The organism is Streptomyces sp. NPDC031426, from assembly GCF_055581585.1.
In genome coordinates this window covers 189,916-244,959 of record NZ_JBVIJE010000006.1, presented here as the reverse complement: position 1 = coordinate 244,959, position 55,044 = coordinate 189,916, and the positions used below count along the sequence as shown (strand labels likewise).

Here is a 55,044-nt window from a genome sequence, read left to right as displayed (position 1 = left end):
TTTCCGCTCTTTTTTTTTTGTTTTTTTTGGGGAGGGGTTTGGGGGGGGGGGGGGGGGGCGGAGGGGGGGGGGGGGGGGGCCCCCCCCCCCCCCCCCCCCCCGCCCGTCCCCCTCCGCCCCCACCACGGCGTCGCCCAGGGAATCCCATCGCCATGTTCCGCTTTCTCGTCCGCCGGACAATCGGCGCAGCGGTGATCCTGCTGATCATCAGTGCCATCACCTTCTTCCTCTTCTACGTCGCTCCGCGTGACCCTGCCCGGGTCGCCTGCGGCAAGGTCTGCACGCCGCAGACTCTGGCGCTGGTCAAGCACAACCTGGGTATCGACGATCCGCTGCCGGTGCAGTACTGGCACTGGCTCGAGGGCGTCTTCGCGGGCCGCGACTACGCGTCGTACGGGCACTGCAACGCGCCCTGCCTCGGCTACTCGTTCATCAACCGTGAGCCGGTCACGGGCATCATCCTGGACCGCTTCCCCACCACGATCTCCCTGGCCCTGGGCAGCGCGGTCGTCTTCTTCGTCTTCGGTGTCGGCACCGGCATGATCGCCGCCGTCAAGCAGGGCAAGGCGCTGGACAAGATCGCCTCTTCGGCCTCGCTGATCGGTTCGTCGCTGCAGATCTACATCGTCGGTATCGTCGCGATGTTCTACCTGTCCGACGAGTGGCACCTGCTGCCCCGCCCGAACGACAACACCGGTTTCACCGACAACGCCGGGGCCTGGTTCGGCGGCTTTGTGCTGCCGTGGTTCGTGCTAGCCATCATCTTCACCGCCAACTACACCCGTATGACCCGCTCCCAGCTGGTCGAGACGCTGAGCGAGGACTACGTCCGCACCGCGCGTGCCAAGGGTCTGTCCGCGCGCAAGGTGTTCTTCCGGTTCGCCTGGCGCGGCGCGATGGGCCCGATCGTGACGATCCTCGGTCTGGACCTCGGCTCGCTGCTCGGCGGCGCGGTCATCACGGAGCAGACCTTCGGTCTGCACGGCATCGGCGCCGTCTCGGTGAAGGCCGTGAAGGACATGGACCTGCCGATGCTGCTCGGAGTCACCCTGGTGGCCGCCGGCGCGATCGTCGTCTTCAACATCATCGTCGACGCCGTCTACGCCCTCATCGACCCGCGCGTCCGCCTCGCATAAGGAGAGACAAGATGAGCACCCCCTTCCTCTCCGTCCGCGACCTGCGCGTGCACTTCTCCACCGAGGACGGCATCGTCAAGGCCGTCGACGGGCTCTCCTTCGACCTGGAGAAGGGCAAGACCCTCGGCATCGTCGGCGAGTCCGGCTCCGGCAAGTCGGTGACCAACCTCGCGATCCTGGGCCTGCACAACCGTGAGCGCACCGCCCTGGAGGGCGAGATCCTGCTCGACGGGCAGGAACTGCTCACCGCCTCCGAGCGGACCCTGGAGAAGCTGCGCGGCAACAAGATGTCCATGATCTTCCAGGACGCGCTGGCCTCCCTGTCGCCGTACCACAAAGTCGGCGTCCAGATCGCGGAGACGTACCGCAAGCACACCGGCTGCTCCAAGAAGGAGGCCCGGGAGCGTGCGATCGAGATGCTCCGCCGCGTCGGCATCCCCCAGCCCGAGACCCGTGTGGACGACTACCCGCACCAGTTCTCCGGCGGTATGCGCCAGCGCGCGATGATTGCCATGGCGCTGGTCTGCGACCCGGAGCTGCTGATCGCCGACGAGCCGACCACGGCCCTCGACGTGACGGTCCAGGCCCAGATCATGGACCTGCTCAAGGACCTCCAGCAGGAGTTCGGCACCGCGATCATCTTCATCACGCACGACCTCGGCGTCATCGCCGACATCGCGGACGACGTGCTGGTGATGTACGGCGGCCGGTGTGTGGAGCGCGGCACCAAGAAGCAGGTGCTGAGCGCCCCGGACCACCCCTACACGCTGGGCCTGCTGAACTCGATGCCGAGCCTGGACGGCCCGGTCGACGTGCCGCTCTCCCCCATCCCCGGCTCCCCGCCCTCGCTGCTCAACCCGCCCTCCGGCTGCCGCTTCCACCCGCGCTGCGCGTTCGCCGAGAAGGTCGCCGGCGGTCTGTGCTCGACCGAGCGCCCGCAGCTGGAGGTGGCCGAGGGCCGAGGTTCCGCCTGCCACCTGTCCCAGGAGCAGAAGCAGGAACTCTTCGCCGACTTCGCCGCAACCCGGCACAACTGACGGACAGCAGACGGGACTTCACGATCATGAGCAACACGAACCCCCTCCTGGACGTCTCCGGGCTCACCAAGCACTTCCCGATCAAGGGCGGCTTCCCGGTCCGCCGTACGGTCGGGGCGGTGCAGGCCGTGGACGGGCTGGACTTCCAGGTCGGCGAGGGCGAGAGCCTGGGCCTCGTCGGCGAGTCGGGCTGCGGCAAGTCGACCACCGGCCGGCTGATCACCCGCCTGCTGGAGCCGACCGGCGGCAAGATCACCTACCGCGGGCAGGACATCACGCACGCGGGCCGCAGGGACCTGGCGCCGATCCGCTCCGAGATCCAGATGATTTTCCAGGACCCGTACGCCTCGCTGAACCCGCGGCAGACGGTCGGCAAGATCATCTCGGGTCCGATGGAGATCAACGACATCAACCCGGCCGGCGGCCGGGAGAAGCGGGTCCGCGAGCTGCTGGAGATCGTGGGTCTGAACCCCGAGCATTTCAACCGCTTCCCGCACGAGTTCTCCGGCGGTCAGCGCCAGCGCATCGGCGTGGCCCGGGCGCTCGCCCTGGAGCCCAAGCTGATCGTGGCCGACGAGCCGGTCTCCGCGCTCGACGTCTCCATCCAGGCCCAGGTCGTGAACCTGCTCCAGAAGGTGCAGCGGGAACTCGGCATCGCGTTCGTCTTCATCGCCCACGACCTCGCGATCGTCCGACACTTCTCGCAGCGCGTCGCGGTGATGTACCTCGGCAAGATCGTCGAGATCGCCGACCGCGACGACCTGTACGGCAACCCGCGCCACCCCTACACCCGGGCGCTGCTCTCCGCCGTACCCGAGGCGACGGTGGACGAGGAGCCGCGCGAGCGCATCCGCCTGGTCGGCGACGTGCCCTCGCCGATCAACCCGCCCTCCGGCTGCCGCTTCCGCACCCGCTGCTGGAAGGCGACGGAGAAGTGCGCGTCGGAGGCCCCGCCGCTGGTGCAGGTGGAGGGCAACAAGCCCGGCCATCTGACGGCGTGCCACTATCCTGAGACGCAGGAGACGATCCCCGCCCCCCGTGCCTCTCAGGACCGTCTCTCCAAGGACCCCGAGGCGGCGGCCTGACACACCCCTTTTCGTCAGCCGCCCCCTCGCGGAACGGACTTTCACCGGCCCATTGACCCGAGCCCATGGACGTCCGCTTCCAGGGGACGAAGGCCCGCGTCTCCCCAGGCGCGGGCCTTCGTCACACAACGGGACTGCCTGGACCGAGAGTTGAGATTCGCTCAAGAAGTGCGCCGGAACCTGACGCGCCGTTCAGCATCATGTGTCAGACTGCCGCGGTGGTAGATCATGTCTTTACCGATCTCACGCTCGCCGCACTCTACGACCGCCTCAACCCCTGGCGGCCGGGCGACGACTTCTACCTCGGTCTGGTGCTTCAGGCCCGCTCGGTGCTGGACATCGGGTGCGGCACCGGGCAGCTACTGCGCCGGGCACGGGCCGAGGGGCACCGGGGCCGGCTGATGGGGCTCGATCCGGCCCCCGCCATGCTCGTACAGGCGCGGCGGGCCCGGCCGGATGTCGAGTGGGTGCTCGGGGACATGCGCACCCGGCTGTGGGACGGGGAGTTCGACCTCGTCGTCATGACCGGGCACGCCTTCCAGGAGCTGGTCGAGGACGAGGAGATCCGGCACTGTCTGGGCGGGGCCCGTGCGGCCCTCGGCGACGGCGGGCGGTTCGTGTTCGAGACCCGCAACCCGGCCGCCCGCCCCTGGGAACGCTGGACCCCGGACCGGGTGTACGAGATCACCGCCGAGGACGGGAGACCGGTGCGGGTGTGGCACGAGGTGCAGGGCGACGGTCTGGTCGACGGCCGGGTGCGGTTCACGGAGACCTACGACGGCGATGCGTGGCCGGACCCGCAGGTCTGCCACAGCAGCCTTCGCTTCCTGGACGAGGAGTCCCTGGAGGGCTTTCTCGCCGGGGCCGGGCTGAGGGTCGTGGAGCAGTACGGCGACTGGGGGCGGGGGCCGGTCACCCCCGCCAGCCCCGAGATCATCACCGTGGCCCGGACGGCCTAGGACCTGTCGTCCTCCTCCAGCGCCGCCAGCGCCGGGTCCAGCACGATGTCCTCGTCCCGGGCCTCGGTCGTCGGCTCCTCCGGGAAGTGGCAGGCCGTCAGGTGGCCGTCGCGGTTGCCGGAGATCTGGACCAGCGGCGGCTCCTCGGTCGCGCACTTGTCCTGGGCCTTCCAGCAGCGGGTTCGGAAGCGGCAGCCGGAGGGCGGGGAGATGGGGGAGGGCACATCGCCGGCCAGGCGGATGCGCTCGCGCCCGCCCGAGTCCTCGTCCGACAGGTTCACCTCGGGCACCGCGGACAGCAGGGCGTGCGTGTACGGGTGGCGCGGCCGGTTGTAGATGGAGTCGCGGTCCCCCACCTCGATGATCTTGCCGAGGTACATCACCGCGACCCGGTGCGAGAAATGGCGGACGACGGCCAGGTCGTGGGCGATGAAGACGAACGCGATGCCCAGTTCCTTCTGGACCTTCTGGAGCAGGTTCACGACCTGGGCCTGGATGGAGACGTCGAGCGCGGAGACCGGCTCGTCGGCCACGATCAGCTTGGGCTCCAGGGCGAGCGCCCGGGCCACGCCGATGCGCTGGCGCTGACCGCCGGAGAACTCGTGCGGGAAGCGGTTGAAATGCTCGGGGTTCAGACCCACGATCTCCAGCAGCTCGCGGACCCGCTTCTCCCGGCCGCCGGCCGGGTTGATGTCGTTGATCTCCATCGGACCCGAGATGATCTTGCCGACCGTCTGCCGCGGGTTCAGCGACGAGTACGGGTCCTGGAAGATCATCTGGATCTCGGAGCGGATCGGGGCGAGCTGCTTGCGCGTGGCGTGGCTGATGTCCTGCCCGCGGTAGGTGATCGTGCCGCTCGTCGGCTCCAGCAGGCGGGTGATCAGCCGGCCCGTGGTCGACTTGCCGCAGCCCGACTCGCCGACCAGGCCGAAGCTCTCCCCCGCGTGCACGATGATGTCGACGCCGTCCACGGCCTGCACCGCGCCGATGGTCCGGCGGATCGGGAAGCCGCCCTTGACGGGGAAGTGCTTGGTCAGGCCGGAGACCTCCAGCAGCGGCTCCCCATCCGCGCCGGCGCTCCTCTCGCGCGGGGCCGGGAGGACCAAGTCCTCTTTCATGACGTGTCCTCCTAGGACAACTGACGGCTGACGGCCGACAACTGACGACTGGCGACTAGCCCAGACGGGGCTTGATCTCTTCGATGAAGATGGTCCGCTTCTGCTCCGCCGTGAGATGGCACGCGGAGGCCCGGTCCGGGGCGAGCAGCGGGCGCTCGCGGACACAGCGCCCCGTGCCCTCCACCCGCTCCTGGAAGCCGCAGCGCGGATGGAAACGGCAGCCGGACGGCGGATTGAGCAGCGAGGGCGGGGTGCCGGGGATCGGGGTGAGCTGGGCGCCGAGGTCGGAGTCCAGGCGCGGCATCGAGTTCAGCAGGCCCCAGGTGTACGGGTGCCGGGGCGAGCGCAGCACCTCTTGGGTGGTGCCCCGCTCCACCGCACCGCCCGCGTACATCACCATGATGTCGTCGGCCATGTCGGCGATCACCCCCAGGTCGTGGGTGATGAAGATGATGCCGGATCCGAACTCCTGCTGCAGGTCCTTGAGCAGATCGAGGATCTGCGCCTGGACCGTCACGTCCAGGGCGGTCGTCGGCTCGTCGGCGATCAGCAGGTCGGGGTTGCAGACCAGGGCCATGGCGATCATGGCGCGCTGGCGCATACCGCCGGAGAACTGGTGCGGGTAGTCCTTCGCCCTCTCCTTCGGGTTCGGGATGCCGACCTTGCCGAGCATCTCCACGGCGCGATCCCAGGCCTCCTTCTTGGCTGCGCCGGTGTGCTTCCGGTACGGCTCGGCGATCTGCCGGCCGACCGTGTAGTACGGGGAGAGCGCGGTGAGCGGGTCCTGGAAGATCATGGCGACCTTGTTGCCGCGCAGCTTCTCCAGCTCGGACTCCCGGGCCGTGGTCAGCTCCCGCCCTTCCAGCAGGATCTCGCCCTCGACCGTGGTGAACATGGGGTTGTGCAGGCCGAGGATGGTCAGGTTGGTCACCGACTTGCCCGAGCCGGACTCGCCCACGATGCCGAGCGTCCTGCCGCGCTCCAGGTCGAAGGAGAGCCCGTCCACGGCCCGTACGACGCCGTCCTCGGTCCTGAAGCTGACGTGCAGGTCCCGTACGGAGAGGAGGGTGCCCGTGCCGGCCGGGACCGGAGCACCGGCTTCCTTGGTCAGAGTGGTCACGACAGTGCTCCTAGGACAGCCGCACGCGCGGGTCGATGAAGGCGTACGCGGCGTCGACGACGATGTTGAACAGCAGGATCATGCTGGCGGAGAAGAGCATCACGCCGAGCAGCAGCGGCAGGTCGCTGAAGAAGACGGACTGGACGGCGAGGTTGCCGAGACCTGGCAGGCTGAAGGTGTACTCGGTGATGATGGCGCCGCCGAACAGCGAGCCGAGGTCGATGCCGAAGATGGTGACGATCGGGATCAGCGAACCGCGCCAGGCGTAGCGGAAGAAGACATAGGCGCGGGACATGCCCTTGGCGCGGGCTGTCCGGACGTGTTCCTCCTGGAGCTGTTCGATCATCGAGGACCGTGCCATACGGGTGTACTGCGCGGCGAAGATCGTGGACAGGACCACCCACGGGATGATCAGGCCGGTGAACCAGGACACGGGGTCCTGGGTCGGCTCGTTGTACGCGGGCTTGTCGAACCAGTGGGTCTGGTAGACGAGGAGCGCGAGGGCCAGCGGGCCGAGGAAGTAGATCTGCAGCGAGCTGATGACCATGGCCCCCGCGGTCGCCGTCTTGTCGATCAGGGTGCCGCGCCGCCAGGCGGCGAGCAGCCCGGTGCCGAGGCCGACGATCAGGAAGCACACGGCCGCGCCCATGGTGAGGGAGACGGTGGTGGGCAGCCGGTCCATCAGGGTGGCCCAGACCTGCTCGTTGGTGTGGTACGAGTAGCCGAAGCAGGGGGCCGGGCACGGCCCCTGGGCGAACTGGTTGCTGCCCAGGACGAGGTTGTGCAGGAAGATCCAGTACTGCTCGGTGATCGGTTTGTCCAGGCCGAGCACATGGTGGATGTTCGCGATGCTGTCCGGGTTGCAGGTCTTGCCGCACATCATCAGCGCCGGGTCCCGGGGCACCCCGAAGAACAGCACGAACGTGACGATGCTCAGCAGAAACAGAATGACGACGGCACCGATGATCCGGCGGACGAGGAAGCGCAGCATGACAGGGCAGCTCTCAGACGTCGGCGGCCTTGGCGGCGCCCGGCGCGCCCCTGTTGCGGGGGCGCGCCGGGTACCGGACGGGGACGGTTACTTGATGAAGAGGCGACGCGGGTCGACGCCGCCGATCACGTCGTCGTAGACGAGGCCGCCGACCTTGGAGCCGGCGATCTGGGTCTGCTTGTAGTACGCGGTCGGGACCACGTTGACGACCTTGGTGAGCAGGTACTTGTCGAGCTTCTCCCACTCGGCCGCGGCCTTGACCGGGTCGGTGATCGAGTTGATGCGGTCGATCTCGGCGTTCACGTGGGGGTCGTTGATCTGCGAGTAGTTCGACGCACCGTCGGCGATGATGCGGCCGTCGTACAGCAGCGGCAGGACCGTCGAGGCGGACGGCCAGTCGGCGCCCCACGCGGTGTGGAAGATGTCGTAGTTGTTGTTGAGCTTGGAGACCTGGTCGTAGTAGGTCTCGGACGGGATCTCCTGGCGCTGGACGTCGAAGCCGGCCTTCTTCAGGCCCGCCGCCATGGCCGTGGAGTACTGCTGGCCCTCGGGAGTGTTGGTGTAGCCGAAGGTCAGCTTCATGTTGAGCTTGCCGGCCTGCTTGAGCAGGGCGCGGGCCTTGTCCGGGTCACCGGCCGGCTTCTTCTTCTTGCCGAACGGGTCGAACGAGGCGTCGTAGCCGCTGACGGTCGGGCTGAGCAGGCCGCCGGCGACCTCCATCGCGTCCGTGCCGCCGAAGGCGCGGACGAAGGGGGTGACGGGGAGTGCGTAGGCGATGGCCTCGCGGACCCGGATGTCCTTCATCTCCGGCTTGCTCATGTTGATGTTCATCTGGCCGACGTACGGCTGGTAGCCGGAGACCGTACGGGACTTGAGCTTCGGGTTCCTGAGGACGCTGGACAGATTACCTGCGTCGACCTGGTTGCTGAAGCTGAGGCCGGTCTGGTCGGGGCCGCTGTCCGCCAGCAGGGCCTTGGTGGAGGTCTCGAACTGCTGGTTGAACGTGAAGTTGAACTGGTCCACGTACTGGTGCCGGATCGGGTCCGTCTTCGGGTCCCAGTTGGTGTTCTTGACCAGCACCATCGACTTGCCGGACTTGAAGGACTGGATCTTGTACGGGCCGGTCGCCAGCGGGGCCTTGTCGTACTTCTCCTTGGTGTCGCCCTTCGCGGACACGATGGAGTAGCCGGCCATGGCGAGCGCGTACGGCAGGTCCGCGTGCGGCTTCTTGAAGTGGAAGATGATGGTTTTGTCGTCGGGCGTCTCGAGGATGCTGTTCGGGAGGTGCTTGCCCTTGTACGGGCCGTCCTTGAGCAGCTTGCGGTAGTCGGCGCCCGGCGTGTCGGCCAGCCACTGCTGGAGGTAGGGCGGGCCCTGGGTGATGAAGGGCGCGAAGAGCCGCTCGAAGGTCTGGCGGACGTCCTTGGACGTGATCGGGGTGCCGTCCTGGAACTTGATGCCGTCCTTGAGCGTGTACTTCCAGGTCTTCCCGCCGTCCGTGGTGGTGCCGGAGTCGGTGGCGAGGTCGCCGACGATCTCGTGCTTGTGGCCGTCATTGCTGGTGGCCTTGTAGCCGGTGAGACCTCTGTGGATCAGCTGCGCGAGCGCCATCTGGTCGGAGACGTAGATCTGTCCCGGGTCGAGGTGCGCGAAGCTGTCGCGCTGCAGCACCTCCATGCTGCCGCCGCTCTTGGCGCCCGGCACGTCGGCCGCGGGGCCCTGGGAGTCGGCGGTACCGCCGAACTTGATGGCCGCCTGCTGTGCCTCGGCGTTCTTCTGGTCCTTGTTGCCGTTGGTGCCGGAGTCGCTGCCGCCCTTGCTGCAGCCGGTGAGCACCAGAGCCCCGGCCGCGAGCACCGACAGCGCGCTGTATGCGTGGCGTCCGCCCCTACTCATCACGAAATTTCCCACCCATTCTTGAAACTGACGTTCCGTGTGGTTGACGTACTGCGGTCAGCGCGCGGTCTTGGGATCGAAGGCGTCTCTGACCGAGTCCCCGAGCAGGTTGAACGCGACGACGAAGATGATCATCGATACGCCGGGGAAGAACATGTAGGTGATGTCGTTCTGCATCACCAGTTCGGTGGACGCCTTGGAGAACATCTGCCCCCAGTCCGGCGTCGGTTCGACGATGCCGACACCCAGGAAGGACAGACCGGCCTCGGCCGTCACGAAACCGGGCAGCAGGTACGTCGCCTGCACCAGCAGCGGGGTGACGACGTTCGGCAGGATCTCCTTGCTGATGATCCGCCACGAGGAGGCACCGCTGACCTTGGCCGCCTCGATGAACTCCCGTTCCCGCAGGGCGAGTGCGGTGCCGCGCAGGATACGCCCGAGCCCCATCCAGCCCAGGAACCACTGGACGATGATCAGGGCCACCACCCGGACGTAGGTGGGTGTCTCGTCGCGGGGACTGACGAACAGGGACACCACGACCGGCATGCTCGCGATGAAGAACAGCTGCGCCGGGAAGGCGAGCAGGAAGTCGATGACCCGGCCGATGAAGTAGTCGGCCCTGCCGCCGAGATAGCCGGCCGCGACACCGAGCAGGATGCCGGTCACCACGACCGCGACGGTGACGGCGACCGAGATCATCAGCGAGGTGCGGATGCCGTAGATCAGCTTGGTGAAGACGTCGTAGCCGTTTCCGGGTTCGAGGCCGAACCAGAACTCGCTGCTGATACCGCCGTTGGGATGCACCGGCACGCCGGCGCTGTCGAAGAGCTCCGGGCGCTCGTCCGCGTACACCGTGTACGGATTCTTGCCGTACAGCTTGGAGATCAGCGGGGCCAGCAGGCCGATCAGGAAGAAGAAGCCCACGACGTAGGCCGAGATCACACCGGTGCGGTCGCGCTTGAAGCGCAGCCACATCAGCTGGCCGGGGGACCGGCCTTCGAGCTTGACGGCTTCGCTCTTCGCCTCCGGCCCTGGTTCGCCGTCGACGACGACCGAAGTCCCGCCGCCCTCAATGTCGATAGGACTTGTCACGGTTCGTCCGTTTCACAGGTATGAGTGTGAGAGGTGCCCGGGTACTCCTAGGGCGCGCGCAACCGCGAGGCGGACGCGCGTAGTTCTACAGCCGAATCACACCGCTGGAAGTGACGAACAGACCCGCTTGGCGCTTGTGACACCGCGCATGGGGGTTCCTCCTCATGACTCCACGTATTCACCAACAGGAGAGGGTTTCCGTCCTGCCTCCGACACCCCTGACGGAGGACCAGACACCCTCTGGTGCTCGTGAGTCGGCGCACTGTCCCCACAGTGCGCTGGACCCATTGACCCGAGCGCTACGCGGCTAACTATCTGCCATGGGTCGACCACCGACCACTGCCCGTAGATCTCAATTCCGTCACGGCTCGCGGCTGGACCTTCCAAAATCTGGACAAACTGTTCGACGGATTAAGGCGCGAAACGGACTTGTTACATGGCTATCGGTCGGGGATCTCCGCATGTCGGACATGTGGTCCCCGAAAATGGGTTGCAAAAAGCCCGGGTCTCCCCATTCTGGGGGGACCCGGGCTCAACTGCCTGGGGATCAGCCGTGCTTGGCGCGGCTCGCGGCGCGCGCCCGCTCCCTCTGGTCGAGGTTGACCTTGCGAATGCGAACGGCCTCCGGGGTCACCTCGACACACTCGTCGTCGCGGCAGAACTCCAGCGACTGCTCCAGCGACAGCTTGCGCGGCGGCACGATCGACTCGGCCACATCGGCCGTCGACGACCGCATGTTGGTGAGCTTCTTCTCCTTGGTGATGTTGACGTCCATGTCGTCGGAGCGGGAGTTCTCACCGACGATCATGCCCTCGTACACCTCGGTGCCCGGCTCCACGAAGAGCACGCCGCGCTCCTGAAGGTTTGTCATCGCGAACGCGGTGACCGCGCCGGCGCGGTCGGCGACCAGCGAGCCGTTGTTGCGGGTCTGCAGCGCACCGAACCAGGGCTCGTGGCCCTCGTGGATGGAGTGCCCGATACCGGTGCCGCGGGTCTGGGTCAGGAACTCGGTGCGGAAACCGATGAGTCCGCGCGAGGGCACGACGAACTCCATGCGCACCCAGCCCGAGCCGTGGTTGGACATGTTGTCCATGCGGCCCTTGCGGACACCCATGAGCTGCGTGACCGCGCCCATGTGCTCCTCGGGCACGTCGATCGTCATGCGCTCGACCGGCTCGTAGACCTTGCCGTCGACCTCCTTGGTGACGACCTGCGGCTTGCCGACGGTCAGCTCGTAGCCCTCCCGGCGCATGGTCTCGACCAGGATGGCGAGCGCCAGCTCGCCACGGCCCTGGACCTCCCAGGCGTCGGGGCGCTCGGTGTCCAGCACGCGCAGCGAGACGTTACCGATCAGCTCGCGGTCCAGGCGGTCCTTGACCTGGCGGGCGGTGACCTTGCGGTCCTTCACGGCCGCCTTCGCGTCGGCGCCCTTGCCGGTGCCGCCCCGGCCGACGAGCGGCGAGGTGTTCGTACCGATGACCATGGAGATCGCCGGCTCGTCCACCGTGATCAGCGGCAGCGGGATCGGGTTCTCGGTGTCGGCCAGCGTCTCGCCGATCATGATGTCCGGGATACCGGCGACCGCGCAGATGTCACCCGGGCCGGCCTTCTCGGCGGGCTTGCGGGTGAGCGCCTCGGTCATCATCAGCTCGGAGATGCGGACGTTGCTGATCGACCCGTCGCGCTTGATCCACGCGACCGTCTGGCCCTTGCGCAGCTCGCCCTGCTCGACCCGGAGCAGCGCGATACGGCCGAGGAAGTTGTCGGCGTCGAGGTTGGTGACGTGGGCCTGGAGCGGCGCGTCCTCCTCGTACGTCGGAGCCGGGATGTGCTCCAGGATCGTGGAGAAGAACGGCTCCAGGCTGTCGGAGTCGGCCGGGACCGTGCCGTTCTCCGGCTTGGTCAGCGAGGCGATGCCGTCACGGCCGCAGGCGTAGACGATCGGGAACTCGATCTGCTCCTCGTCCGCGTCCAGGTCCAGGAAGAGGTCGTAGGTCTCGTTGACGACCTCGTCGATCCGGGCGTCCGGGCGGTCCGTCTTGTTGATGCACAGGATGACGGGCAGGCGCGCCTGCAGCGCCTTGCGCAGCACGAACCGGGTCTGCGGCAGCGGGCCCTCGGAGGCGTCCACCAGCAGCACGACACCGTCCACCATCGACAGACCGCGCTCGACCTCGCCGCCGAAGTCGGCGTGGCCGGGGGTGTCGATGATGTTGATGGTGATCGGTTCCCCGCCGTCCTTCGGGTGGTACTTCACCGCGGTGTTCTTGGCGAGGATCGTGATGCCCTTCTCACGCTCCAGGTCGTTCGAGTCCATCATGCGGTCGTCGACGCCTTCGAGCTGGTGGGCGGCGAAGGCGCCGGCCTGCTTCAGCATGCCGTCGACGATGGTGGTCTTGCCGTGGTCGACGTGAGCGACGATGGCGACGTTGCGGATGTCGTGGCGCGTGGCCATAGTGCGACGAACTCCCGGAGTGTGAGGATTGCCCGCGCGTACATCTGTGTCGCGCGGGTCCTGCCGGGCTGGACACGCCACGGCCTCACCCCATGGTACGTGGCCCCGAGGGAGTCGGCCTCCTCAGGGCCGTGTGATGATCTCCATGGAGCTCAGCTGGGCGAAGGTGCGCTGGTGGGACCGCCTGTGAGCTTCGCGCCCTTCTTCAGGAAGCCCATGTCCTCGTAGACCGGCGTCTGGAATCCGAACGCCCCGGCGTTGACCAGATTCCTCCGCACCGCAACGAGCTGGGGCCGCTGGTACAGCGGGATCGACCCCGCCGAGGCCCAGATCCGCGAGTCCGCCTTGCGGATCAGCGACACCTCCTCGCCCTCGTCCAGGGTCGCCGCGGCCTCGTCGAAGAGCTGGTCGACCTGGTCGGTGCCCACCCGGGTGTAGTTCTGCTCGACGTTCAGCGAGCCGTCCGCCGCCGGCACCGGCTTCGCGAACACCGGCCGGTCGTCCGTGGCCGGGAACGCGGAGGACGGCCAGGAGTACAGCGCGAGGTCGTAGTCGCCGGAGGCGATGTGGTCCTTGAAGTAGCTCGCGTCCGGGACATTGGTGACCGTCGTCCGGATGCCGACCCGCTCCAGCATGGCCGAGATCCGCTCGGCGACCGAGTCCAGCGTCTGGGAGCCGGCGCCGGAGGGGAGGACGAAGCGGAGCAGGAGCGGCTTGCCGTCCTTGGCGAGCTGCGGGGCCGCCGCCGCTGCGGGCGCGGCCGTGCCCTGCGGGGCGTACGCACCCTGTGCACCGCCCTGCTTGCCCTCGCGCGCCAGGTGCCGGTCGCCCCCGTCCCCGCGTCCGCCGTTCTTCTCGTCCCGGCCGACGATGTGCTCGCCGTCCTTGCCGCCGTCGGACTTGTCCTCCTTCTTGTCCCCCTTGGCCGTCTTCTCGCGCTCGGGGCCGGCCGCCTTGTCGCCCTTCTTCTTCGGCTGCTCCTTGATCGGGCCACCGGCCACCCAGCCGGCGTCGGTGAGCAGCGCCTGCGCCTCCTTGGTGTCCTGGTCGCCGATCGCGCCGCTGTTGTCGGCGTACGCGGGCTGCCCGGACAGGGCGAGATGGCTGCCGACCGGCACGGCGGGCAGGCCCAGCGGGGTGAGTACCAGCTTGGCCAGTTCCCGGCGGTCCAGGGCGCGGGCGACGGCCCGGCGGACGCGCTCGTCGGCGAGGGGGCCCTTGGAGCCGTTCAGGGCGAGCTGGGTGTAGGCGGGCTCCAGCGACCTGCGGACCTCGACGTCGCGCAGCGCCTGCTGCTCGTCCAGGTACTCGGAGATGGCCTTGTGCAGCTTCGCCCGGTCGGCCTTGACGTCGTCGGCGCCGAGGTCGTGCGCGCGCGCCCAGTCGCGCAGCTTCTTCACCGAGGTCTTGCCGGAGCCCTGCAACGGGTTCGCCGCGGCGTGGTGGGCGAGCCCGATCCGCTGGGCGTCGCCGGGGTCGACGTCGGCGAGGTCCACACTGCCGTCGGCGAGCGCGGCGGCCCGCTTGTCGCGGGGTACGGCGTGCAGCACGATCTCGTCCAGCTTGGCGGGCCTGCCCCACCAGCGCGGATTGCGGGTGAGCACGACGTCCTTCGTGGCGGTGTCGACCTTGTCCACCTTGAAGGGCCCGGCGGTGACCTTCAGGCTGCGGCGGGCGCCGTCGTTGAAGGCGTCCGGGGTTCCCATGACGTCCTTCGGGTACAGCGGGGAGAACAGCGACTTCCAGTCGGCGTAGGGGCGGGAGAAGGTGACGCGGACCTGGAGGTCGCTCGTGCCGCGCTCGATCTTCTCGATGCGGTCGTAGCCGGCGTTGCGGGCGGTCCAGTAGGAGCTGTTCTTCCCGGACAGGGCGTGCCACTGGGCGACGAAGTCGGGGGCGCCGATCTCCCGGCCGTCGCTCCAGACGGCCTGCTGGTTCAGCTTGTACAGCACGACCTGGCGCGGCTCGGTCTCGATGACCTTGGCCGACTCCAGGTAGGCGCGGTTGGGCACCGGCCGGCCGGTGGCGTCCAGGCGGAACATCGACGGCAGGACGGCCTGGGCGACACGGCTGGTGCCGGCGTCGGCGTCGGCCTGGAAGGTGTTCAGCGTCTGGGGCAGGGCGTCGACGGCCCACTTCAGCGTCCCGCCGTCGGCGACCCGGCCACGGCCGACCGGGGCGATGTCCTGCCCCGCGAGGGGCTGGGAGACCTTCTCGTCGGAGCTGCACGCGGCGAGGAACGGCACCGCGAGCGCGCCCGCGGCCAGGAAGGAGACCGAGCGGCTGACGCTCCGCCGGAGGCGCCGCGATGTGCCGTCGTTCGTCTGCCGGACCGTCGTGGCCGGCCGCGCGGTTCCCCTCGTCCCTGCCGGGCGCTGGCCGTCGTTGGACATCTCTGGCTACCTCCGGGAAGCCGCGGGTTTATGCTCACATTTGTCGGTATATGGAGCTGATCACCTTTGGCGGTATTTGGAGCTGATCAGATCTATGCGGCCCACTGAAGAGGAAAGGATCCGGCCCCTGCGGGCGACACGGCGACGACGGGCGGTAACCCCACCCGTGCGGCGCAACACCACCCGAGATGCACCAGTGCGCCTCCGCCAATCGCTGCACATGCCTTCACATCGGCAGGTGTGACGCGCAACACTCCAAGGCGCATGAACGTTGCCGCCCAGGGCCCGCCGGACCCACGGAAGTGAGGGCAAGTCATGTCCGTGCACGACGACATCACCTCGGTCCAGCGCTCCCTCGACGACCTGAACCGGTCGCTGGGACGCCTGGAACACCAGCTCGGCAGCGGCGGTCTGGAGATGCGCAGGGTCCGGCTGGACGCCGACCATCTGCGTGAAAGCGTGGCCCTGCTGCGTGCGGCCGCCACCACCGGGGAGGCCCCGCGCCGCCCCGACCTCGTCACCATCTCCGACGCGCCGTACGACACCAGCCTGTGGGTGGGCTCGGACGACGAGGGCCTGGGCGCCCGCGACCGGCACGCCCCCTGATCCCCGACGACCGGAGCCTGCCTTGGCCACTGGTACGGAACCCCAACAGAACAGCGGCGGCGTACGGACCACTGCGCGCGCCGCGATCGCCGCTCCGCATCTGCGGACCGACCGCTGGTGGCTGGCGCCCGCCGTCACCGCGGCCGGTCTGCTGGCGTTCGTCGTCTACTCGACCTGGCGGGCGTTCGCCAACGCGGACTACTACGCGGCGCCGTACGTCTCGCCGTTCTACTCGCCGTGCCTGGCGAGCAACTGCAAGACCATGCACGCGGGCCCGAACGCCGATCTCTTCGGGAGCTGGTGGGGCATCTCCCCCGCGATCATCATCCTGATCTTCCCGCTCGGCTTCCGGCTGACCTGCTACTACTACCGCAAGGCGTACTACCGCAGCTTCTGGGCGTCCCCGCCCGCCTGCGCGGTGGCCGAGCCGCACAAGACGTACACCGGTGAGACCCGCTTCCCGCTGATCCTGCAGAACGTCCACCGGTACTTCTTCTACGCGGCCCTGCTGGTCGCCGGCGTGCTCACCTACGACACCGTGCTGTCCTTCCGGGACACGCACTACCGCTGGGGCCACATGGGGCTCGGCACCCTGGTGTTCCTGGCCAACATCGTGCTGATCTGGGCGTACACCATCTCCTGTCACTCCTGCCGGCACATCGTCGGCGGCAAGCTCAAGCACTTCTCCAGACACCCGGTGCGCTACAAGGCGTGGCAGTTCGTCGGCAGGCTCAACGCCCGGCACATGCAGCTGGCCTGGGCGTCGCTGCTGAGCGTGGCGTTCGCCGACTTCTACGTCTATCTCGTCGCGTCCGGGGTCTTCGCCGACCCGCGCTTCTTCTAGGAACAGGTGAGCCGTCTTATGTCCGTGGTGGACCGCCAGGAGTGGGACGTCGTCGTGGTCGGTGCCGGCGGCGCCGGGCTGCGGGCCGCGATCGAGGCGCGCGAGCGGGGCGCCCGTACGGCCGTGATCTGCAAGTCGCTGTTCGGCAAGGCGCACACGGTGATGGCCGAGGGCGGCATCGCGGCGGCCATGGCCAACGCCAACGAGCACGACAACTGGCAGGTGCACTTCCGCGACACCATGCGCGGCGGCAAGTTCCTCAACCAGTGGCGGATGGCCGAGCTGCACGCGCAGGAGGCCCCGGACCGGGTGTGGGAGCTGGAGACCTGGGGCGCGCTGTTCGACCGTACGAAGGACGGCCGGATCTCCCAGCGCAACTTCGGCGGCCATGAGTACCCGCGGCTCGCGCACGTCGGCGACCGTACGGGTCTTGAGCTGATCCGCACGCTCCAGCAGAAGATCGTCGCCCTGCAGCAGGAGGACTTCAAGGAGACCGGGGACTACGAGTCACGGCTGAAGGTCTTCCAGGAGTGCACGGTCACCCGGGTCCTCAAGGACGGGGACCGGGTCTCCGGTGTGTTCGCCTACGAACGCGAGACCGGCCGCTTCTTCGTCCTGGAGGCCCCCGCGGTCGTGATCGCGACCGGCGGCATCGGCAAGTCCTTCAAGGTCACGTCGAACTCGTGGGAGTACACGGGTGACGGGCACGCCCTCGCCCTGCTCGCGGGCGCGCCGCTGCTGAACATGGAGTTCGTGCAGTTCCATCCGACGGGCATGGTCTGGCCGCCGTCGGTGAAGGGCATCCTCGTCACCGAGTCGGTGCGCGGCGACGGCGGGGTGCTCAGGAACTCCGAGGGCAAGCGGTTCATGTTCGACTACATCCCGGACGTCTTCAAGGAGAAGTACGCCGAGTCGGAGGAGGAGGCCGACCGGTGGTACGAGGACCCGGAGAACAACCGGCGTCCACCGGAACTCCTCCCCCGCGACGAGGTGGCCCGCGCCATCAACGCCGAGGTGAAGGCGGGCCGGGGCTCGCCGCACGGCGGGGTCTTCCTGGACGTGTCCACGCGGATGCCGGCCGAGGTGATCCGGCGCCGGCTGCCGTCGATGTACCACCAGTTCAAGGAGCTGGCGGACGTCGACATCACGGCGGAGGCGATGGAGGTCGGGCCGACCTGTCACTACGTGATGGGCGGGATCGCGGTCGACTCCGACACGGCGGCGGCGCGCGGGGTGCCGGGGCTGTTCGCGGCCGGTGAGGTGGCCGGCGGTATGCACGGCTCCAACCGGCTCGGCGGCAATTCGCTCTCCGACCTGCTGGTCTTCGGACGCCGGGCGGGCTGGCACGCGGCGGAGTACGCCCAGGGGCTGGCGGATCGGCGCCCGCCGGTGGACGACGCCCAGGTCAACACGGCGGCGGCGGAGGCCCTGCGCCCGTTCTCCGCGGAGGTGGACCGGGCGGGCGAGGCGGGCCCGCCGGAGAACCCGTACACCCTGCACCAGGAACTCCAGCAGACCATGAACGACCTGGTCGGCATCATCCGCCGCGAGGGCGAGATGGAGCAGGCCCTGCACAAGCTCGCCGAACTGCGGGTGCGCGCCCGCCGGGCGGGGGTGGAGGGCCACCGCCAGTTCAACCCCGGCTGGCACCTGTCCCTCGACCTGCGGAACATGCTGCTGGTCAGCGAGTGCGTGGCCCGCGCGGCCCTGGAGCGCACCGAGTCGCGTGGCGGCCACACCCGCGAGGACCATCCCACGATGGACCGCAAGTGGCGCAACGTGAACCTGCTGTGCGCGCTCGCCGACCCGACCGGCGGCCTGGCGGCGACCGACCCCGCCCGTGGCCAGGTCCGCCTCGCCCGCGAGACCACCGCCCCCATCCGCCCGGACCTGCTCGCCCTCTTCGAGAAGGAAGAGCTGGTCAAGTACCTCGCCGAAGAGGAGCTGTACGAGTGAGCAGCTACGAGGCCCGCTTCAAGGTGTGGCGGGGTGATGAGCAGGGCGGCGGTCTGGAGGACTTCACCGTCGAGGTGAACGACGGCGAGGTGGTCCTGGACATCATCCACCGCCTCCAGGCCACCCAGGCGCCGGATCTGGCCGTGCGCTGGAACTGCAAGGCCGGCAAGTGCGGTTCGTGCTCGGCCGAGATCAACGGCCGCCCCCGGCTGATGTGCATGACCCGCATGTCGGTCTTCGACCGCGCCGAGACGATCACGGTCACCCCCCTGCGCGCCTTCCCGGTGATCCGCGACCTGGTGACGGACGTCGGCTTCAACTACCAGAAGGCGCGGGAGGTCCCGGCCTTCGTCCCGCCCGCCGGTCTGGGCGCGGGCGAGTACCGGATGATGCAGGAGGACGTGGACCGCTCGCAGGAGTTCCGCAAGTGCATCGAGTGCTTCCTGTGCCAGGACACCTGCCATGTCGTCCGCGACCACGAGGAGAACAAATCGGCGTTCGCGGGCCCGCGCTTCCTGATGCGGATCGCCGAACTCGACATGCACCCGCTGGACGCGGCCGCCGAGACCGGCCTGGACCGGCGGCGCACGGCCCAGGACGAACACGGCCTCGGCTACTGCAACATCACCAAGTGCTGCACGGAGGTCTGCCCCGAGGGCATCAAGATCACCGACAACGCGCTGATCCCCATGAAGGAACGCGCGGTCGACCGCAAGTACGACCCGCTGGTGTGGCTCGGCTCGAAGATCAGGAGGCGGTCTTCGTAGGCGCGGGGCGCCCGGGGCGCTGGGAGAGGAGCTGGACCACTATTCCCGCCATCCACAGGCACCACCCGGCGGCCGGCAGGGCGTCCAGCCCCGCGTCGGCGAGCGGCCCGAGGAACATGAACAGGCCCAGCCCGACCGCGTTGGCCAGCGCCCCGTATCCCCACAGCCGGGGCCGCAGCACCCGGCGACGGGCCAGCGGGGGCATCCACTCCGCCGAGACGGCCAGGGCCCCGAGCACCCCCATGAGCGCCACCGCCAGCACGGCCGCCACCACCAAGAACATGTGCATGCCGGTCATGCTCCCACCAGGGCCAGGGCCCCGGCCAGGTTGTACTCCGCGATCCCCCGCATGAACCCGGCCTGCGGGAAGTCGCCGTCGGCGAGCCGCAGCGGGCCGGCGACCAGGTTCAGGTGCATGGCGAGCCGGTACAGCCGCAGCCGGTCCTCGTCCAGGGCGCCGTCGCGCAGAGCGGTGTAGTGCGGCCCGAAGCGCAGCCGCAGGAAGACGTGCTCCCACTCGGCGTCGAAGTACATCAGCCCTTCGATGTCGATCAGCACGGGACGGCCGTCGGCGTCCAACAGCACGTGGTCCGGGCCGATTTCGCCATGGACGAGGGTGTGGCCGGCGGTGCGCGGGCGGACCCGGCCGGCGAGTGAGCGCACGGCGTCCTCCAGCCGCTCCCGGGCGGCGGCGGCGCGCGGATCGCGTACGGCGGTCTCGGCGATGTCGGACAGGGCGCGGTCGGTGACGAGCCGGGCGCAGGAGGTGCCGTACGAGGTGCCGCCGCCGTCGACCAGGGCGACCTTGCCGTGGCCGGCCGAGCGGCAGCCGCGCAGGGTGCGCAGGGCCTCGGCGAGCTCCCGCAGCGCCGGGACCGCCGCGTCCGGCTCCCGGCGCAGGGCTTCCTCCAGACTGCCGCCGGGCAGGTCCTCGACCACGGCCGCGGCTGCCTCGGGGTCCACGTGCAGCAGGCGGGGCGTGCGGACGCCGGCCGCCGTGAGGCGGTCGTGGGAGGCGGTGAACAGATCGAGTCCGGAGGCGTGCGAGAAGGGGTCGCGCAGGTCGGCGTCGGGCTGGTCCCAGTAGTCCTCGTCCGGCGACCAGACGTAGGCGATCGCGGTGCCGCCGTCGTCCAGGCGGAGCCGGTAGACACCCTTCTTGGAGCCGCCCCGCAGCCGGGTGACGGCGGTGAGAGTGCGGTGGCGGCCGAGGCCGGCGCGGGCGAGCGGGGCGAGGTCGGCGACGGTCCTGTGCTGTCGTGTTCCGGTCACCGCGCCCAGTCTTCCGGATTCACCGGACCCCGTCCTGCCGATTCACCGGACCCAGTCCTGCCGATACGCCGTCCAGTCCGCTTCGGTGGCCGCGAAGTCGACATAGAGGGCGACGCCGAAGCGGGCCCGGTGCTTGTCGGTGCGGGACAGACCGAGGCGGACGCCGCGCACGGCGGCCGGGACGGTCTCGGCGCGGGCCCAGTGGCCGAAGCGGTTCTCGTGGTAGAAGGGCAGGCCCATGAGCAGGTCGGTGGACTCCGGCGTGATCTCCAGGGCCAGCGAGGTCTGCTGGGCGACATAGCCGCCGTACAGGCTCTGCAGCGGCTGCATGGTGTCGTACGACATCACCGCGATCTGGTCGACGCGGCGCGCGACCTGCCCGAAGTACGCCTGCGACCACCACTTGGGGTGACCGGTGACCGTGCCCCAGACGGAGTGGAGGGCCGGGAGCGGATCGATCTGGTGAGCGGCGACGGAGAGCACGGCGTGGCGGGCCCGGGTGACGCGGTGCAGGGCGTCCAGGAGTGCGAGGTAGTTCCGGTCGCCGGAGTGCAGGGGCTCCAGGTCGAAGTGGGCGCCCTGGAAGCCGGCGGCGAGGATCTGCCGGGTGGACTCGACGACGGCAGCGCGCGTCGCGGGCCATTCCAGGTGCATGGCGTACGGCTTCTCGGGGGCGACCTCGTCGCCGAGCCAGGCCTGTACCCGGATGTGCGGTGCCCGGCGACGCAGGGCTTCCGTGAACCAACGTGCCTTGGGATGCGCCGTCTCGGGGAGCGTCCCGTCGTGTTCCAGGGGGCCCGCGTGGACGTACAGGTCGCGGATGCCGGTGTCGCGCAGCCGGCTGACCAGTGCGGTGACGTCGGCGTCGGTCCTGCGGCCGTCGATCCAGGCGTGGCCGAGCCAGACGGCGTCGCGGTTCCGGGTGTAGGTAGCCCGGTCGGGGGTGCCGGTGTAGTCGAGGCGAAGGGCCGTTTCCGCGGCGAGGGTGGGGAGGAGCAGGAGGAGGACGAGGGCGAGCGCGGTGCGCCTGAGGGTGCGCGGCCAGGTGCGTTTGCGGCTCGTACCGTCGGCGCGGGTTTCGTCGTCGGGTGCGGGGGGCTTTTCGCCCGTTCCCCCGTCCACACCTGCCCCGTCCGTTACCGCCCCTTCCTTTACCGCTCCTTCCGTTTGTGCCCCGCCGCTGTCCCTGGCGTCCATTCCTGACCCCCTGCCCATCCCGTCCCCCACCCGTATCCATCCCGCTCGCGAAGGCGTCTACCTGCCCATACGCTCCGAAATGTGACGTCCTCCCTGATCCGTGGCCGGCCTCGGCGCGCCAAGGCGCACATATGCGTGCGGGTGGCGCATGCCGTGCTGGGTGTCGTGGTCGGGGCCGGGTGGCTGGTGTTGCCGGTGATGACGGTCGGCGCGCAAGATCCGGTTCCCGTGGCGCCCACCGGGACCGTCGCGAGCGCCGCCGCGCCCCAGCAGGACGGGACGTCCACCGCCGACCTCGTGCTGCCCCTGATCGCCGTGGTCGCCGCCGTGGGACTGGCCGGATACGGCTACCTGCGCCGCACCCGCCGCGCCCGTACCCGCACGACCCCCGGGATCGTCTCCGCCGCCCCGCCCGCGCCCACCCCGGCCGACTCCGAGCGTCAGGCGCGCGCCGCGCTGGTCCTGGCCGACGACTGTGTGCGCACGAGCCGGGAGGAACTCGCCTTCGTCCAGGCGCGGTTCGCGGAGACTGACACCGAACCCTTCCGCCAGGCCCTGCGGGCCGCCGAGACCGAGCTGGCGGCCGCGTGCGCCATCTGGCGGCGGTACGAGCAGGGGGTGCCGGAGGACGCCGCGGCCCGGCGGCAGGCGCTGGTCGGCGTCGTCGGCCGGTGCGCGGAGGCGGGACGCCGGCTGGATGCGCAGGCTCCCGCGCTGGACCGGCTGCGGGAGCTGGAGGGGCCGGGGCAGGCCGCGGCGCTGGAGGTCGCCGAGGGGCGGTTCCGGGAGCTGACGGGGCGCACGCTCATCGCCGAGGACACCCTGACCGCCCTGCACGACCGCTGCACGCCCGCGGCCGTCGCACCGGTCACCGGGTACCTCGAACAGGCCAAGGACCGTCTGGTGTTCGCCACCATGCGGCTCAACGAGGCCCGCCAGTCGGCCGACGCGGACGCCGGCGCACGGGCCGCCGGGCCGCTGCGCGCCGCCGAGGGCGCGGTGGCCCAGGCCGATGTCCTGGTCACCGGGGTGGAACGGCTGGCCGCGGAGCTACGGGCGGCGGCGGAGCTGGTGCCGGCCGCGCTGACGGGCGCGGAGGCGGAGATCGCGGCGGCTCGGAAAGGGGGCGTGCCGGCTCCCCTGACCAGCGGAGAGCTGCACGCCCGGCTGGCCCACGCGGACGGTGTGCTGGCCGCCGTACGGGAGCAGCTGACGGCGGGCCCGTACGACCCGCTGGACGCCCTGCGCCGGATAGCGCGGGCGGTGGAGCGGCTGGAGACGGGGCACGCCGGTGCGCCGTCCGCCGCGGCGCTGCGGGTGGCGAGGAGTTCCGTCGCCGGGGCGGAGGACTTCGTGACGGTGCACCGGGGTGCGGTGGGTCCCGAGGCGCGGGTCCGCCTGGCGGAGGCGGCACGCGAACTGGGCGCGGGCCGGGCCGGCCGGGCCGACACCCTGGCCCGCGAGGCCCGGGACCTGGCCGAACGGAACGTACGGGCCCACGGCAACCCGCACACGAGCGCCGACGGAGACACACCGGGCCTGGCCGCGGCGGTCCTGGGCGGAGTCCTCCTGGCGGAGAACCCGGACGGGGGACCACCGGCGAGCTACGGGGGGCCGGAGACAAGGGCCCGCCGCGGCTTCTGAACAGCGGCCGGCGGAGTCGGGTGGGCGGCTGGGCAACGCGGGGGTCTGGGGCGGAACCCCGGGTAGCCGGTGTCAGAAGAGGCTCAGCAGTGCCTCTGCCGGGTCGGTCAGGCCTGCCTCCGCGCCGGGGAGCGGCAACTCGAACCACACCGTCTTGCCGCGAGGCGTCCGGCGCGAGCCCCAGGCCGCGCTGAGCAACCCCACCAGCTGCAGCCCCCGGCCCCCCTCGTCGGTGTCCCGGGCCCGCCGGCGCCGGGGCTGCACCAGCCCGGAGTCCCACACCTCACAGACCAGCGTGCGGTCCAGCAGCAGCCGTAGCCGTATCTCCCCCTCGCCGTACCGCAGCGCGTTGGTGACCAGCTCGCTGACGAGCAGTTCCGTGGTGTCGACCAGCGGCTCCAGATCCCAGCTCAGCAACTGCCCCCGGGCATACTCCCGCGCCCGCCCCACGCTCCGCGGTTCACGCGGCAGCGTCCAGTCGCCGACGGACTCGGCGGACAGCCCCTGCACCCGGGCCATCAGCAGCGCGATGTCGTCCTCGCCATGGTGGGTGTCCAGGGTGTTGAGGACGTGGTCGCAGACGTCCTCCAGCGGTCGGGAGGGGTCGGTGAGCGCGCCCACGAACGCCTGGAGCCCCTCGTCCAGCGGATGGTCCCGGGACTCGACCAGGCCGTCCGTGTAGAGCGCCAGCAGCGCGCCCTCCGGCAGTTCGACCTCCACCTCCTCGAACGGCTCGCCGCCCACCCCGAGCGGCATGCCGGGCGGCACGTCCAGCATCAGGGCCGGCTCACCGGGCTCGACCAGTACCGGCGGCAGATGGCCGGCGTTGGCGAACGTACAGCGTCTGGTGACGGAGTCGTACACGGCGTAGACGCAGGTCGCGAGGTAGACCTCGCAGAGGTCGGCGTCCCTCGGCTGGCGGGCCGTGCGGGTCGCCTGCTGCACGCCCCCCGGGGTCCCGAGCCCCCGCGCGATCTCGTCCAGCGCCGAGAGCACCTCGGCCGGTTCGAGATCCAGCAGGGCCAACGTCCTTACGGCAGTGCGGAGTTCGCCCATCGCGACCGCCGCCCGCAGGCCCCGCCCCATCACATCGCCCACGACCAACGCCGTACGGTGGCCGGGCAGTTCGATCACGTCGAACCAGTCGCCGCCCACCTCGGTCGCCGCGTTGCCGGGCAGATAGCGGCAGGCGATGTCCAGCCCGGAGGCCTCGGGGTCGCCCGGCGGCAGCAGCGAGCGCTGCAGTATCAGCGCCCGTTCGTGCTCGCGGCGGTACAGGCGCGCGTTGTCGATGCACACCGCCGCGCGCGCCGCCAACTCCACCGCCAGATCCCGGTCGCGGTCGCCGAAGGGCTCGCTGCCCTTGGCGCGGGCGAACTGGGCGAGGCCGACGACCGTGTCGTGGGCGACCATCGGCACGGCGAGCGTGGACTGCACGAGCCCGCCCTCCTCGGGGGGCACATGCTGCGGCCGGGCGGTGCGCAGGGCGTCCGCGCAGGGCGAGTTGAAGGGGAAGTGGTGGACCGCGCCGACCTCGACGGGCTCGCCGGAGCCGGCGAAGGGCGCGCCGGAGACGGCGCTCGCGAAGGCGACGCGGCGCAGTTCGGCACTGCCGTCGGCGAGCCCGGGCGGGGTCTCGTCGCCGGCGAGCAGGCCCTGGTAGAGGTCGACGGTGGCGAGGTCGCAGAAACCGGGGACGACGACGTCGAGGAGTTCCCGGGCCGTGGTCTCCAGGTCGAGGGAGTTCCCTATGCGGGCGCCGGCCTGGTTGAGCAGGGCGAGGTTGCGCCGGGCGGCGGCGGCCTCGCGGGCGGCGGCCCGGCGGGCGGTGATGTCGGTGCCGAGCCAGGCGATGCCGATGGGCCGGCCGCTGCCGCTGTGCACGCGGTAGAGGTTGACGGACCAGTGCCGGCGTTCCTCGGAGCCGGGGACATGGCCGGTGACATGCATGTCGGTGATGGACTGGCCGGTCTCCAGCACCCGCCGCAGGGTGGCCGATACCCGCTCGGCCTCACCGCGCGGCAGATAGTCATGGACTCCCTTGCCCCGGTGGTCGTCCGGGGTTCCGCCGAAGATGGAGGCGAACCGCTCGTTGGCCCGACGGACCCTCAGATCGGTGTCGATCAGCAGGAATCCGAAGGGGGATTGACCAAAAATGGCCTGCGAGGCGGCCAGATCGGTCTCGATGCTGCGCAGGGTGCGGACGTCCACGACGATGCACACGGCGGCCTTGTCGCCCTCGGCGGTCCGGGTGGGCATGACGTAGACCTCGGCCAGGCCCTCCTCGCCGCGCCCGCCGTCCGCCGTGTCCGGCATCCGGAAGGGCACGACCCCGGTCCACTCCCGTCCGTCGAGGATTTCGGACATCTTGCGCTGGCCGCGCTCGCGCAGGTCGGGATCGATGAAGGCCTCTATCGGGTCCATGCCGACGGCGCGTGCGGCGGGGATGCCGAAGAGCTGCTCGGCGCGCAGGCTCCACTGGTCGACCAGCCCGCCGGGACTGATGGAGAAGGACGCGACCCTGATGTAGTCGTAGATGGAACCGGGCGGACTGCTCTGCCACATGGCGTCGCCGGCTGCGGCGGCTTCCGCGGCCTGGTTCATCGCGCCGTCCGACGGGTCCTCGGACTCCGTGGCCTTCGCTGGTATCTCGCTCACGCGAACCGTCCCCTCCAGCTCACCGCGTCCGGCACCGGTCACCGACAGCGGCTGCCCGCAGTATCCAGCACTACGGCGTCGCACGACACGGTGTTCACGATCACAGCTCGGTCCAGATGCATTTCGGACCGGTCCGTGACAACACTTCCACTCTTCTAACCAGGGAACACGCCCTCGAATCACGCGCCCAGGAGCCGGCCGCGCGTCCTCGGCGCACGATGGAGGCTCCTTCGCCCGCCGCACACCCCCGCGCTCCCTGGATGCTTCCGGCTCACCCCGGCACCGTCAGTTCGAACCAGACGGTCTTTCCGCTCGCGCCGGGCCGGGTACCCCAGCGGCGCGAGGACCCGGCGACCAGTTGCAGCCCGCGCCCGCTCTCGTCCTCGTCGCGGGCGACGCGCTCGCGCGGCAGGTCGGGCAGCGGGTCGGACACCTCCACCAACAGCGCGTCGTCCAGCCCGACAGGGCGCACGAGCCGTACCCCGATGGGGCCGGTGGCATGCCGCAGCGAGTTGGTGACCAGCTCGCTGACCAGCAACGCGGCGAGATCGGCGAGGCAGTCGAGGTGCCAGCCGTGCAACTGGCGGCGTACCGCGGCGCGTGCGGTGCGCACGGCGCCCGGTTCCGCGGGAAAGGTCCACTCGGCGCAGTCGCCATCCGTTTCGATCACGCCGATCACTTCCCAGGCCAGCGAACCCCCACCCATGTCCGGTTTCGTGGGGTTAATGGGCACATACCCGATATCCAGGGGGCAGTACCGTGCGGGAGGGCGCACAGTGGCACGAACGGCGTAGGAAGCGATCAGCGCGGGCCGGTGGTGAGCCGGGGCGAGACTTCACGCACCGCCGGGACGTCCTGGTCGAGCCAGTCCACCTCCCAGATCCGGTCCGGGGTCAGCCAGCGCAGTTCGTCATGGTCCTGAAGGGGCCTCGGCGCGGGCGATGCGGGGCGCAGGCGCGCGGTCCACACCTGCAGGACGTACGGCGCCCGCAGCGGCCACTCCCCCGGCACGCGCTCGACCGCTTCGGCGTCGACGCCGAGTTCCTCGCGCAGTTCACGCACCAGGGCGTGCTCGGGCCGCTCGCCCGGCTCGACCTTGCCGCCGGGCAGCTCCCAGCGTCCGGCAAGGTCGGCGGGCGCGCTGCGGCGGGCGGCGAGCAGCCGGCCGCCGTCGAGTAGGGCGGCTCCCACCACCACGATCCGGTCCGTCATGGGTGTGCCGGGTGTCTTGGGCGTCATGAGGCGGAGCCTACGGGAGGGCGCGCGAGGTCAGTTGGGGCGCCACCTCCGTGTCAGTTGCGGTCGCCGTCCCCGTTCTGACTGATGCGCTCGACCGAATAGATCTGTTTGTGCCCCCGGTCGTCGAGACTGTCGGCGATCTTCTGGGCCTCGGCGCGGGTCGCGTACCGGCCGACGCGATAGCGATTGCCGTTGTCGTCCTGCCGTATCACGATCCAGGGCAGGGAGACCGTCCCCTCACTCATGGTCCCCACCGCCCGCGCCACTCCTTCTCGCACCGCCCCACCTGCTTCCGCTTCCTGTCCCGGGCCCCCGCCGTGCCCCGCCCAAGGAAACCGCAATACGCATATGCCCGAGCGTACGCCCTACCTTCACGCAGCGAACACGCCTTTTCACAAAGAGGTATGCAACCAGCCAGTACGCGGGGGGCGCACGAAAGCGAACGCGCCGTCGTGAGCGCCCCTGTCCCGAGTCGGGGGCATATCCGTGTGACCCCTGGTCACCTGGCAAAACGGCCGAATTGCGGCGCCGGGCCGCCCCGCCCGAAGGTCACACACCCGGCCTTCCAGCGACGAAGGCCGCCAGGGGTGTGCGCTACCTCACCCAGGGGGCGCACACCGGGCCGGGCGCGGCGGAGCAAATCGGCCGATCACCGCGCCCCTGCGACCGCATCGACCGTCCCGCGCCCCCAAACCCCCTCACCGGACAGGCAAGTGATAGGCCGCCCGATACCGGTCCGCCGGGATCACCACGTCGGCCGTCTCCACCGCCCGGCCGGAGGCGTAGTACGTGCGGTGGATGACCAGGACCACATGACCGGGGACTCCGCCGAGCACATGGAGTTCCTCGGCGAGGCCGGGGCGGGCGCCGACCTCCTCGGTGACGTTGTCCACGATGACGTCGATGGCGCGCATGCGCTCGACCACGCCCATGCCGCCGAGCGGCCCCTCCTCGGGCAGCATCACCGGGGTGCGGCCGGTGACGGCGAGCGGCTCCCAGGAGGTGGAGAGCATCATCGGCTCACCGGCCTCCCGGAACAGGTACTTGGTGCGCATGACCCGGTCGCCGGCCTGGAGGCCCAGCCGCTCGGCGATCGCGACCCCGGCCTCGGTCTGTTCGCTGCTGGACTCCCAGGTGCCGCGCACCGAGGCGTCGGCCTGCTCCTGCCGGAAGGGCGTGGCGCCGCCGGACGGGCGGTATCCGGAGCGGGCCACGCGGCGCGGCACCGGGCGCTCGCGGACATACGTCCCGGAGCCGGAGCGGCCCTCGACCAGACCCTCGGCCATCAGCACCTTGCGGGCCTCCAGCGCGACGGTGTCCGAGACGCCGTACTCCTCACGGATGCGGGCCTGGGAGGGCAGGCGGGTGTGGGGCGGCAGTGAACCGTCGACGATCTTCTTGCGGAGATCACCCGCGACACGCAGGTACGCCGGCTGCTCACCGAAAGTCACTGGCCGCTCCCATCAGGTTGTACAGACAGCAACAGCGTGGCAACGGTGGGTTGCGCCATGCAAGCGAAGGCCAGAGAATCACCCGATGTGATGACAGGGGATGTCGGAGGGCTTTACCCAGGCACTTTCTCCCTATAAATGCGCTCCCACGGCTGCGCTCACACCTGGATGCCGGTGTCGGCTCGGTCGTCTTCCGGGCAGGTACCGTGCTCCTGGGGCGGTCGACGGCAGCGCGGGACCGGTGAACGGCCGGTGGCCGGGCCGACGTACGACTGGGCGCAAGGCCAGTGGGGCACGAACGGGGGCGGAATGAGGGTGGACACCCAGACCCGGAGCCGGGTGGGCGGCGAGCTCGTCCGGGCGGTGAACGGGCTCACCACGCGGTGGGCGGCGACGGCGCAGGACGGCACGGTCGTGTCGGCGGCCGGGGTCTGGCCGCTGCTGGCCTTCCTGGCCGACGGCGCGACGGGCCCGGCGCGGGCCGAGCTGAGCGAGGCCCTCGGCCTGCCGGCGGATCAGGCGGCCGGTGCCGCACGGGAGTTGCTGGCGGCACTGCGGTCGGTGTCCGGGCTGGACGCGGCGCTCGGTCTGTGGACACATCAGGCGCTCACCCTGCGGGAGGAGTGGCGGGCCGGGCTGCCGGCCGGGACGTACGGGGTGTTCGGGGACGACCTCGTCACCGCACAGGAGCGGCTGGACGCCTGGGCGGCCGAGCGGACCGGCGGGCTGGTGGAGCGCATGCCGGTGACGCTGACCCGGGAAGCGCGGATGGTGCTGGCCAGTGCCCTGTCCCTGCGCACGACCTGGCGGCAGCCGTTCACCGAGCTGCCGTTGCGGCCCGCCTCCGGTCCCTGGCAGGGGCGCACGCTGCGCGGGCTGTACCGCCGCAGCGTCCGTCCGGACCGGGTGGGGGTGACGGGCACCCCGGACGGCTTCGTCACGGCGCTGACGGTGCCCGGTGACAACGGCGTCGATGTCCATCTGGTGCTCGGCGAGGAGCACATGACCTCCGGTCAGGTACTGGCGGCCGGGGTCGGGATCGTGGCGCGGGCGCTGCCGCTGACCACGGGCGGCTCGCTGCCGCACGGGCATGTGGGGCCGGGTCTGCACGTGGAGCAGCAGCCGGCCGTCGAGCCGGAGCCGCTGACGCTGGATGTGCGGACGGTGGCCTACGAGGTGCGCGCCGATCACGATCTGCTCGCCCTGGCCGGGCTGTTCGGCCTGACGGCGGCCGGCGATGCCCGCCACGCCCATTTCCCCGGCATCAGCGACTACCCGCTGGCCATCGGCGAGGCCCGCCAGTCGGCGCTGGCGCAGTTCGGCGCACTGGGGTTCCGGGCGGCAGCCGTGACGGCGGTGATGGCGGCGCCGGGCAGCGCCCCGCCGCAGTACCGCTACGAGACCACGGTCGTCCGGGCCGTCTTCGACCGCCCCTTCGGCTTCCTCGCCGTCGACCGCGAGTCCCGGCTGGTGCTGGTGGCAGGCTGGGTGACGGATCCGGCGCCGGAGCCCGTCATGAGCTTCCCGGGCGCTGTTCCTCCAGGACTCTGACACAGCGGGCGAGCAGCCCGGTCAGGGCCTCGCGCTCGGCGTCGGTGAACTCCGCGGCGAGGGCGCGCTCGACGCGTACGGCGGCCGTGTCGGCCTCGGCCATGACGGCCCGACCTGCGTCCGTGAGGCGGGTCTCCAGGACGTTCCTGTGCCACTCGTGCGGGCTGCGGGTGATCAGATCGCGGTCCTGGAGGTTCTTCAGGACCGTGTTCATGGTCGGCGGGGTGACCCCGCACAGCCGGGCCAGGGCCGCGGCGGAGATGCCGGGGTTGTCTGAGAGGTGGAGCAGCGCGGCGTACTGGGCGACGGTCAGGCCCGCGGGCTTGAGGACCGCGGCCTTCGTGGTGTTGAGGGCCTGCTCGGCCCGCTTGAGGTGGGAGCCGAGGCGCTCGGACGCGGGCATGGAGGTCACCCGGCCCAGATTAATGCGTGAGCGAGGATTCACACCCTGGCGGTGATTAATGCACTGGCGAGGATTAGAACTCTAATGTAGCTTCGTGCTCGTCCTGGAGAGAGCAGCCGAACCGAGAGGCACTGCCGTGTCCCGTTCGATCCACCGCCGTACCTTCCTGACCGGTGCCGCAGCCACCGCAGTCGCCCTCGCCGCACCCCGGGCGACCGCGGCCACCGGCCATCCCCGCATCTCGACCGCCTTCACCCTCCCTGACGACCGGGCCTACCCCGAGGGCATCGCCCTCGACCCGCGCACGGGCGACGCGTACGTCGGCTCCTTCACGACCGGCGCGATCTACCGGGCCGCCGCCGGCAGCCGCGCCGCCGACGTCTTCCTGCCGGCCGGCGCGGACGGCCGTACGACGGCCAACGGCCTGAAGGCCGACCGGGCGGGCCGCCTGTGGGTCATCGACCACAGCACCGGAATCGACGTCTACGACCTGCGCGACCGCTCCCTGCTGGCCGGCTTCGAGGTACCGGAGGGTGATCAGCGCTTCATCAACGACCTCGTCGTCACCCCGGACGGCACGGCGTACGCCACCGACAGCGTGCGTCCGGTGATCTACCGGGTCACCCCCGCCGAGGTGGCACGTGGCGGCCGCGCGCCGCTGGTCGCGCACTTCGACCTGAGCGGGGCCGTGCCCCCGCACTCGCCGGACGCCTACACCCTCAACGGCATCGTCGCCGACCCCACCGGACGCCTGCTGTTCGTGGTCGACATGACCGGCGGTGGCCTGTACCGGGTTGACGTGACCGACGGGTCGGTGCGTCAAGTCACCCTGCATGGCGGCGACTTGGTGAACGGCGACGGCCTGGAGCTGTTCCACCGCACCCTGTGGGCGGCCCACAACAGGACGAACACCCTGACCCGCTGGCGCCTCTCCCCCGACGGCACCGAGGCCCACCTGACCCGCACCCTGACCACCCCCGCCCTCCAGATCCCCACCACCCTGGCCCGCACCCCCGGCGCCCTCCTCGTCGTCCGCTCCCAGTTCGACAAGGGCGGCCCGATGGGACCGGGAACACCGACCACGCCGTTCACGGTGGCACGGGTCACGGGGATGTGAGCGGCGAGAATCACACGTTGAAGCGGAACGTCCACCACAACGCTCCCACCTGCGGAAACGGGCTTCTGAGAGATCCAAGTCAGCACAGAATCAGCACCGGCGACAGGTCTGGGACTCCGGGACGAGAGGAAGGGCAGTCCCCCGGTGACGATCTCGTGGCCCGCGCCTCGTCGGATCGCTACGGTTGAGCCATGACCGCACTGCCCGACTGGATGCGCCCGCCGCGTGAGGAAGGCTGGTTCGCGGAGGACCTGGACCGCCTTCCCGAGGCACCCCGCCACACCGAGCTGATCGACGGAGCGCTTGTCTTCATGATGTCGCCGCAGAGGTGGTGGCACGGCCACCTCGTCACCATGCTCACCGTCGCTCTCATGGAGCAGGCGCCCGGCGATGTCAGGGTCGGTCGCGAGATGACCATAAAACTCGACGAGCGAAACCGGCCCGAGCCGGATCTGCTGTTGACGACGGCCGACTACGACGGAGACCGCACCTGGTTCGCGCCGGACGAGGTGCGACTCGTCATCGAGGTCGTCTCACCCGAGTCCGCGCACCGGGACCGCACGGTCAAACTGCGCAAGTACGCGGAGGCCGGCATCCCCCACTACTGGTGCATCGAGGACGAAGACGGCGCCCCTGTCGTCCACGTCTACGAACTCGACGAACCGACTGGCGTCTACGCGCCCGCCGGCATCTTCCGAGGGACTCTGAAGCGCCCTGTGCCTTTCGAGATCAGCCTGGATCTCGAAAGGCTCACGCCACCGACGAGCAACTAGGAGTCAGCACCAAGTCAGCCCCTTCTGATCTGCACGCTTGACGAACCGCCTAGCGCACGGTAACGAGGTGGTTACACATTGAACCGGAACTCCACCACGTCGCCGTCCTGCATGACGTATTCCTTGCCCTCCATGCGGGCCTTGCCCTTGGCGCGGGCCTCGGCGACCGAGCCGGTCTCGACCAGGTCGTGGAAGGAGATGACCTCGGCCTTGATGAAGCCCTTCTGGAAGTCGGTGTGGATCACACCGGCCGCCTCGGGGGCCGTGGCGCCCTTCTTGATGGTCCAGGCGCGGGACTCCTTGGGGCCGGCCGTGAGGTAGGTCTGCAGGCCGAGGGTGGCGAAGCCGACGCGGGCCAGGGTGGCCAGGCCGGGCTCGTGCTGGCCGACGGACTCCAGCAGCTCCAGCGCCTCCTCCTCGTCCAGCTCGGCGAGGTCCGCCTCCAGCTTGGCGTTGAGGAAGATCGCCTCGGCGGGGGCGACCAAGGCCCGCTGCTCGTTCTTGAAGTCCTCGTCGATCAGTTCGTCCTCGTCGACGTTGAAGACGTAGAGGAACGGCTTGGTGGTGAGCAGGTGCAGGTCGTGGAGGAGTTCGTTGCGCTCGCTGCCCTGGACGATGCCGTGCGCGAAGAGCGTGTCGCCCTTCTCCAGGATCTCCTTCGCCTCCTCGACCGCCTTGACCTTCGGGGCCACGTCCTTCTTGATGCGGGACTCCTTCTGGAGGCGCGGAAGGACCTTCTCGATGGTCTGGAGGTCGGCGAGGATCAGCTCGGTGTTGATCGTCTCGATGTCGTCCTTCGGCGAGACCTTGCCGTCGACGTGCACGACGTTCTCGTCCTTGAAGGCGCGGATGACCTGGCAGATCGCGTCGGACTCACGGATGTTCGCGAGGAACTTGTTGCCCAGGCCCTCGCCCTCGGAGGCGCCGCGCACGATACCGGCGATGTCCACGAAGTCGACCGTGGCCGGAAGGATGCGCTCCGAGCCGAAGATCGACGCCAGCTTGGCCAGCCGGCCGTCGGGGACGCCGACCACGCCGACGTTCGGCTCGATCGTGGCGAACGGGTAGTTGGCCGCCAGCACGTCGTTCTTGGTCAGGGCGTTGAACAGGGTCGACTTGCCGACATTCGGCAGGCCGACGATTCCGATCGTGAGCGACACGTTGCGACTTCCCGTAGATGAGTGGGCCAGAGGCTGCCAGGGGCCAGAGACCGACACTGGCCGATCCACCAGTCTACGGCGTCCGCGCCGGGCGGCTCGAGGGAGCTTCGAACCTCTGGCCAAGCTCTTTCCACCGGCGTGTCTGATGGGCTATTCGGCACATAAACAGACCTAAGTTGGTCGAGTGCAGCAACGCAGAACGCGACCTCCCAACGACGGACCGCGACGCGGCACGCCGCAGCAGCCCGCGCACCTGCCCCCGCAGGCGCGGCGCGGGGCCGGCAGCGAGCGCAGCCCGGGCCGGGGCCCAGGCCCGGGGCAGGGGACGCGGCTGCCGGGGCCCCGGCTCACCGGGCTCGGCGGCGGGCTGTTCTGCGTCCTCGTGATGTTCCTGCTCGGGTGCCTGGACGCGCTGCTGTTCGGTGGGTCCTTGAGGGTCTACGGCGTGCTGTTCCTGCCGGTGTGCGTCCTGACCTCGCTGTGGGTGCGGGCCGGGGACGTGCTGACCGCGCCGGTGGTCGTGCCGATCGCGTTCGCCGTGGGGATACTCCCGGTCGCCGATGGCGGCGGGGGGCTGCTCGGCAGCCTGATGGGCGTGTTCACCGGGCTCGCCACACAGGCCGGCTGGCTGTACGGCGGAACGCTGGTCGCCGGGGTGATCGTGCTCGTACGCCGGGTGCGGTGGGTACGACAGCGTCGGCGGCGTGGCTGAGCCGAGGCGCGTGACCTGCTGACCCGGCTGGGCGTGTGACCTGATGCCCTCGGCTGCGGCCGGGCGGGCGGGGTGCCTCTTGCCCGCGCCGGCGGGGTGCCCTGGTGCGACCGCCGCCACCCGGTGGCCGCCGCTCCAACCGCCCTGCCGCCCACCCCCTACGCGTTCTCCTGCGCCGCTCTCATCGCCGCCCCCACGATCCCCGCGTTGTTCTGCAGTTGCGCGGGGACGATCTCGGCCCTGATGCCCTCGATGAGGTGCAGGAACCTGTCGGCCTTGCGGCTGATCCCGCCGCCGATGATGAACAGCTCCGGCGAGAACAGCATCTCCACATGCGCCAGGTACTTCTGGACGCGGCGCGACCAGCGCTCCCAGGTCAGCTCGTGGTCCTCCTTGGCCTTGCTGGAGGCGCGCCGCTCGGCCTCGTGGCCGTCGAGCTCCAGGTGGCCCAGCTCCGTGTTCGGGACGAGGATGCCGTCCACGAAGACGGCGCTGCCGATGCCGGTGCCGAAGGTCAGCAGAATGACCGTGCCCCTGCGGTCGCGGCCGGCGCCGAACTGCATCTCGGCGACGCCCGCCGCGTCCGCGTCGTTGACCACCGTCACCGGCGGGCCGCCCAGCTTGCCGCTGAACAACGCGCGCGCGTCGGTGTCGATCCAGCTGCTGTCCACGTTCGCCGCCGTGCGCACCGTGGCGCCGCCGGTGACCACTCCGGGGAAGGTCAGGCCGACCGGGCCGGTCCAGCCGAAGTGGTCGATGACCTGCTTGACCCCGTCGGCCACGCCGTCCGGCGTCGCCGGGTGCGGGGTGAGCACCTTGCAGCGCTCCTGGGCGAGGTCGCCCCTGTCGAGGTCCACAGGGGCGCCCTTGATCCCGGATCCGCCGATGTCCACGCCGAAGATCTGCATGGCACCACGTTACGACGGAGGACTGACAGTCACTCCTCGGAAGTGCCGGTGCCGCCCCGCTCGGCGACCAGGGCCGCGGCCTCGTCGCGCAGATCGCGGCGGAGCTCCTTGGGGAGGGAGAACGTGATGGACTCCTCGGCGGCCTTGACGATCTCCACGTCGGCGTAACCGCGCTCGCCGAGCCATTCCAGGACCTGCTCGACCAGCACCTCGGGCACGGAGGCGCCGGAGGTGACGCCGACGGTCGTCACGCCCTCCAGCCAGGCCTCGTCGATCTCGTCGGCGAAGTCCACCAGGTGGGCCTCGCGGGCGCCGGCGAGCTTGGCGACCTCGACCAGCCGCTTGGAGTTGGAGGAGTTGCGCGAGCCGACGACGATGACCAGCTCGGCCTCGGCGCCCATCTGCTTCACGGCGAGCTGGCGGTTCTGCGTGGCGTAGCAGATGTCGTCGCTGGGCGGGGAGACCAGGCCCGGGAACTTCGTCTTCAGGGCGTCGACGGTCTCCATGGTCTCGTCCACGGACAGGGTGGTCTGGGACAGCCAGACGACCTTCGACGGGTCGCGGACCTCGACCTTGTCGACATCCGCGGGGCCGTCGACGAGCTGGATGTGGTCGGGGGCCTCGCCGGAGGTGCCGATGACCTCCTCGTGGCCCTCGTGACCGATCAGGAGGATGTCGTAGTCCTCATTGGCGTAGCGGACGGCTTCCTTGTGGACCTTGGTGACCAGGGGGCAGGTGGCGTCGATGGTGGCGAGGCGGCCCCGTTCGGCCTCCTCGTGCACGACCGGCGCGACGCCGTGCGCCGAGAACATGACGATGTTGCCGGGCGGCACCTCCTCCGTCCGCTCGACGAAGACGGCGCCCTTCTTCTCCAGGGTCTGCACGACGTACTTGTTGTGGACGATCTCGTGCCGGACGTAGATCGGGGCCCCGTACTGTTCCAGGGCCTTCTCGACGGCGATCACGGCGCGGTCCACACCGGCGCAGTAGCCCCGGGGGGCGGCGAGCAGGACACGGCGGCCAGACGAAGCGGTCATGCGTCCCATCGTAAGGGTGCGCTTGGCGGCGCCGGGATCGCGTGCCCGGTGCCGCCCCTCCCTGCGGCCACGGCGCGAATGCGGTGCGGCGGCTGCGACTCCACTGTCGGTACTCCCCGTTACCCTCAACCGCATGGCTGCGAAAACCACCCCCGAAGCCCCACTGCCCGTAGGTGAGGTCTCCCGGCTGATCGGGGGCTGGATCGATCGGCTCGGGGCGGTGTGGGTCGAGGGGCAGATCACGCAGTTGTCGCGGCGGCCCGGCGCCGGGGTCGTGTTCCTGACGCTGCGGGATCCCTCGTACGACATCTCCGTGAGCGTGACCTGCTACCGGCAGGTGTTCGACGCCGTCGCCGATGTCGTCGGGGAGGGCGCCCGGGTCGTCGTACTGGCGAAGCCGGAGTGGTACGCACCGAGGGGGCAGCTGTCCCTGCGCGCCGCCGAGATGAGGCCCGTCGGCGTCGGTGAGCTGCTGGCCCGGCTGGAGCAGCTGAAGAAGGCGCTCGCGGCCGAGGGACTGTTCGCGCCGGAGCGGAAGAAGCCGCTGCCCTTTCTGCCGCAGCTGGTAGGCCTCGTCTGCGGTCGCGCCTCCGCCGCGGAGCGGGACGTGCTGGAGAACGCCCGCCACCGCTGGCCCGCTGTCCGCTTCGAGGTGCGCAACGTCCCGGTGCAGGGCGTGCACGCCGTCCCGCAGGTCGTACAGGCGGTGAAGGAGCTGGACGAGATCGAGGACGTGGACGTCATCATCGTCGCCCGTGGGGGTGGCAGCGTCGAGGATCTGCTGCCCTTCTCCGACGAGCAGCTCGTGCGGGCCGTGGCCGAGTGCCGTACGCCCGTCGTCTCCGCCATCGGGCACGAGCCGGACAACCCGCTGCTGGACCACGTCGCCGACCTGCGCGCCTCCACCCCCACCGACGCGGCCAAGAAGGTCGTGCCGGACGTGGGCGAGGAGTTCGAGCGGGTGCGGATGCTGCGGGACCGGGCCCGGCGCTGCGTGAACGCCTGTCTGGAGCGGGAGGAGCGCGGGCTGGCGCACGCGCTGGCCCGCCCCTCGATGGAGGATCCGCACCGGATGCTCGACGAGCGCGCCGACCACGTGGCCTCTCTCGTCGAGCGCAGCCGGCGGACCCTCGGGCATCTCCTCGACCGCGCGGACTCGGAGCTGACGCACACGCACGCGCGCGTGGTGGCCCTCTCCCCCGCGGCGACACTCAAGCGCGGCTACGCGGTGCTGCAGAAGACGGACGGGCACGTGGTGCGCGGTCCGGACGAGGTGACGGAAGGCGAGGCGCTCCGGGCCCGCGTCGCCGACGGCGAATTCACAGTGAAGGTGGGCGAATGACCGGCAAGGTGGACGAGGCGCTCTCGTACGAGCAGGCGCGGGACGAGCTGATCGAGGTCGTACGGCGCCTGGAGGCGGGCGGTACGACTCTGGAGGAGTCCCTGGCGCTGTGGGAGCGCGGCGAGGAGCTGGCCAAGGTGTGCCGGCGCTGGCTGGAGGGGGCGCGGGCCAGGCTGGACGCGGCGCTGGCCGAGGAGGAAGCGGAAGAGGAGGCGGACGCCGAGTAGGCGTCGGCCCATTGCGCTTGTGAAGCGGGTCACCACACCCTGACCATTGTTGAAGCTTGAACTTCATTGCCGTAGGGTCAGTGTCGTCAGCCGATCCGGACCGCGGTCCGGTACGTCGGATCAAGGCGCCACCTAGGAAGATCACGCATGTCTCTCGTTCTTGAGCCCGCCGCCCAGGACCTGCTGTTCCGCGAGGCCCGCACCGCGAACACCTTCACCGACGAGCCGGTCACCGACGAGCAGGTCCAGGCGATCTACGACCTGGTCAAGTACGGCCCCACCGCCTTCAACCAGAGCCCGCTGCGCATCACCCTGGTCCGCTCCGCCGAGGCCCGCGAGCGTCTGGTGCAGCACATGGCCGAGGGCAACCAGCCGAAGACGGCCACCGCCCCGCTCGTCGCGATCCTCTCCGCGGACAACGAGTTCCACGAGGAGCTGCCGACCCTCTTCCCGCACTTCCCGCAGGCCAAGGACGTCTTCTTCAGCGAGCGTCCGGCCCGTGAGGGCGCCGCCGGCCTGAACGCCGCCCTGCAGGCCGCCTACTTCATCATCGGCGTCCGTGCCGCGGGCCTCGCCGCCGGCCCGATGACCGGCCTCGACTTCGAGGGCGTCCGCAAGGAGTTCCTGGACGACGACCACACCCCGCTGATGGTGGTCAACATCGGCAAGCCGGGTCCGGACGCCTGGTTCCCGCGCTCCCCGCGCCTGGCGTACGAGGACGTCGTCACGACCGTCTGAGCCCCACGGACACCCGAAGAGGCCCCCGGCATGCCGGGGGCCTCTTCGCATGACCCGTCACGCGCGGCTCACTGCATCTTCAGCGCCGCCGCCAGCTTCGTCAGCTCCTCGAAGGACGCCGTGCCGGCCACCACCGTGGTGGAGCCGGGCGTGCCGTTCAGGACGAGGGCGTCGTAGCGGCCGCCGGTGTAGTGGGTCCAGGTGCGGCCGCCGATCGTCTGGGTCTGCTTCGTCGCCGACGCGCCCTGGCTGGCCTGGTCGATGAACTCGGCCGGCTTCTGCGTGGACTGCTCGATCTGCACATACTGGCTGTCCGGGGTCTGGAAGCCCAGGTGCCAGCGGTCGCCGTTCTCGCCCTGGAAGCGAACGGAGGTCGCCTTCCAGGTACTGGGCAGGCCCTCGGGCGCGGCCACCGGGTAGCTCGCCGCGCGACGGGCGGTGAGCAGCTCGACCCGGTAATCGACCCGCTTCAGGTCGGGAGAGTGATCGTCGTGCGGGATGCCGAGGAAGTAGACGACCAACGCCGCGATGCCGATCAGGGCCAGGGAGAGAATCATGTCCCGGGCCGTCTTCTGCTTGCCGTTCGAACCTGCCACGCCCCCTATCGTCGCAGGTGCCCCCGGCGCTCATCCGTGGGGTCCTCTGCTCATTTTGTCTGCCTAACGATAGAGTCGGGGCCAACACCCTCATCCGGCCGTCGTCGTATCAGAAAGGTGCGCTCCGATGACCGAAAATCATCATCTGCCGTCCGAGCTCGATGTTCCCTCCGAGGCTCCCGATCGCAACCTCGCCCTGGAACTCGTCCGGGTGACCGAAGCCGCCGCCATGGCAGCGGGCCGTTGGGTGGGGCGCGGTGACAAGAACGGCGCCGACGGTGCCGCGGTGCGCGCCATGCGGACCCTCGTCTCCACCGTGTCGATGAACGGCGTCGTCGTCATCGGCGAGGGCGAGAAGGACGAGGCCCCGATGCTCTTCAACGGGGAGCACGTGGGCGACGGCACCGGTCCCGAGGTCGACATCGCGGTCGACCCGATCGACGGCACCACGCTGACGGCCAAGGGCATGCCGAACGCGATCGCCGTCCTCGCCGCGGCCGAGCGGGGCGCCATGTTCGACCCGTCCGCCGTGTTCTACATGGACAAGCTGGTCACCGGCCCGGAGGCGGCGGAGTTCGTCGACATCGACGCGCCCGTGGCCGTGAACATCAAGCGGATCGCCAAGGCCAAGAAGGCCACGCCCGAGGACGTCACGGTCGTCATCCTCGACCGGCCGCGGCACGAGGGTCTGATCAGGGAGGTCCGGGAGGCCGGCGCCCGCATCAAGCTGATCTCCGACGGCGATGTGGCGGGCTCGATCTACGCGCTCCGCGAGGGCACCGGCGTCGACCTGCTGCTCGGCATCGGCGGCACGCCCGAGGGCATCATCTCGGCCTGCGCCGTGAAGTGCCTGGGCGGCACCATCCAGGGCAAGCTCTGGCCCAAGGACGACGAGGAGCGGGCGCGGGCCATCGACGCCGGGCACGATCTGGACCGCGTCCTGACGACCGACGACCTGGTGTCCGGGGAGAACGTCTTCTTCGTCGCGACCGGGATCACCGACGGTGAACTGCTGCGGGGTGTCCGGTACCGGTCGGAGACCGCGCTGACCGAGTCGATCGTGATGCGGTCGAAGTCCGGCACGGTTCGCCGGATCGACTCCGAGCACCGGCTCGCCAAGCTGCGGGCCTACAGCGCGATCGACTTCGATCGGGCCAAGTAGCACCTGAGCGGAGGGGCGCAGTTCCCTGCGTCCCGCAAGGACCACGGCGCCCTCTGTGCGGAGAGGGCGCCGCTCGTTCATTCAGCCCGCTATGCGGTTGGCCGCCGTCGCCCGCGCCGCCTTCTTCAGTTCCATCTCCCGGCGGCGCCTTCGCGCCAGGACCACACGGCGCTCCGCCGCCGTGAGTCCGCCCCAGACGCCGTACGGCTCGGGCTGGAGGAGGGCGTGTTCGCGACACTCGACCATCACCGGGCAGCGGGCGCAGACGCGCTTGGCCGCCTCCTCGCGGGACAGCCGGGCGGCGGTCGGTTCCTTCGACGGGGCGAAGAACAGGCCCGCCTCGTCGCGCCGGCACACTGCCTCGGTGTGCCAGGGAGCGTCTTGGTCCCTGTCTCGCGCCGGCATCCGCTGGACCGGAAGGGCAGCTACCTGCAAGGACGAATGCGGCGGTTGCAGCACGGTCTACTCCTGACGACGGCTTCGCGAGCGAGAGACGATGCAGCAAGGCCTACCCGCTGTGCGCGCGCCTATGCACAGCGTTCCCAGTCGTCGGCGCGCGAGCGGCTCGTTCGCGCCCCCAGCGCCCTGCTCAGGAGGAGCGGTACCGTCCGGTCACCATCGGATTCGCGACCGTCAACGGCCCAGGTGTCTGCGCAGCTTCCGGTCGACCTTGTCCTGGACGCGCTCCAGCTTCCGGTCGACCTTGCTCTGCACCCGGTCCAGGATGTCCGCCACGCGCTTGCCGCGCTTGGGGCGCGCCTCGACATTGCCGAGCACGGCCCAGCCGTCGACGTAGACGACCGGCGCCTCGGACTCGACCGAGTCCAGCGTGTCCACCTCGAAGTTGCCGAGGACGCCGCCTCCGGTGCCGCGCAGCGACACGTTCTCCGGGACGCGGATCTGGACGTCGCCGAAGACCGAGACGGCCTTGATCACGACCTGCTGGTACTCGAAGATCGCCTCACTGAGGTCGATCTCGACGCTGCCGAAGACCGAGTACGCGTGGATCCGGCGGCCGGCGTGCCAGCGGCCCCGGCGCACGGCGCTGCTGAAGACCGCCACCACGTTCGCGTCCGCCTCCGCCGGGATCGCCCCCGGGGAGGGACGGGACGGGGCGGGCGTGTAGGCGCCGGTGGCGGGGCGCTGGTGGGCTGCGGGCAGGTCCCGGATGAAGACCTCCAGCTCGCCCACCGTCTTGGCGGCGAGGACGCCCTCGATCCGCTCGGCATGCTCGTCGGCGGTCAACCGCCCCTCGGCCAGGGCCTCGCGGAGAATCTCGGCGATGCGATCACGGTCGGCGTCCGAGGCGCGCAGCTCGGCGGCAGGTGCTTCGGTGTGCTTCTGAAGGTCCACGGGAACAGCGTACCGAAACGCGATAGATCGCGACTAGGGGCTGTGGAAAACCTCGGCGTGCCGGACTGAGCCTTACCTCACAGGTTCCGTGCCGGCGGCAGGTTCTAGGCTGGTGAGGCCCGCCAGCGTCGGCGGGCGCCGTCCGTCAGAGTGAGGAATGGGCTGAGATGCCTGAGTTCGCGTACACCGATCTGCTCCCCCAGGGAGAGGACACCACCCCGTACCGGCTGGTGACGTCCGAGGGCGTCTCCACCGTCGAGGGCCCGGACGGGCGGACGTTCCTCAAGGTGGAGCCGGAGGCGCTGCGCAAGCTGGCCGAGGAGGCCATCCACGACATCCAGCACTACCTCCGCCCCGCCCACCTCGCCCAGCTGCGCCGGATCATCGACGACCCCGAGGCGTCCGGCAACGACAAGTTCGTGGCCCTGGACCTGCTGAAGAACGCGAACATCGCGGCGGCCGGCGTGCTCCCGATGTGCCAGGACACCGGCACGGCGATCGTCATGGGCAAGCGCGGGCAGAACGTGCTGACGGCCGGCGAGGACGAGAGGCACCTCTCCCACGGCATCTACGACGCCTACACAAAGCTCAACCTGCGCTACTCGCAGATGGCTCCGCTCACCATGTGGGAGGAGAAGAACACCGGCTCCAACCTGCCGGCCCAGATCGAGCTGTACGCCACCGACGGCGGCGCCTACAAGTTCCTGTTCATGGCGAAGGGCGGCGGCAGCGCCAACAAGTCCTTCCTCTACCAGGAGACGAAGGCGGTCCTGAACGAGGCCTCCATGATGAAGTTCCTGGAGGAGAAGATCCGTTCGCTCGGCACGGCCGCCTGCCCGCCGTACCACCTGGCGATCGTCGTCGGCGGCACCAGCGCCGAGTACGCGCTGAAGACCGCGAAGTACGCCTCCGCGCACTACCTGGACGAGATCCCGGCGGAGGGCTCGGAGCTCGGCCACGGCTTCCGCGACAAGGACCTCGAGCAGAAGGTCTTCGAGCTGACGCAGAAGATCGGCATCGGCGCGCAGTTCGGCGGCAAGTACTTCTGCCACGACGTCCGCGTCGTCCGCCTCCCGCGCCACGGCGCATCCTGCCCGGTCGCCATCGCGGTCTCCTGCTCGGCCGACCGCCAGGCCGTCGCGAAGATCACCGCCGAGGGCGTCTTCCTGGAGCAGCTGGAGACCGACCCGGCGCGCTTCCTGCCGGAGACGACGGACGAGCACCTGGAAGAGTCGTCCGACGTGGTCGAGATCGACCTGAACCAGCCCATGGACACGATCCTCGCCGAGCTGACCAAGTACCCGGTCAAGACCCGACTGTCCCTCACCGGGCCGCTGGTCGTCGCCCGTGACATCGCGCACGCCAAGATCAAGGAGCGGCTGGACGCGGGTGAGGAGATGCCGCAGTACCTGAAGGACCACCCGGTGTACTACGCGGGCCCGGCGAAGACCCCCGAGGGCTACGCCTCCGGTTCCTTCGGTCCCACGACCGCCGGCCGCATGGACTCCTACGTGGAGCAGTTCCAGGCGGCGGGCGGCTCCAAGGTGATGCTGGCGAAGGGTAACCGGTCGAAGCAGGTCACCGACGCGTGCAACGCCCACGGCGGCTTCTACCTCGGCTCGATCGGCGGCCCGGCCGCCCGTCTCGCCCAGGACTGCATCAAGAAGGTGGAGGTCCTGGAGTACGAGGAGCTGGGCATGGAGGCGGTCTGGAAGATCGAGGTCGAGGACTTTCCGGCGTTCATCGTCGTGGACGACAAGGGCAACGACTTCTTCACCGATCCTGCCCCTCAGCCGACGTTCACGTCGATTCCGGTGCGGGGTCCGGGGCTGGCGTAGTGCCGGGTGCGGCGGGGACGGATTCCGCCCCCGCCGCCCTACCGTTTCGGGGCCACGATGCGCGCACCCGATGCCTCACTCAGCGTAACGACCGGGAACAACGCTGCGTCCCCGGTCGCTGTAACCGCCATGAGCGACAGCGACTACCGCATCGAGCACGACTCCATGGGCGAGGTCCGTGTCCCCGCCACCGCGAAGTGGCGGGCCCAGACACAACGCGCCGTCGAGAACTTCCCCATCTCCGGCCAGCGCATCGAACGGGCGCACATCGAAGCCCTCGCGCGCATCAAGGGCGCCGCCGCCAAGGTGAACGCGCAGCTCGGTGTGCTCGACAAGGAGATCGCCGAGGCGGTCCAGGAGGCGGCAGCCGAGGTCGCCGAGGGGAAGTGGGACGAGCACTTCCCCATCGACGTCTTCCAGACCGGTTCCGGCACCTCGTCCAACATGAACACCAACGAGGTCATCGCCACCCTCGCGACCGAGCGGCTGGGCCGTGACGTGCACCCGAACGACCACGTCAACGCCTCCCAGTCCTCCAACGACGTCTTCCCCTCCTCCATCCACATCGCCGCCACCGCCGCCGTCACGCACGACCTGATCCCCGCCCTCGACCACCTTGCCGCCTCCCTGACCCGCAAGTCCGAGGAGTTCGCCGACGTCGTGAAGTCCGGGCGCACCCACCTCATGGACGCCACCCCCGTGACGCTCGGTCAGGAGTTCGGCGGATACGCCACCCAGGTTCGCCACGGCGTCGAGCGGCTCCGCGCCTCCCTGCCCCGGCTCGCCGAACTCCCCCTCGGCGGCACCGCCGTCGGCACCGGCATCAACACCCCGCCCGGCTTCTCCGCCGCCGTCATCCAGGAGGTCGCCCGGGTCACCGGGCTGCAGCTGACCGAGGCCCGGGACCACTTCGAAGCGCAGGGCGCCCGGGACGGGATCGTGGAGGCCAGCGGGCAGCTCAGGACCATCGCGGTCGGGCTGACGAAGATCGCCAACGATCTGCGGTGGATGGCGTCCGGGCCGCGCACCGGGCTCGCCGAGATCCGGCTGCCCGACCTCCAGCCGGGCTCGTCCATCATGCCGGGCAAGGTCAACCCCGTGATCCCCGAAGCCGTCCTCATGGTGGCCGCCCAGGTCATCGGCAACGACGCGACCATCGCCACCGCCGGCGCCGCCGGGAACTTCGAACTGAACGTCATGCTGCCGGTCATCGCCAAGAACGTGCTCGAATCCGTCCGGCTGCTCGCCAACGTCTCGCGGCTGCTGGCCGACCGGACGATCGACGGCATCACCGCCGACCGGGAGCGGACCCGGGAGTACGCGGAGTCGTCTCCGTCCGTCGTCACCCCGCTGAACAAGTACATCGGCTACGAGGAGGCCGCGAAGGTCGCCAAGAGGTCCCTCGCCGAGCGGAAGACGATCCGGGAAGTCGTCCTGGAGAGCGGGTACGTCGAGCGCGGCGACCTGACCCTGGAACAACTCGACGAGGCACTGGACGTCCTGCGGATGACCCACCCGTGACCACCGGCGGACGTTTCCGGCCACCTGCGCGGAACCGTGATGTGCACCGCAGCGTCGTATGCCCACGGCACCTAATATCTGTCCATGACGGACGACGGAGCGACGACACACGTGGACACGGCGGACACGGCGCACTCGGCGGACACACGACCCGCGACGCACTGGACCCCGGGCACCCAGATTCTGTGGCGCTACCGGGAGAACGCCGGCGCGCACATCCACATCGCCCGGCCCGTCACCGTCGTACGTGACGACGCCGAACTGCTCGCCGTGTGGATGGCCCCCGGCACCGAGTGTGTGAAGCCGGTCCTCGCCGACGGCACGCCCGTGCATCTGGAGCCGCTCCAGTCCCGCTACACCAAACCGCGCTCGGTGCAGCGGGACCGCTGGTTCGGCACGGGTGTGCTGAAGCTGGCCCAGCCCGGCCGGCCCTGGTCGGTGTGGCTGTTCTGGGAGCCGGGCTGGCGGTTCAAGAACTGGTACGTCAACCTGGAGCAGCCCCTGGCCCGTTGGGTGGGCGGGGTGGACTCCGAGGACTACTTCCTGGACATCTCCGTGCATCCCGACCGCAGCTGGCACTGGCGCGACGAGGACGAGTTCGCGCAGGCCCAGCGGGACGGGCTGATGGACGCGCGGACCGCCGAATCGGTCCGGGCGGCCGGGCGGGACGCGGTCGAGGTGATCGAGGCCTGGGGGGCGCCGTTCTCGGACGGCTGGCAGCACTGGCGCCCGGATCCGTCCTGGGCGGTACCTTCTCTCCCCGAGGACTGGGACCGTACGCCCGCGCACGTGTCCTCATGAGACCCTTGATGCGCCCCCGGGCAGGAAACGTAGGATCGTCCTCCGCAAACAGATAATCAGAGTCGGTGCACGGCACTGTCGTTGAGGGTGGTGGTCGGGTGGCGGGTGGGAGCAGAAGTGCAACTTCAGGAGCGCACGCCGGGCTTGACCGATCGTCACCGAGGGGCGGCAACACGTGAGCGAGGGGCACCAGGGCACAGGAACGACCTCTGACCACGCGGGAATTCCGTTCCTGGGGCACGTATTGCGGGTATCGGGACTTCTGCGGGAGCAACTGCGCGCCCGGCGCGCAGTGCCGTACGGATGGATGCGACACGCGTGACGGAGCAGCCCACCTCCTTCGAGCGCCCCCAGGGCGCCGACCCCGCGGAGGGCCGCGGGGCGCTCCTGCGTACCCCGAAGCCCGCCGCGACCCCCGCCTTACCGGCACAGGCCCGGGCCGAGGGAGCGTCCTCCGGACCGGGCACGGCCACGCCCTGTGGCAAGGGAAAGGACGGCAAGGGGATTCAGCCCCCGGTCGGCAAGGGGAAGGAGCCCCCAGTCAACGGCCCCGAGCACTCCCAGCCCGCCACCACCGAGCCCGGTGCACACCGCCCGCGCCCCGCGCCGGAGGCCACCCCTTCGCGCCCCGCGCCGGAGGCCATTCCGCCGCAGCCCGGCGCCGAGCAGGAGCGGACGGCGGCGCGTGCCCCGGGCGGTCAGGAGCGCCGTACCGGGCGCGGCCTGCCGCCGGGCCGGCCGATGCCGATGCGGCGCGACGGCGACCGGCTGAGGTTCGTGGGCGCGGCCACCCGGCGGATCGCCCGCGGACTGGACCTGGACGAGATCGTGATGGGCTTGTGCCGGGCGACCGTGCCGACCTTCTCGGACGCGATCCTGGTCTATCTGCGCGACCCGCTGCCGGTCGGCGACGAGCGGCCCACCGGCCCGGTGGTGCTGCGGTTGCGCCGTACCGACCGGATACCGGAGGACCGGGACACCGACGGTGTGCTGCTGCCCGCCTTCGAACCCGAGCCGGAGCCGAGCGCGCTGGCCGAGCTGTCGTCGCTCACCACCGAGCTGTGCGAGGTGCACCCCGGCGGCGCGCTGAACGAGGTGCTGCGGGGGGTGCGGCCGGTGTTCGCCGACGCCCCCGCCGCCCGGGCCGCGCTGCCCGAGCTGCTCGGCGAGTGCGCCGACACGGTCGTACCGTCCGGGCAGCACGCGATCCTCGCACCGCTGCGCGGCCGACGCCGGGTGATCGGCGCGGCCCTGTTCCTGCGCCGCCCGGACCGGCTCGCCTTCGAGGGCGACGATCTGCTGGTGGCGGCCCAGCTGGCCACGCACAGCGCGCTCGGCATCGACAAGGCGGTGCTGTACGGCCGGGAGGCGTACATCGCCGACGAGCTGCAGCGCACCATGCTGCCGGAGACCCTGCCCCGGCCGACGGGTGTGCGGCTGGCGTCGCGGTACCTGCCGGCCGCGGAGACCGCGCGGGTGGGCGGCGACTGGTACGACGCGATTCCGCTGCCCGGCAGCCGGGTCGCGCTCGTGGTCGGTGACGTCATGGGGCACTCCATGACCTCGGCGGCGATCATGGGCCAGCTGCGGACGACCGCGCAGACCCTGGCCGGGCTCGATCTGCCGCCGCAGGAGGTGCTGCACCACCTGGACGAGCAGGCGCAGCGGCTCGGCACGGACCGCATGGCGACCTGCCTGTACGCCGTCTACGACCCGGTGACGCACCGCATCACCATCGCCAACGCCGGCCATCCGCCGCCCGTGCTGCTGCACCTGGGCGGCCGGGCCGAGGTGCTGCGGGTGCCGCCGGGCGCGCCGATCGGCGTCGGCGGGGTCGACTTCGAGGCCGTGGAGCTGGACGCGCCCGCCGGGGCCACGCTGCTCCTCTACACCGACGGGCTGGTGGAGTCCCGGCTGCGGGACGTGTGGACCGGCATAGAACAGTTGCGGGAAAAGCTCGCCGCGACCGCCCAGTTGACCGGCCCGGACCATCCGCCGCCGCTGGAAGCGCTGTGCGACGAGGTCCTCGACATGCTCGGGCCGGGCGACCGGGACGACGACATCGCGCTGCTCGCGGCCCGCTTCGACGGGATCGCGCCGAGCGATGTGGCGTACTGGAAGCTGGAGCCGGAGGAGACGGCCCCTGGCCAGGCCCGCCGGCTGGCCCGGCGCGCGCTCGCCCGCTGGGACCTGGAGGACCTGACGGACTCGGTGGAGCTGCTGGTCAGCGAGGTCGTGACGAACGCCGTACGGTACGCGTCGCGGCCGGTGACGCTGCGGCTGCTGCGCACGGACGTGCTGCGCTGCGAGGTCGGCGACGACGTGCCGCAGCTGCCGCGGCTGCGGCAGGCCCGGGCCACGGACGAGGGCGGGCGCGGCCTGTACCTGGTCAACAAGCTGGCCCGGCGCTGGGGCGCGACCCGGCTGAGCACCGGCAAGGTGGTGTGGTTCGAGCTGAACCGGGGCTGAGAGGCCCGCTACCTGTGCGAAGGGCGCCCGGCTGCTGCCGGGCGCCCTTCGCGTGGGTTGCCCCTACTGTCCGCCGGCGTCGAGCGGGTTCTGCGGGGTGGCGCCGTCCGAGGGTCCGGACGGCGGCGGCGACGACGTGGTCGGCGGCGGCGAGGACGACTGGCTCGGCGGCGGAGAGGACGCCGAGTGACTCGGCGGCGGCGACGACGACGACGCCGAGTGACTCGGCGACGGAGAGGACGACCGGCTCGGCGACGGAGAGGACGACCGGCTCGGCGACGGGGAGGACGTCTGCGGCGGCTGGACGGCCGCGCCCTGGGTGGTGTTCAGGTCGAACGTGCTGACATCACCCATCGCCTCGAAGGTGTAGGCGGCCCAGACTTTCGCCGGGTAGTTGCCGCCGTTGATGCGGGCGGGGAGGCCGGTGGTGGGGTCGAGCAGACCCGTCGCGCCCGTCAGCGGAACCTGCGCGTGGGTCCTGGAGTCCTCGCCGAACAGGCCGACCGAGGTGACCAGGCCCGGCGTGTAGCCGGTGAACCAGGCCGACTTGTTGTTGTCGGACGTACCCGTCTTGCCGGCAACCTGCTGGCCGTTGCGCGCCGAATTGCCCGCCACCGACTGACTGGCCGTACCGTCGTCGACCACGCCGGTGAGCACGGAGGTGACCGTGTCGGCGGCCTCGCGGGGGATCACCTGGTCGCCGATCGGATCCGGCAGGGTGACGCTGTTGTCCTTGTGGTCGGCCGACTTGATGATCGCCGGGGTGACCTTCTTGCCGTGGTTGTCGAAGGTCGCGTAGATGCCGGCCATCTCCAGCGGGCTCGCGCCCATGGAGCCCAGCGTCTGTGCGGGGACCGGATCCATGCCCTTGGTGTCCATGCCGAGCTTGGCGGCGGTGGCCATCACCGTTTTCATGCCCACGTCGACGCCCATCTGCGCGAAGACGGAGTTGACAGACTGGTTCATCGCCGTCTGGACGGTGATGGGCCCGTAGTTGTGGTGGTCCTCGTTCGGCGGGCCGAAGCCGACCTTGCTGCCGTGGTCCACGACCTGGCGGCCGCTGGTGCCGTCGTAGATCGTGTTCGCCGTGATGGGCTGGCCGTTCTGCGTCTGGGCGCCCTCGGCCAGAGCGGCGGCCAGGATCACCGGCTTGAAGGTGGAGGCGGGCTGGTAGTCGCGGCGGGTCGCGTTGTTGGTGAAGTGCTTGAAGTAGTCCTCACCGCCGTACATGGCGAGGACCTTGCCCGTCTTCGGGTCGACGGACACGGCACCGGGCTGGACGTTGCCGTCGACGGAGCGCTTCTTCGGATCCAGCTTGCCGGTCAGCTGCTCCTTGACGGACTGCTCCAGCTCGCGCTGTTTCTTCGGGTCGATGTTGAGCGTGATGGTCCAGCCGCCCTTCTTCACCAACGCCTCGGCGTCACCGAGGGAGTTGGCCCTGCCCTGGGCGACCAGCTGCTTCTCCAGCGCCGCGTTGGCCGCGTCCACCAGATAGCCGGTCTGTCCCTTCATACCGGGCGCCGCCTTGGGCGCCTTCGGCTTCGGGAACTGCATGGACTGGCGCTTGCCCGCGTCCAGCCAGTGCTGCTTGACCATGTTGTCCAGGACGTAGTTCCAGCGGGCCACGGCCAGCCTCTTGCCGGTGTCGCTCGCGATGGCCCAGTCGTACTGGTTCGGCGCCTGGAGCAGCGCCGCGAGGTAGGCGCCCTCCTGGACCGTGAGGTTCTTGGCGTCCTTGTGGTAGTACGCCTGTGCCGCGGCCTGGATGCCGTAGGCGCCACGGCCGTAGTAGCTGGTGTTGATGTAGCCCGCGAGGATGTAGTCCTTGGACTTCTGGCGGTCCAGCTTCAGGGAGATGACCAGTTCCTTCAGCTTGCGCGAGACGGTCTGGTTCTGGTCCAGGTAGTAGTTCTTGACGTACTGCTGGGTGATCGTGGAACCGCCCTGGGTGCCGCGCCCCATGAGGGTGTTGAGCACACCGCGGGCGGTGCCCCGCACGTCGACGCCGGCGTCGTGGTAGAAGGTCTTGTTCTCGGCCGCGACGAAGGTGCGCTGGACGTCCTTGGGGACTTCGGAGAGGTCGACGCTCTCCCGGTTGAGCTGGCCGGTGCGGGCGAGCATCGTGCCGTCGCTGTACTTGTAGATGTTGCTCTGCAGCTGGGCGTCGGCGTTGCCCACAGGGATGTCGACGTACATGTACAGCCCGATGAAGGCCGCGATCGCGAGCAGGCACGTCCCGAAGAACGTGCCGAGGATCTTCTTCCAGGTGAAGAGCCGGCGTATGCGGCCCTTGGGCGGCTTGGCGCCGGCCGGTGCACCCGCCGTGGGACCGGAGCGGCGGCGCCTGGGCGCCGCGCGGTGGCCACCGCGCTGTCGCGCTCGTCTCTCTTCCGCTCGTCCCATGGGTTCCTTCGCTCCGCTTCCGTCTCGGGTTCCACCTCGGGGTCAGCTCCGAAAGCTAACACCCGTCTATATGACAAAGGACGTCTGATCCGCTCTTTTACGGACGTGACAATCAGCACCTGCTCCAAGGGAACCGACGGATCTGGCGGTCATGGGGTTGCTTCCCGCACGCAAAAGTGACCACGGCATCAGCGCCGGGCCGATGGCCCACAGCGCAGGCCCGCTGTTTCGGAACCGTGACAATCGGCTCCCACCTGCGTGGCCGTACAGCGCGCCATGATCTCCACACTGCGCGTATACATGCGGGGTATACACCATGTGTAGAGTGCTTGACATGTCCATCGGTCACACTCTCCTGGGACTCCTGGAGTCCGGTCCGCGGCACGGCTACGACCTGAAGCGGACCTTCGACGAGAAGTTCGGTCACGACCGGCCGCTGCACTACGGCCAGGTCTACTCCACGATGTCCCGGCTGCTGAAACACGGCCTCGTGGAGGTCGACGGGATCGAGGCCGGCGGCGGCCCCGAGCGCAAGCGGTACGCCATCACCGACGCCGGCATCACAGACGTCGAGCGCTGGCTCGGCACCCCGGAGAAGCCGGAGGAGTATCTGCAGTCGACGCTGTACACCAAGGTCGTCCTCGCCCTCCTCACCCACCGCGACGCCGCCGTCATCCTCGACACCCAGCGCGCCGAGCACCTGCGCAGCATGCGGATCCTCACCGACCGCAAGCGCAAGGGCGACCTCGCGGACCAGCTGATCTGCGACCACGCGCTGTTCCACCTGGAGGCCGACCTGCGCTGGCTGGAGCTGACCGCCGCGCGCCTCGGCAAGCTCCGTGCGGAGGTGGCCAAGTGACCGCTCCCGCCGGCTCCCTGCTCACCGCCGAGGACCTGCGCAAGGCCTACGGCCCCACGGTCGCGCTCGACGGCGCCGAGTTCTCCATCCACCCCGGCGAGGTCGTCGCCGTCATGGGCCCCTCCGGCTCCGGCAAGTCGACCCTGCTGCACTGCCTCGCCGGCATCGTGCCGCCCGACTCCGGTTCCATCGTCTACGACGGCCGCGAACTGGCCGGCATGAGCGACGCCGAACGCAGCGCGCTGCGGCGGTCCGAGTTCGGCTTCGTCTTCCAGTTCGGCCAGCTGGTGCCCGAGCTGACCTGTGTGGAGAACGTGGCGCTGCCGCTGAGGCTGAGCGGCACCTCCCGCAAGCAGGCCGAGAAGGCCGCGCTCGCCTGGATGGAACGCCTTGAGGTGGACGACCTCAAGGCCAAGCGGCCCGGCGAGGTCTCCGGCGGCCAGGGGCAGCGCGTCGCGGTGGCGCGGGCCCTGGTCACCGGTCCCCGGGTGGTGTTCGCCGACGAGCCGACCGGCGCGCTGGACTCCCTCAACGGCGAGCGCGTGATGGAGTTGCTGACCGACGCGGCCCGCACCACCAACGCGGCCGTCGTGCTGGTCACGCACGAGCCCCGGGTGGCCGCCTACTCCGACCGCGAGATCGTCGTACGCGACGGCAAGTCCCGCGACATGGAGCGCGCCATATGAATGCCCGCCCGTCGCCCACCACCGCCCTGCCGGAGGCGCTTCGCGCCGCCCCTTTCAAGCCCAAGTGGTCCAGGGACCTCGGCATGGGGGTCCGGTTCGCCCTCAGCGGCGGGCGCGAGGGCTGGATCCGGATGCTGCTGACGGCGGTCGGCGTCGGTCTCGGCGTGGCGTTGCTGCTGCTGACGACCGCGATCCCGAGCGCGCTGGCGGTACGGCACGATCGCGACGCGGCCCGGCTCGACTACACCTACGGGCCGCACCGCCCGAAGGCCGCGAACACCCTGGTGATCTCCGACGCCGACACGACGTACCGCGGCAAGGACGTCCGCGGCCGGCTGGTGGAGCCGGAGGGGCCGCGCGCACCGATCGCGCCGGGCCTGGCGAGGTACCCGGCGGCGGGCGACATGGTCGTCTCCCCCGCGCTGAAGAGACTGCTCGGCTCCGCCGACGGCACGCTGCTGCGCGAGCGGCTGCCGTACCGGATCGTCGGGACGATCGGCGAGAGCGGGCTCATCGGCTCGCACGAACTCGCCTACTACGCCGGTGCGAAGGACCTGGCGTCGCGCATCAACGGCTGGCGGACGGCCCGGATCACCCGCTTCGGGCCGCCGCAGGCATCACCGGCGAGCAAGACCGACCCGGTGCTGATCCTGCTGGTGCTGGTCGTGTTCGTGGTGCTGCTGATGCCGGTCGCCGTGTTCATCGCCGCCGCCGTACGGTTCGGCGGCGAGCGACGCGACCGCAGGCTGGCCGCGCTGCGGCTGGTGGGCTCCGACAGCCGGATGACCCGGCGGATCGCGGCGGGCGAGGCGCTCGCCGGATCGCTGGTCGGGCTGGTCTTCGGCACCGGCTTCTTCCTGCTCGGCCGGCAGCTCGCGGCCTCGGTCGAGATCATGGACATCAGCGTGTTCCCCAGCTATCTCAACCCCTCCCCGGCGCTGGCCGCCCTGGTCGCGGTCGCCGTTCCGGCGGCGGCGGTCCTGGTCACGCTGTTCGCGCTGCGCGGGGTGGTCATCGAACCGCTGGGCGTGGTCCGTACAGCCAGGCCCGCGCGCCGCCGGCTGTGGTGGCGGCTGCTGCTGCCGCTGGGCGGACTGGCCTGCCTCGCCCCGATGATCGGCCAGGGCCGGAACAACGGCACCTTCAACGAGTACCTGGTGATCGGCGGCGTCCTGCTGCTGCTGGTCGGCGTGACCGCGCTGCTGCCCTGGGTCGTCGAGGCGGTCGTGGCCCGGCTGGGCCTGGGCGGCGTGGCCTGGCAACTGGCGGTGCGGCGGCTGCAGTTGAGCAGCGGCTCGGCGGCCCGCATGGTGAACGGCATCGCGGTCGCGGTGGCCGGGGCGATCGCGCTGCAGATGCTGTTCGCGGGCGTGCAGGGCGACTACACCAAGTCCACCGGCAAGGACACCGACAGCATTCAGATGCAGGTCAACCTGTCGCGGGGCGTCCCTTTCGTGCCGGTCGCCGGGAAGTTCGCGGCGACCAAGGGCGTACGCGAGGCCACCGCACTCGGCAGCACCGAGCTGGCGGACCGGCCCTGGACCCCCGGTCACGGGCCGGACAACACGGTGGGCCTCACCGTCGGCACCTGCGCCTCCCTGCGCAAGGTGGCCGCGCTGACCTCCTGCCACGACGGGGACGTCTTCGTCGCGAAGGGCGGGGACGAGGACTCCGAAGTGGACCAGTACGTCCGGCCGGGCCGCACGCTCCACGTCAACACGAGTGACGGCCTGGGCGGCGGACCGGACGTCGTCTGGACCGTGCCGCACGGTATGAAGCAGGTCCGCGCGATCACCGGGCCGAACGGCACCAAGGACAGCGGGGTGCTGATGACACCGGCCGCGCTGTCCGGCCCGATGAGCGGCGCCCTGAGCGGAGGGGTGTACCTCCGGCTCGACGAGTCCGTGCCGGACGTGCACGAGTACGTGCGCAACACGGCGGCCCGGATCGACCCGCTCGCGGACGCGATGGTGTGGTCGGCCACCGAGCAGTCGGACAAGTTCACCTCCATCCGCACCGGAACGTTCGTCGGCGCCGTCTGTGTGCTGGCGCTGATCGGGGCGAGCCTGCTGGTGTCCCAGCTGGAGCAGTTGCGCGAGCGGCGCAAGCTGCTGTCGTCGCTGGTCGCCTTCGGCACCCGGCGGCGCACCCTGAGCATGTCGGTGCTGTGGCAGACCGCCATCCCCATCGCCCTGGGCCTGCTGCTCGCCTCGGCCGTGGGGCTGACGCTGGGCGGGGTGCTGCTGAAGATGGTGGGCTCGACGGTGAGCGTGGACTGGCCGAGCGTGCTGGCGATGACCGGCGTCGGCGCGGCCGTGGTCGTCACGGTCACGCTGCTGAGCCTGCCGCCGCTGCTGCGGATGATGCGGCCGGAGGGGCTGCGGACGGAGTAGCGGCGCGAGGTCCGGGCGCGGTCGGCCGTGGGCCCCTCCCTCCCGGGGGCCCACGGCCGTTCCTCACAGGCTGTGCTCC

Annotated in this window: 48 protein-coding genes (1 of these 48 only partly in view); 24 read left to right on the top strand and 24 right to left on the bottom strand. The window is 70.3% G+C overall.

Features of this window, described 5'->3' with window-relative positions; genetic code table 11:
• Positions 1 to 152: 152 nt before the first annotated feature.
• From ACZ5NH_RS14335 to ACZ5NH_RS14320, 4 genes are all read left to right on the top strand, one after another.
• Positions 153 to 1,136, top strand: coding sequence for an ABC transporter permease (locus ACZ5NH_RS14335; RefSeq protein WP_450981749.1), 984 nt, complete (start codon positions 153 to 155; stop codon positions 1,134 to 1,136).
• An 11-nt stretch (positions 1,137 to 1,147) separates the two neighbouring features.
• On the top strand, positions 1,148 to 2,173 hold the full coding sequence (locus ACZ5NH_RS14330; RefSeq protein WP_450981748.1) for an ABC transporter ATP-binding protein: 1,026 nt from the start codon (positions 1,148 to 1,150) through the stop codon (positions 2,171 to 2,173).
• Positions 2,174 to 2,199: 26 nt separating this feature from the next.
• Complete coding sequence (locus ACZ5NH_RS14325; protein ID WP_451551428.1) at positions 2,200 to 3,258, top strand: ABC transporter ATP-binding protein; 1,059 nt, start codon at positions 2,200 to 2,202, stop codon at positions 3,256 to 3,258.
• 218 nt (positions 3,259 to 3,476) lie between these two features.
• Positions 3,477 to 4,217, top strand: a complete 741-nt coding sequence (locus tag ACZ5NH_RS14320) for a class I SAM-dependent methyltransferase (protein ID WP_468775175.1) — start codon at positions 3,477 to 3,479, stop codon at positions 4,215 to 4,217.
• Here ACZ5NH_RS14320 and ACZ5NH_RS14315 read toward each other — a convergent pair.
• The 7 genes from ACZ5NH_RS14315 to ACZ5NH_RS14285 form a co-directional block, all read right to left on the bottom strand.
• Positions 4,214 to 5,335, bottom strand: a complete 1,122-nt coding sequence (locus ACZ5NH_RS14315) for an ABC transporter ATP-binding protein (RefSeq protein ID WP_468775173.1) — start codon at positions 5,333 to 5,335, stop codon at positions 4,214 to 4,216. The two genes, ACZ5NH_RS14320 and ACZ5NH_RS14315, sit on opposite strands and share 4 nt — an antisense overlap.
• Before the next feature lie 55 nt (positions 5,336 to 5,390).
• Entirely contained in the window at positions 5,391 to 6,455 is a 1,065-nt protein-coding gene (locus tag ACZ5NH_RS14310) for an ABC transporter ATP-binding protein (protein ID WP_388620393.1), read from the bottom strand.
• Positions 6,456 to 6,465: 10 nt separating this feature from the next.
• Complete coding sequence (locus tag ACZ5NH_RS14305) at positions 6,466 to 7,446, bottom strand: ABC transporter permease (protein WP_388620390.1); 981 nt, start codon at positions 7,444 to 7,446, stop codon at positions 6,466 to 6,468.
• A gap of 87 nt (positions 7,447 to 7,533) precedes the next feature.
• On the bottom strand, positions 7,534 to 9,342 hold the full coding sequence (locus ACZ5NH_RS14300) for an ABC transporter substrate-binding protein (RefSeq protein WP_388620387.1): 1,809 nt from the start codon (positions 9,340 to 9,342) through the stop codon (positions 7,534 to 7,536).
• A 57-nt stretch (positions 9,343 to 9,399) separates the two neighbouring features.
• Positions 9,400 to 10,434, bottom strand: coding sequence for an ABC transporter permease (locus tag ACZ5NH_RS14295; RefSeq protein ID WP_388620384.1), 1,035 nt, complete (start codon positions 10,432 to 10,434; stop codon positions 9,400 to 9,402).
• 547 nt (positions 10,435 to 10,981) lie between these two features.
• Entirely contained in the window at positions 10,982 to 12,889 is a 1,908-nt protein-coding gene (gene typA, locus ACZ5NH_RS14290; RefSeq protein WP_388620381.1) for a translational GTPase TypA, read from the bottom strand.
• Positions 12,890 to 13,041: 152 nt separating this feature from the next.
• Positions 13,042 to 15,282, bottom strand: coding sequence for an ABC transporter family substrate-binding protein (locus tag ACZ5NH_RS14285; RefSeq protein WP_468775169.1), 2,241 nt, complete (start codon positions 15,280 to 15,282; stop codon positions 13,042 to 13,044).
• A gap of 315 nt (positions 15,283 to 15,597) precedes the next feature.
• Here ACZ5NH_RS14285 and ACZ5NH_RS14280 point away from each other — a divergent pair, with 315 nt between their 5' ends.
• From ACZ5NH_RS14280 to ACZ5NH_RS14265, 4 genes are read left to right on the top strand one after another with little or no spacing between them, the layout of a single operon-like run.
• Positions 15,598 to 15,888, top strand: a complete 291-nt coding sequence (locus ACZ5NH_RS14280) for a hypothetical protein (protein WP_153538774.1) — start codon at positions 15,598 to 15,600, stop codon at positions 15,886 to 15,888.
• Between the two features lie 22 nt (positions 15,889 to 15,910).
• Complete coding sequence (locus tag ACZ5NH_RS14275; RefSeq protein ID WP_388620375.1) at positions 15,911 to 16,732, top strand: hypothetical protein; 822 nt, start codon at positions 15,911 to 15,913, stop codon at positions 16,730 to 16,732.
• A gap of 18 nt (positions 16,733 to 16,750) precedes the next feature.
• The gene (locus ACZ5NH_RS14270; protein WP_468775167.1) at positions 16,751 to 18,688 is read left to right on the top strand and encodes a fumarate reductase/succinate dehydrogenase flavoprotein subunit; all 1,938 of its coding nucleotides are present in this window, start codon (positions 16,751 to 16,753) and stop codon (positions 18,686 to 18,688) included.
• Positions 18,685 to 19,455, top strand: a complete 771-nt coding sequence (locus ACZ5NH_RS14265) for a succinate dehydrogenase/fumarate reductase iron-sulfur subunit (RefSeq protein WP_468775165.1) — start codon at positions 18,685 to 18,687, stop codon at positions 19,453 to 19,455. The genes ACZ5NH_RS14270 and ACZ5NH_RS14265 overlap by 4 nt, the downstream gene beginning before the upstream one ends.
• On the opposite strand, the gene ACZ5NH_RS14260 is transcribed toward ACZ5NH_RS14265, so the two are convergent.
• Genes ACZ5NH_RS14260 through ACZ5NH_RS14250 form a run of 3 tightly spaced genes read right to left on the bottom strand, consistent with a single transcriptional unit; the run spans position 19,436 to position 21,924 of the window.
• The gene (locus ACZ5NH_RS14260; protein WP_468775163.1) at positions 19,436 to 19,753 is read right to left on the bottom strand and encodes a hypothetical protein; all 318 of its coding nucleotides are present in this window, start codon (positions 19,751 to 19,753) and stop codon (positions 19,436 to 19,438) included. The genes ACZ5NH_RS14265 and ACZ5NH_RS14260 overlap by 20 nt on opposite strands.
• Positions 19,750 to 20,727, bottom strand: a complete 978-nt coding sequence (locus ACZ5NH_RS14255; RefSeq protein ID WP_468775161.1) for a phosphotransferase — start codon at positions 20,725 to 20,727, stop codon at positions 19,750 to 19,752. The genes ACZ5NH_RS14260 and ACZ5NH_RS14255 overlap by 4 nt, the downstream gene beginning before the upstream one ends.
• A gap of 42 nt (positions 20,728 to 20,769) precedes the next feature.
• Positions 20,770 to 21,924 (bottom strand): glycoside hydrolase family 18 protein, encoded by a 1,155-nt coding sequence (locus ACZ5NH_RS14250; protein ID WP_468775159.1) that lies wholly within the window; start codon positions 21,922 to 21,924, stop codon positions 20,770 to 20,772.
• Positions 21,925 to 22,005: 81 nt separating this feature from the next.
• Here ACZ5NH_RS14250 and ACZ5NH_RS14245 point away from each other — a divergent pair, with 81 nt between their 5' ends.
• Complete coding sequence (locus ACZ5NH_RS14245) at positions 22,006 to 23,568, top strand: hypothetical protein (protein ID WP_468775157.1); 1,563 nt, start codon at positions 22,006 to 22,008, stop codon at positions 23,566 to 23,568.
• Between the two features lie 72 nt (positions 23,569 to 23,640).
• Here the strand turns inward: ACZ5NH_RS14245 and ACZ5NH_RS14240 are convergent, their stop codons facing one another.
• The 5 genes from ACZ5NH_RS14240 to ACZ5NH_RS14220 form a co-directional block, all read right to left on the bottom strand.
• A complete protein-coding gene (locus tag ACZ5NH_RS14240; protein WP_468775155.1) occupies positions 23,641 to 26,226 on the bottom strand; it encodes a SpoIIE family protein phosphatase in 2,586 nt (861 codons plus the stop codon).
• A 271-nt stretch (positions 26,227 to 26,497) separates the two neighbouring features.
• Positions 26,498 to 26,932 carry an ATP-binding protein gene (locus ACZ5NH_RS14235; RefSeq protein ID WP_468775153.1) on the bottom strand — a complete coding sequence of 145 codons (435 nt, stop codon included), beginning with the start codon at positions 26,930 to 26,932 and terminating at the stop codon, positions 26,498 to 26,500.
• A 95-nt stretch (positions 26,933 to 27,027) separates the two neighbouring features.
• On the bottom strand, positions 27,028 to 27,438 hold the full coding sequence (locus tag ACZ5NH_RS14230; protein ID WP_388621054.1) for a (deoxy)nucleoside triphosphate pyrophosphohydrolase: 411 nt from the start codon (positions 27,436 to 27,438) through the stop codon (positions 27,028 to 27,030).
• An 80-nt stretch (positions 27,439 to 27,518) separates the two neighbouring features.
• A complete protein-coding gene (locus ACZ5NH_RS14225) occupies positions 27,519 to 27,710 on the bottom strand; it encodes an SPOR domain-containing protein (protein ID WP_388620351.1) in 192 nt (63 codons plus the stop codon).
• A gap of 453 nt (positions 27,711 to 28,163) precedes the next feature.
• Positions 28,164 to 28,916 (bottom strand): GntR family transcriptional regulator, encoded by a 753-nt coding sequence (locus ACZ5NH_RS14220; RefSeq protein WP_388620348.1) that lies wholly within the window; start codon positions 28,914 to 28,916, stop codon positions 28,164 to 28,166.
• 309 nt (positions 28,917 to 29,225) lie between these two features.
• Between ACZ5NH_RS14220 and ACZ5NH_RS14215 the strand changes: the two genes are divergently transcribed.
• The gene (locus tag ACZ5NH_RS14215; RefSeq protein ID WP_388620345.1) at positions 29,226 to 30,467 is read left to right on the top strand and encodes a serpin family protein; all 1,242 of its coding nucleotides are present in this window, start codon (positions 29,226 to 29,228) and stop codon (positions 30,465 to 30,467) included.
• Here ACZ5NH_RS14215 and ACZ5NH_RS14210 read toward each other — a convergent pair.
• Complete coding sequence (locus ACZ5NH_RS14210) at positions 30,430 to 30,870, bottom strand: MarR family winged helix-turn-helix transcriptional regulator (protein ID WP_468775482.1); 441 nt, start codon at positions 30,868 to 30,870, stop codon at positions 30,430 to 30,432. The genes ACZ5NH_RS14215 and ACZ5NH_RS14210 overlap by 38 nt on opposite strands.
• A 136-nt stretch (positions 30,871 to 31,006) precedes the next feature.
• Here ACZ5NH_RS14210 and ACZ5NH_RS14205 point away from each other — a divergent pair, with 136 nt between their 5' ends.
• Together ACZ5NH_RS14205 and ACZ5NH_RS14200 are read left to right on the top strand one after the other, a co-directional pair.
• Complete coding sequence (locus ACZ5NH_RS14205) at positions 31,007 to 31,987, top strand: SMP-30/gluconolactonase/LRE family protein (RefSeq protein ID WP_468775150.1); 981 nt, start codon at positions 31,007 to 31,009, stop codon at positions 31,985 to 31,987.
• Between the two features lie 191 nt (positions 31,988 to 32,178).
• On the top strand, positions 32,179 to 32,760 hold the full coding sequence (locus ACZ5NH_RS14200) for a Uma2 family endonuclease (protein ID WP_060949000.1): 582 nt from the start codon (positions 32,179 to 32,181) through the stop codon (positions 32,758 to 32,760).
• A 71-nt stretch (positions 32,761 to 32,831) separates the two neighbouring features.
• Here the strand turns inward: ACZ5NH_RS14200 and ychF are convergent, their stop codons facing one another.
• A complete protein-coding gene (gene ychF, locus ACZ5NH_RS14195; protein WP_468775146.1) occupies positions 32,832 to 33,920 on the bottom strand; it encodes a redox-regulated ATPase YchF in 1,089 nt (362 codons plus the stop codon).
• Between the two features lie 184 nt (positions 33,921 to 34,104).
• Between ychF and ACZ5NH_RS14190 the strand changes: the two genes are divergently transcribed.
• Positions 34,105 to 34,632, top strand: coding sequence for a DUF6542 domain-containing protein (locus ACZ5NH_RS14190; RefSeq protein ID WP_468775144.1), 528 nt, complete (start codon positions 34,105 to 34,107; stop codon positions 34,630 to 34,632).
• 158 nt (positions 34,633 to 34,790) lie between these two features.
• Here the strand turns inward: ACZ5NH_RS14190 and ppgK are convergent, their stop codons facing one another.
• Together ppgK and ACZ5NH_RS14180 are read right to left on the bottom strand one after the other, a co-directional pair.
• Entirely contained in the window at positions 34,791 to 35,540 is a 750-nt protein-coding gene (ppgK, locus tag ACZ5NH_RS14185) for a polyphosphate--glucose phosphotransferase (protein WP_468775142.1), read from the bottom strand.
• 29 nt (positions 35,541 to 35,569) lie between these two features.
• Positions 35,570 to 36,586: a 4-hydroxy-3-methylbut-2-enyl diphosphate reductase gene (locus ACZ5NH_RS14180; protein ID WP_468775140.1), complete on the bottom strand. Its 1,017-nt coding sequence runs from the start codon at positions 36,584 to 36,586 to the stop codon at positions 35,570 to 35,572.
• Between the two features lie 124 nt (positions 36,587 to 36,710).
• Here ACZ5NH_RS14180 and xseA point away from each other — a divergent pair, with 124 nt between their 5' ends.
• From xseA to ACZ5NH_RS14165, 3 genes are all read left to right on the top strand, one after another.
• Positions 36,711 to 37,919 carry an exodeoxyribonuclease VII large subunit gene (gene xseA, locus ACZ5NH_RS14175; protein WP_388620326.1) on the top strand — a complete coding sequence of 403 codons (1,209 nt, stop codon included), beginning with the start codon at positions 36,711 to 36,713 and terminating at the stop codon, positions 37,917 to 37,919.
• The gene (locus ACZ5NH_RS14170; RefSeq protein WP_055706901.1) at positions 37,916 to 38,146 is read left to right on the top strand and encodes an exodeoxyribonuclease VII small subunit; all 231 of its coding nucleotides are present in this window, start codon (positions 37,916 to 37,918) and stop codon (positions 38,144 to 38,146) included. Before xseA ends, ACZ5NH_RS14170 begins: the two co-directional genes overlap by 4 nt.
• 147 nt (positions 38,147 to 38,293) lie before the next feature.
• Positions 38,294 to 38,884, top strand: a complete 591-nt coding sequence (locus ACZ5NH_RS14165; protein WP_388620323.1) for a malonic semialdehyde reductase — start codon at positions 38,294 to 38,296, stop codon at positions 38,882 to 38,884.
• A gap of 68 nt (positions 38,885 to 38,952) precedes the next feature.
• On the opposite strand, the gene ACZ5NH_RS14160 is transcribed toward ACZ5NH_RS14165, so the two are convergent.
• Entirely contained in the window at positions 38,953 to 39,480 is a 528-nt protein-coding gene (locus tag ACZ5NH_RS14160; RefSeq protein WP_388620321.1) for a DUF4245 domain-containing protein, read from the bottom strand.
• Positions 39,481 to 39,607: 127 nt separating this feature from the next.
• On the opposite strand from ACZ5NH_RS14160, the gene glpX reads away from it, so the two are divergent.
• Positions 39,608 to 40,642, top strand: coding sequence for a class II fructose-bisphosphatase (gene glpX / locus ACZ5NH_RS14155; protein ID WP_388620318.1), 1,035 nt, complete (start codon positions 39,608 to 39,610; stop codon positions 40,640 to 40,642).
• A gap of 81 nt (positions 40,643 to 40,723) precedes the next feature.
• On the opposite strand, the gene ACZ5NH_RS14150 is transcribed toward glpX, so the two are convergent.
• Together ACZ5NH_RS14150 and ACZ5NH_RS14145 are read right to left on the bottom strand one after the other, a co-directional pair.
• Positions 40,724 to 41,101, bottom strand: a complete 378-nt coding sequence (locus ACZ5NH_RS14150) for a WhiB family transcriptional regulator (protein WP_351209091.1) — start codon at positions 41,099 to 41,101, stop codon at positions 40,724 to 40,726.
• A 174-nt stretch (positions 41,102 to 41,275) separates the two neighbouring features.
• Positions 41,276 to 41,995, bottom strand: coding sequence for a DUF1707 SHOCT-like domain-containing protein (locus ACZ5NH_RS14145; protein WP_468775137.1), 720 nt, complete (start codon positions 41,993 to 41,995; stop codon positions 41,276 to 41,278).
• Between the two features lie 167 nt (positions 41,996 to 42,162).
• Here ACZ5NH_RS14145 and ACZ5NH_RS14140 point away from each other — a divergent pair, with 167 nt between their 5' ends.
• The 4 genes from ACZ5NH_RS14140 (at position 42,163) to ACZ5NH_RS14125 (ending at position 48,624) form a co-directional block, all read left to right on the top strand.
• The gene (locus ACZ5NH_RS14140) at positions 42,163 to 43,833 is read left to right on the top strand and encodes a fumarate hydratase (protein WP_388620312.1); all 1,671 of its coding nucleotides are present in this window, start codon (positions 42,163 to 42,165) and stop codon (positions 43,831 to 43,833) included.
• 129 nt (positions 43,834 to 43,962) lie between these two features.
• Complete coding sequence (locus tag ACZ5NH_RS14135) at positions 43,963 to 45,354, top strand: class II fumarate hydratase (protein WP_468775135.1); 1,392 nt, start codon at positions 43,963 to 43,965, stop codon at positions 45,352 to 45,354.
• A gap of 84 nt (positions 45,355 to 45,438) precedes the next feature.
• Positions 45,439 to 46,155: a cytidylyl-2-hydroxypropylphosphonate hydrolase gene (gene fomD / locus ACZ5NH_RS14130; RefSeq protein WP_388620306.1), complete on the top strand. Its 717-nt coding sequence runs from the start codon at positions 45,439 to 45,441 to the stop codon at positions 46,153 to 46,155.
• Between the two features lie 318 nt (positions 46,156 to 46,473).
• Positions 46,474 to 48,624 carry a SpoIIE family protein phosphatase gene (locus ACZ5NH_RS14125; RefSeq protein WP_468775133.1) on the top strand — a complete coding sequence of 717 codons (2,151 nt, stop codon included), beginning with the start codon at positions 46,474 to 46,476 and terminating at the stop codon, positions 48,622 to 48,624.
• A 63-nt stretch (positions 48,625 to 48,687) separates the two neighbouring features.
• Here ACZ5NH_RS14125 and ACZ5NH_RS14120 read toward each other — a convergent pair whose 3' ends face one another.
• Positions 48,688 to 51,027 carry a transglycosylase domain-containing protein gene (locus tag ACZ5NH_RS14120; RefSeq protein ID WP_468775131.1) on the bottom strand — a complete coding sequence of 780 codons (2,340 nt, stop codon included), beginning with the start codon at positions 51,025 to 51,027 and terminating at the stop codon, positions 48,688 to 48,690.
• Between the two features lie 334 nt (positions 51,028 to 51,361).
• On the opposite strand from ACZ5NH_RS14120, the gene ACZ5NH_RS14115 reads away from it, so the two are divergent.
• The 3 genes from ACZ5NH_RS14115 (at position 51,362) to ACZ5NH_RS14105 (ending at position 54,965) form a co-directional block, all read left to right on the top strand.
• Positions 51,362 to 51,886 carry a PadR family transcriptional regulator gene (locus tag ACZ5NH_RS14115; RefSeq protein ID WP_388620298.1) on the top strand — a complete coding sequence of 175 codons (525 nt, stop codon included), beginning with the start codon at positions 51,362 to 51,364 and terminating at the stop codon, positions 51,884 to 51,886.
• Positions 51,883 to 52,572, top strand: coding sequence for an ABC transporter ATP-binding protein (locus ACZ5NH_RS14110; RefSeq protein ID WP_468775129.1), 690 nt, complete (start codon positions 51,883 to 51,885; stop codon positions 52,570 to 52,572). The genes ACZ5NH_RS14115 and ACZ5NH_RS14110 overlap by 4 nt, the downstream gene beginning before the upstream one ends.
• Before the next feature lie 83 nt (positions 52,573 to 52,655).
• Complete coding sequence (locus ACZ5NH_RS14105; RefSeq protein ID WP_468775480.1) at positions 52,656 to 54,965, top strand: ABC transporter permease; 2,310 nt, start codon at positions 52,656 to 52,658, stop codon at positions 54,963 to 54,965.
• A gap of 63 nt (positions 54,966 to 55,028) precedes the next feature.
• Here the strand turns inward: ACZ5NH_RS14105 and ACZ5NH_RS14100 are convergent, their stop codons facing one another.
• Positions 55,029 to 55,044, bottom strand: partial view of a hypothetical protein gene (locus ACZ5NH_RS14100; protein ID WP_388620293.1) — the final stretch only. 410 nt of this gene lie beyond the right edge of the window; the window shows 16 of its 426 coding nt (coding positions 411–426); the start codon falls outside the window, past its right edge; its stop codon occupies positions 55,029 to 55,031.

What these genes read in the sequence shown, in the direction of transcription:
- ACZ5NH_RS14335 (WP_450981749.1), top strand. Translation starts at nt 153, where the DNA reads ATGTTCCGCTTTCTCGTCCGCCGGACAATCGGCGCAGCGGTGATCCTG.
- ACZ5NH_RS14330 (WP_450981748.1), top strand. Translation starts at nt 1,148, where the DNA reads ATGAGCACCCCCTTCCTCTCCGTCCGCGACCTGCGCGTGCACTTCTCC.
- ACZ5NH_RS14325 (WP_451551428.1), top strand. Translation starts at nt 2,200, where the DNA reads ATGAGCAACACGAACCCCCTCCTGGACGTCTCCGGGCTCACCAAGCAC.
- ACZ5NH_RS14315 (WP_468775173.1), bottom strand. Translation starts at nt 5,335, where the DNA reads ATGAAAGAGGACTTGGTCCTCCCGGCCCCGCGCGAGAGGAGCGCCGGC.
- ACZ5NH_RS14305 (WP_388620390.1), bottom strand. Translation starts at nt 7,446, where the DNA reads ATGCTGCGCTTCCTCGTCCGCCGGATCATCGGTGCCGTCGTCATTCTG.
- ACZ5NH_RS14300 (WP_388620387.1), bottom strand. Translation starts at nt 9,342, where the DNA reads ATGAGTAGGGGCGGACGCCACGCATACAGCGCGCTGTCGGTGCTCGCG.
- typA (WP_388620381.1), bottom strand. Translation starts at nt 12,889, where the DNA reads ATGGCCACGCGCCACGACATCCGCAACGTCGCCATCGTCGCTCACGTC.
- ACZ5NH_RS14285 (WP_468775169.1), bottom strand. Translation starts at nt 15,282, where the DNA reads ATGTCCAACGACGGCCAGCGCCCGGCAGGGACGAGGGGAACCGCGCGG.
- ACZ5NH_RS14280 (WP_153538774.1), top strand. Translation starts at nt 15,598, where the DNA reads ATGTCCGTGCACGACGACATCACCTCGGTCCAGCGCTCCCTCGACGAC.
- ACZ5NH_RS14270 (WP_468775167.1), top strand. Translation starts at nt 16,751, where the DNA reads ATGTCCGTGGTGGACCGCCAGGAGTGGGACGTCGTCGTGGTCGGTGCC.
- ACZ5NH_RS14260 (WP_468775163.1), bottom strand. Translation starts at nt 19,753, where the DNA reads ATGACCGGCATGCACATGTTCTTGGTGGTGGCGGCCGTGCTGGCGGTG.
- ACZ5NH_RS14250 (WP_468775159.1), bottom strand. Translation starts at nt 21,924, where the DNA reads ATGGACGCCAGGGACAGCGGCGGGGCACAAACGGAAGGAGCGGTAAAG.
- ACZ5NH_RS14235 (WP_468775153.1), bottom strand. Translation starts at nt 26,932, where the DNA reads ATGGGTGGGGGTTCGCTGGCCTGGGAAGTGATCGGCGTGATCGAAACG.
- ACZ5NH_RS14230 (WP_388621054.1), bottom strand. Translation starts at nt 27,438, where the DNA reads ATGACGGACCGGATCGTGGTGGTGGGAGCCGCCCTACTCGACGGCGGC.
- ACZ5NH_RS14225 (WP_388620351.1), bottom strand. Translation starts at nt 27,710, where the DNA reads ATGAGTGAGGGGACGGTCTCCCTGCCCTGGATCGTGATACGGCAGGAC.
- ACZ5NH_RS14215 (WP_388620345.1), top strand. Translation starts at nt 29,226, where the DNA reads ATGAGGGTGGACACCCAGACCCGGAGCCGGGTGGGCGGCGAGCTCGTC.
- ACZ5NH_RS14210 (WP_468775482.1), bottom strand. Translation starts at nt 30,870, where the DNA reads ATGCCCGCGTCCGAGCGCCTCGGCTCCCACCTCAAGCGGGCCGAGCAG.
- ACZ5NH_RS14200 (WP_060949000.1), top strand. Translation starts at nt 32,179, where the DNA reads ATGACCGCACTGCCCGACTGGATGCGCCCGCCGCGTGAGGAAGGCTGG.
- ppgK (WP_468775142.1), bottom strand. Translation starts at nt 35,540, where the DNA reads ATGCAGATCTTCGGCGTGGACATCGGCGGATCCGGGATCAAGGGCGCC.
- ACZ5NH_RS14180 (WP_468775140.1), bottom strand. Translation starts at nt 36,586, where the DNA reads ATGGGACGCATGACCGCTTCGTCTGGCCGCCGTGTCCTGCTCGCCGCC.
- xseA (WP_388620326.1), top strand. Translation starts at nt 36,711, where the DNA reads ATGGCTGCGAAAACCACCCCCGAAGCCCCACTGCCCGTAGGTGAGGTC.
- ACZ5NH_RS14170 (WP_055706901.1), top strand. Translation starts at nt 37,916, where the DNA reads ATGACCGGCAAGGTGGACGAGGCGCTCTCGTACGAGCAGGCGCGGGAC.
- ACZ5NH_RS14165 (WP_388620323.1), top strand. Translation starts at nt 38,294, where the DNA reads ATGTCTCTCGTTCTTGAGCCCGCCGCCCAGGACCTGCTGTTCCGCGAG.
- glpX (WP_388620318.1), top strand. Translation starts at nt 39,608, where the DNA reads ATGACCGAAAATCATCATCTGCCGTCCGAGCTCGATGTTCCCTCCGAG.
- ACZ5NH_RS14140 (WP_388620312.1), top strand. Translation starts at nt 42,163, where the DNA reads ATGCCTGAGTTCGCGTACACCGATCTGCTCCCCCAGGGAGAGGACACC.
- ACZ5NH_RS14135 (WP_468775135.1), top strand. Translation starts at nt 43,963, where the DNA reads ATGAGCGACAGCGACTACCGCATCGAGCACGACTCCATGGGCGAGGTC.
- fomD (WP_388620306.1), top strand. Translation starts at nt 45,439, where the DNA reads ATGACGGACGACGGAGCGACGACACACGTGGACACGGCGGACACGGCG.
- ACZ5NH_RS14120 (WP_468775131.1), bottom strand. Translation starts at nt 51,027, where the DNA reads ATGGGACGAGCGGAAGAGAGACGAGCGCGACAGCGCGGTGGCCACCGC.
- ACZ5NH_RS14115 (WP_388620298.1), top strand. Translation starts at nt 51,362, where the DNA reads ATGTCCATCGGTCACACTCTCCTGGGACTCCTGGAGTCCGGTCCGCGG.
- ACZ5NH_RS14105 (WP_468775480.1), top strand. Translation starts at nt 52,656, where the DNA reads ATGGGGGTCCGGTTCGCCCTCAGCGGCGGGCGCGAGGGCTGGATCCGG.